The sequence below is a fragment of the Micromonospora globbae genome (genome assembly GCF_003610785.1).
Classification (GTDB): Bacteria; Actinomycetota; Actinomycetes; order Mycobacteriales; family Micromonosporaceae; genus Micromonospora; species Micromonospora globbae.
The window spans coordinates 1-56,818 of record NZ_RAQQ01000007.1; the positions used below are offsets into that span (position 1 = coordinate 1).

The 56,818-nt window shown below is 74.5% G+C and carries 51 protein-coding genes, 2 pseudogenes and 1 riboswitch (1 of these 54 cut by a window edge); of the genes and pseudogenes, 14 read left to right on the top strand and 39 right to left on the bottom strand.

Annotated elements, in window-relative coordinates:
• Positions 1-643 precede the first annotated feature (643 nt).
• Complete coding sequence (locus tag D7I43_RS11220) at positions 644-1,192, bottom strand: hypothetical protein (protein WP_120328397.1); 549 nt, start codon at positions 1,190-1,192, stop codon at positions 644-646.
• Positions 1,189-1,491, bottom strand: coding sequence for a hypothetical protein (locus tag D7I43_RS11225; protein ID WP_120328398.1), 303 nt, complete (start codon positions 1,489-1,491; stop codon positions 1,189-1,191). Before D7I43_RS11225 ends, D7I43_RS11220 begins: the two co-directional genes overlap by 4 nt.
• Before the next feature lie 110 nt (positions 1,492-1,601).
• Between D7I43_RS11225 and D7I43_RS11230 the strand changes: the two are divergent.
• Positions 1,602-1,928: pseudogene (locus D7I43_RS11230) on the top strand (zinc finger domain-containing protein); the annotation flags it as partial.
• Between the two features lie 121 nt (positions 1,929-2,049).
• Positions 2,050-5,736 (top strand): hypothetical protein, encoded by a 3,687-nt coding sequence (locus D7I43_RS11235; RefSeq protein WP_120328399.1) that lies wholly within the window; start codon positions 2,050-2,052, stop codon positions 5,734-5,736.
• A gap of 12 nt (positions 5,737-5,748) precedes the next feature.
• Here D7I43_RS11235 and pspM read toward each other — a convergent pair whose 3' ends face one another.
• The 7 genes from pspM to D7I43_RS11270 form a co-directional block, all read right to left on the bottom strand.
• The gene (gene pspM / locus D7I43_RS11240; RefSeq protein WP_120328400.1) at positions 5,749-6,534 is read right to left on the bottom strand and encodes a phage shock envelope stress response protein PspM; all 786 of its coding nucleotides are present in this window, start codon (positions 6,532-6,534) and stop codon (positions 5,749-5,751) included.
• A gap of 23 nt (positions 6,535-6,557) precedes the next feature.
• A complete protein-coding gene (locus D7I43_RS11245) occupies positions 6,558-7,445 on the bottom strand; it encodes a PspA/IM30 family protein (protein WP_120328401.1) in 888 nt (295 codons plus the stop codon).
• A 199-nt stretch (positions 7,446-7,644) separates the two neighbouring features.
• Positions 7,645-8,091 (bottom strand): helix-turn-helix domain-containing protein, encoded by a 447-nt coding sequence (locus D7I43_RS11250; protein WP_120328402.1) that lies wholly within the window; start codon positions 8,089-8,091, stop codon positions 7,645-7,647.
• A gap of 218 nt (positions 8,092-8,309) precedes the next feature.
• A complete protein-coding gene (locus D7I43_RS11255) occupies positions 8,310-8,870 on the bottom strand; it encodes a CinA family protein (RefSeq protein WP_120328403.1) in 561 nt (186 codons plus the stop codon).
• 154 nt (positions 8,871-9,024) lie between these two features.
• Positions 9,025-9,618: a CDP-diacylglycerol--glycerol-3-phosphate 3-phosphatidyltransferase gene (gene pgsA, locus D7I43_RS11260; RefSeq protein ID WP_120328404.1), complete on the bottom strand. Its 594-nt coding sequence runs from the start codon at positions 9,616-9,618 to the stop codon at positions 9,025-9,027.
• A gap of 77 nt (positions 9,619-9,695) precedes the next feature.
• Complete coding sequence (gene rimO, locus D7I43_RS11265) at positions 9,696-11,195, bottom strand: 30S ribosomal protein S12 methylthiotransferase RimO (protein WP_120328405.1); 1,500 nt, start codon at positions 11,193-11,195, stop codon at positions 9,696-9,698.
• Between the two features lie 85 nt (positions 11,196-11,280).
• Complete coding sequence (locus D7I43_RS11270) at positions 11,281-12,204, bottom strand: ornithine cyclodeaminase family protein (protein ID WP_120328406.1); 924 nt, start codon at positions 12,202-12,204, stop codon at positions 11,281-11,283.
• A 118-nt stretch (positions 12,205-12,322) separates the two neighbouring features.
• A riboswitch (guanidine-III (ykkC-III) riboswitch) is annotated at positions 12,323-12,390 on the top strand.
• 61 nt (positions 12,391-12,451) lie between these two features.
• Between D7I43_RS11270 and D7I43_RS11275 the strand changes: the two genes are divergently transcribed.
• Positions 12,452-12,766, top strand: coding sequence for a DMT family transporter (locus tag D7I43_RS11275; RefSeq protein WP_120328407.1), 315 nt, complete (start codon positions 12,452-12,454; stop codon positions 12,764-12,766).
• A gap of 98 nt (positions 12,767-12,864) precedes the next feature.
• Positions 12,865-13,107 carry a hypothetical protein gene (locus D7I43_RS11280; protein ID WP_120328408.1) on the top strand — a complete coding sequence of 81 codons (243 nt, stop codon included), beginning with the start codon at positions 12,865-12,867 and terminating at the stop codon, positions 13,105-13,107.
• 54 nt (positions 13,108-13,161) lie between these two features.
• On the opposite strand, the gene D7I43_RS11285 is transcribed toward D7I43_RS11280, so the two are convergent.
• Positions 13,162-13,542, bottom strand: coding sequence for a VOC family protein (locus D7I43_RS11285; protein WP_204985182.1), 381 nt, complete (start codon positions 13,540-13,542; stop codon positions 13,162-13,164).
• Positions 13,535-15,991 carry an FtsK/SpoIIIE family DNA translocase gene (locus D7I43_RS11290; RefSeq protein WP_120328409.1) on the bottom strand — a complete coding sequence of 819 codons (2,457 nt, stop codon included), beginning with the start codon at positions 15,989-15,991 and terminating at the stop codon, positions 13,535-13,537. The genes D7I43_RS11285 and D7I43_RS11290 overlap by 8 nt, the downstream gene beginning before the upstream one ends.
• 113 nt (positions 15,992-16,104) lie before the next feature.
• On the opposite strand from D7I43_RS11290, the gene D7I43_RS11295 reads away from it, so the two are divergent.
• Positions 16,105-16,584, top strand: coding sequence for a type III secretion system chaperone family protein (locus tag D7I43_RS11295; protein WP_120328410.1), 480 nt, complete (start codon positions 16,105-16,107; stop codon positions 16,582-16,584).
• Between the two features lie 98 nt (positions 16,585-16,682).
• Positions 16,683-18,230 carry a YbjN domain-containing protein gene (locus D7I43_RS11300; RefSeq protein ID WP_420870198.1) on the top strand — a complete coding sequence of 516 codons (1,548 nt, stop codon included), beginning with the start codon at positions 16,683-16,685 and terminating at the stop codon, positions 18,228-18,230.
• A gap of 92 nt (positions 18,231-18,322) precedes the next feature.
• Here D7I43_RS11300 and D7I43_RS11305 read toward each other — a convergent pair whose 3' ends face one another.
• The 5 genes from D7I43_RS11305 to D7I43_RS11325 all read right to left on the bottom strand — a co-directional run bounded on the left by D7I43_RS11305 (position 18,323) and on the right by D7I43_RS11325 (position 23,789).
• Positions 18,323-20,011 (bottom strand): ribonuclease J, encoded by a 1,689-nt coding sequence (locus D7I43_RS11305; RefSeq protein WP_120328412.1) that lies wholly within the window; start codon positions 20,009-20,011, stop codon positions 18,323-18,325.
• A 52-nt stretch (positions 20,012-20,063) separates the two neighbouring features.
• The gene (gene dapA, locus D7I43_RS11310) at positions 20,064-20,990 is read right to left on the bottom strand and encodes a 4-hydroxy-tetrahydrodipicolinate synthase (protein ID WP_120328413.1); all 927 of its coding nucleotides are present in this window, start codon (positions 20,988-20,990) and stop codon (positions 20,064-20,066) included.
• A gap of 46 nt (positions 20,991-21,036) precedes the next feature.
• Positions 21,037-21,780, bottom strand: coding sequence for an FAD-dependent thymidylate synthase (gene thyX / locus D7I43_RS11315; protein WP_120328414.1), 744 nt, complete (start codon positions 21,778-21,780; stop codon positions 21,037-21,039).
• 219 nt (positions 21,781-21,999) lie between these two features.
• Positions 22,000-22,563 (bottom strand): DUF2752 domain-containing protein, encoded by a 564-nt coding sequence (locus D7I43_RS11320; RefSeq protein ID WP_120328415.1) that lies wholly within the window; start codon positions 22,561-22,563, stop codon positions 22,000-22,002.
• Positions 22,560-23,789: a winged helix-turn-helix domain-containing protein gene (locus tag D7I43_RS11325; protein WP_120328416.1), complete on the bottom strand. Its 1,230-nt coding sequence runs from the start codon at positions 23,787-23,789 to the stop codon at positions 22,560-22,562. Before D7I43_RS11325 ends, D7I43_RS11320 begins: the two co-directional genes overlap by 4 nt.
• Positions 23,790-23,869: 80 nt before the next feature.
• Here D7I43_RS11325 and D7I43_RS11330 point away from each other — a divergent pair, with 80 nt between their 5' ends.
• Positions 23,870-24,424 (top strand): GNAT family N-acetyltransferase, encoded by a 555-nt coding sequence (locus D7I43_RS11330; protein WP_120328417.1) that lies wholly within the window; start codon positions 23,870-23,872, stop codon positions 24,422-24,424.
• Here D7I43_RS11330 and D7I43_RS11335 read toward each other — a convergent pair.
• Entirely contained in the window at positions 24,323-25,600 is a 1,278-nt protein-coding gene (locus tag D7I43_RS11335) for a glycosyltransferase family 87 protein (protein ID WP_120328418.1), read from the bottom strand. The two genes, D7I43_RS11330 and D7I43_RS11335, sit on opposite strands and share 102 nt — an antisense overlap.
• 35 nt (positions 25,601-25,635) lie before the next feature.
• Here D7I43_RS11335 and D7I43_RS11340 point away from each other — a divergent pair.
• Positions 25,636-26,199, top strand: a pseudogene (locus tag D7I43_RS11340) (N-acetyltransferase family protein); the annotation flags it as partial.
• 142 nt (positions 26,200-26,341) lie between these two features.
• On the opposite strand, the gene D7I43_RS11345 reads toward D7I43_RS11340, so the two are convergent.
• From D7I43_RS11345 to D7I43_RS11360, 4 genes are all read right to left on the bottom strand, one after another.
• Complete coding sequence (locus D7I43_RS11345; RefSeq protein WP_120328420.1) at positions 26,342-27,232, bottom strand: carbohydrate ABC transporter permease; 891 nt, start codon at positions 27,230-27,232, stop codon at positions 26,342-26,344.
• A 1-nt stretch (position 27,233) separates the two neighbouring features.
• Positions 27,234-28,355 carry a carbohydrate ABC transporter permease gene (locus D7I43_RS11350; protein ID WP_120328421.1) on the bottom strand — a complete coding sequence of 374 codons (1,122 nt, stop codon included), beginning with the start codon at positions 28,353-28,355 and terminating at the stop codon, positions 27,234-27,236.
• Positions 28,356-28,420: 65 nt separating this feature from the next.
• Positions 28,421-29,668: a sugar ABC transporter substrate-binding protein gene (locus D7I43_RS11355; RefSeq protein WP_120328422.1), complete on the bottom strand. Its 1,248-nt coding sequence runs from the start codon at positions 29,666-29,668 to the stop codon at positions 28,421-28,423.
• A gap of 24 nt (positions 29,669-29,692) precedes the next feature.
• The gene (locus D7I43_RS11360) at positions 29,693-30,673 is read right to left on the bottom strand and encodes a LacI family DNA-binding transcriptional regulator (protein ID WP_240032916.1); all 981 of its coding nucleotides are present in this window, start codon (positions 30,671-30,673) and stop codon (positions 29,693-29,695) included.
• 156 nt (positions 30,674-30,829) lie between these two features.
• On the opposite strand from D7I43_RS11360, the gene D7I43_RS11365 reads away from it, so the two are divergent.
• Positions 30,830-32,950 (top strand): amylo-alpha-1,6-glucosidase, encoded by a 2,121-nt coding sequence (locus D7I43_RS11365; RefSeq protein WP_120328424.1) that lies wholly within the window; start codon positions 30,830-30,832, stop codon positions 32,948-32,950.
• Between the two features lie 98 nt (positions 32,951-33,048).
• On the opposite strand, the gene D7I43_RS11370 is transcribed toward D7I43_RS11365, so the two are convergent.
• From D7I43_RS11370 to rimP, 18 genes are all read right to left on the bottom strand, one after another.
• Positions 33,049-33,531 carry a GNAT family N-acetyltransferase gene (locus D7I43_RS11370; RefSeq protein WP_120328425.1) on the bottom strand — a complete coding sequence of 161 codons (483 nt, stop codon included), beginning with the start codon at positions 33,529-33,531 and terminating at the stop codon, positions 33,049-33,051.
• A 160-nt stretch (positions 33,532-33,691) separates the two neighbouring features.
• Entirely contained in the window at positions 33,692-34,468 is a 777-nt protein-coding gene (gene dapB / locus D7I43_RS11375) for a 4-hydroxy-tetrahydrodipicolinate reductase (RefSeq protein WP_420870196.1), read from the bottom strand.
• 109 nt (positions 34,469-34,577) lie between these two features.
• On the bottom strand, positions 34,578-35,924 hold the full coding sequence (locus tag D7I43_RS11380) for a M16 family metallopeptidase (RefSeq protein WP_420870197.1): 1,347 nt from the start codon (positions 35,922-35,924) through the stop codon (positions 34,578-34,580).
• 134 nt (positions 35,925-36,058) lie between these two features.
• On the bottom strand, positions 36,059-38,434 hold the full coding sequence (locus D7I43_RS11385) for a polyribonucleotide nucleotidyltransferase (protein WP_120328428.1): 2,376 nt from the start codon (positions 38,432-38,434) through the stop codon (positions 36,059-36,061).
• Between the two features lie 224 nt (positions 38,435-38,658).
• Complete coding sequence (rpsO, locus tag D7I43_RS11390; protein WP_120328429.1) at positions 38,659-38,928, bottom strand: 30S ribosomal protein S15; 270 nt, start codon at positions 38,926-38,928, stop codon at positions 38,659-38,661.
• Positions 38,929-39,200: 272 nt separating this feature from the next.
• Entirely contained in the window at positions 39,201-40,130 is a 930-nt protein-coding gene (locus D7I43_RS11395; protein ID WP_120328430.1) for a bifunctional riboflavin kinase/FAD synthetase, read from the bottom strand.
• A gap of 79 nt (positions 40,131-40,209) precedes the next feature.
• Positions 40,210-41,052, bottom strand: coding sequence for a tRNA pseudouridine(55) synthase TruB (truB, locus tag D7I43_RS11400; RefSeq protein WP_240032930.1), 843 nt, complete (start codon positions 41,050-41,052; stop codon positions 40,210-40,212).
• Positions 41,053-41,120: 68 nt separating this feature from the next.
• On the bottom strand, positions 41,121-42,446 hold the full coding sequence (locus tag D7I43_RS11405; protein WP_120328432.1) for an MATE family efflux transporter: 1,326 nt from the start codon (positions 42,444-42,446) through the stop codon (positions 41,121-41,123).
• A 256-nt stretch (positions 42,447-42,702) separates the two neighbouring features.
• On the bottom strand, positions 42,703-43,248 hold the full coding sequence (locus D7I43_RS11410) for an AAA family ATPase (RefSeq protein WP_240032917.1): 546 nt from the start codon (positions 43,246-43,248) through the stop codon (positions 42,703-42,705).
• Positions 43,249-43,738: 490 nt separating this feature from the next.
• Positions 43,739-43,948 (bottom strand): DUF6186 family protein, encoded by a 210-nt coding sequence (locus D7I43_RS11415; protein ID WP_192902132.1) that lies wholly within the window; start codon positions 43,946-43,948, stop codon positions 43,739-43,741.
• Positions 43,948-44,355, bottom strand: a complete 408-nt coding sequence (locus D7I43_RS11420) for a hypothetical protein (protein ID WP_120328435.1) — start codon at positions 44,353-44,355, stop codon at positions 43,948-43,950. The genes D7I43_RS11415 and D7I43_RS11420 overlap by 1 nt, the downstream gene beginning before the upstream one ends.
• A 73-nt stretch (positions 44,356-44,428) precedes the next feature.
• Entirely contained in the window at positions 44,429-45,469 is a 1,041-nt protein-coding gene (locus D7I43_RS11425) for a DHH family phosphoesterase (protein ID WP_120328436.1), read from the bottom strand.
• Positions 45,470-45,498: 29 nt separating this feature from the next.
• Positions 45,499-45,981 (bottom strand): 30S ribosome-binding factor RbfA, encoded by a 483-nt coding sequence (gene rbfA, locus D7I43_RS11430; RefSeq protein WP_120328644.1) that lies wholly within the window; start codon positions 45,979-45,981, stop codon positions 45,499-45,501.
• Positions 45,982-46,132: 151 nt separating this feature from the next.
• On the bottom strand, positions 46,133-46,426 hold the full coding sequence (locus tag D7I43_RS11435; protein WP_120328437.1) for a DUF503 domain-containing protein: 294 nt from the start codon (positions 46,424-46,426) through the stop codon (positions 46,133-46,135).
• Positions 46,427-46,517: 91 nt separating this feature from the next.
• Positions 46,518-49,499, bottom strand: a complete 2,982-nt coding sequence (infB, locus tag D7I43_RS11440; RefSeq protein ID WP_120328438.1) for a translation initiation factor IF-2 — start codon at positions 49,497-49,499, stop codon at positions 46,518-46,520.
• Between the two features lie 93 nt (positions 49,500-49,592).
• Positions 49,593-49,925: a YlxR family protein gene (locus D7I43_RS11445; protein WP_120328439.1), complete on the bottom strand. Its 333-nt coding sequence runs from the start codon at positions 49,923-49,925 to the stop codon at positions 49,593-49,595.
• Positions 49,926-49,940: 15 nt separating this feature from the next.
• A complete protein-coding gene (gene nusA, locus D7I43_RS11450) occupies positions 49,941-50,984 on the bottom strand; it encodes a transcription termination factor NusA (protein ID WP_120328440.1) in 1,044 nt (347 codons plus the stop codon).
• On the bottom strand, positions 50,981-51,652 hold the full coding sequence (gene rimP / locus D7I43_RS11455; RefSeq protein ID WP_120328441.1) for a ribosome maturation factor RimP: 672 nt from the start codon (positions 51,650-51,652) through the stop codon (positions 50,981-50,983). The genes nusA and rimP overlap by 4 nt, the downstream gene beginning before the upstream one ends.
• A gap of 174 nt (positions 51,653-51,826) precedes the next feature.
• On the opposite strand from rimP, the gene D7I43_RS11460 reads away from it, so the two are divergent.
• The 5 genes from D7I43_RS11460 to D7I43_RS11480 all read left to right on the top strand — a co-directional run.
• Positions 51,827-52,333: a hypothetical protein gene (locus D7I43_RS11460; protein ID WP_240032918.1), complete on the top strand. Its 507-nt coding sequence runs from the start codon at positions 51,827-51,829 to the stop codon at positions 52,331-52,333.
• Positions 52,330-52,779 carry a ferritin-like domain-containing protein gene (locus D7I43_RS11465; protein WP_120328442.1) on the top strand — a complete coding sequence of 150 codons (450 nt, stop codon included), beginning with the start codon at positions 52,330-52,332 and terminating at the stop codon, positions 52,777-52,779. Before D7I43_RS11460 ends, D7I43_RS11465 begins: the two co-directional genes overlap by 4 nt.
• Before the next feature lie 78 nt (positions 52,780-52,857).
• Positions 52,858-53,454 carry a PadR family transcriptional regulator gene (locus D7I43_RS11470; RefSeq protein ID WP_120328443.1) on the top strand — a complete coding sequence of 199 codons (597 nt, stop codon included), beginning with the start codon at positions 52,858-52,860 and terminating at the stop codon, positions 53,452-53,454.
• On the top strand, positions 53,451-54,185 hold the full coding sequence (locus D7I43_RS11475; RefSeq protein ID WP_120328444.1) for an ABC transporter ATP-binding protein: 735 nt from the start codon (positions 53,451-53,453) through the stop codon (positions 54,183-54,185). Before D7I43_RS11470 ends, D7I43_RS11475 begins: the two co-directional genes overlap by 4 nt.
• Positions 54,182-56,818, top strand: the 5' portion of a protein-coding gene (locus D7I43_RS11480) for an FtsX-like permease family protein (RefSeq protein WP_240032919.1). 156 nt of this gene lie beyond the right edge of the window; the window shows 2,637 of its 2,793 coding nt (coding positions 1-2,637); its start codon is at positions 54,182-54,184; its stop codon lies off the right edge, out of view. The genes D7I43_RS11475 and D7I43_RS11480 overlap by 4 nt, the downstream gene beginning before the upstream one ends.

Consider the following 56,818-nt stretch of genomic DNA (forward strand, 5'->3'; position numbering starts at 1 on the left):
GGTCATCGCGTACTCCGTCCTCTGCGTGTTCTTGGTCGTTCACACAGAGACTCACGCGATGACCCACCCCTATCTCGGCGGCACGCCGTGGCAGGTCAGCTTCTACACCACCCGGCGGGACGCAACCCCGGGGGGCGGACCTCAGGGATCCCGAACTTACAAGTACTAGTAAGTTGCCGTCCCTGCGCGCGTGGGGCGGACGTCAGGTGTCCCACCTGGGACACCTGAAAGGTCTTCCCGTCCCTGCGCGCGTGGGGCGGACACTTCCCGACCAGCTCCGGCACGCCCCGGTCTTGAGCGGTCCCGCCCCACCAGTTCCTCCTTGCAAGGAGGAACTGGTGGGGGGCGAGGTCGGTGCGCGTTCCCTTGAACCTTCCGCGCCCTCTTGACCGACGCTTCGCCAACGTTCAGCATCTCGGCAGCCGCGGCACGGTTAACGTGCAAATTTGCATCTTTTCCGGGCCGGCCGCGCTCGTACTGCGCGATCCGCAGGTTCGCACTAGTGCGAACCTGCCGGATTCACGTCGCGGCGCGGACGGCAAGGTCTACCCGGCGAAGCGGTCGGCCATGTGCGCGTAGCTGGCGACCGCGGCCACCCCGGCGACAACTGCCGCCGAGGTGGCCCGCGCGTACCGGGTGAGGGTCACTCGGCGCCGCCCTGCAACCACCGCTCCACCTCGTCGGCCAGGTCGCCGGGGTCGACGTCGGCGAGCGGGGTCACGCCCGCCGACCCCGCCACGTCGAGCAGGTCCTCGCACTGCCACTCGCGGACGAGCTGGCGGGCCGCGTCGATGCCGCCATCCTCCAGCGCCGCGGACAACTGCCGGAACCGTTCCGGGTCCGCGGCCCGCGCCCGGTACATCAGGTCCAGGTCTTCCCACCGCTTCCGCTCGTCGATGCGTCCGCAGTCGAAGCCGATCCGGAAGGACTCCATCACCTCCTCGGCGGTGTACGTGCCCAGGTCGGCGAGTTCTTCGCGGAGTTCCTTGCGGCCCGATTCCCGGCCCGTGTCGTAGCCGGCGTCGTACGCGTTCTCCCCGTCGAGGGCCTCGCGGGTTTCCTTCGCGCCCTGGTCCCAGCCCTTCGCCCACTGGATCGCCGGCCAGGCCGCCTGACGGGCGCGGGACACCTGGGCGGGCCGGCGGTACTGGGGGCCGGTGGGCTTCCACCAGCGGCCCGGACGGCGGCTCACCGGGTGCCCCCGGCCGTCTTGATCAGCCGGCCGAGCTGGTGCCGGAGGATCCGCGCCTGCTCGACGAGCAGGTACGCGTAGTGGGTGTCCCCGTCGACGGTGGTTTCGAGGACGATGCTGTGCACGTCGAGCGTGTGCGCCTTCTCCAGCCACACCCTGACGGCGTCCTGGGCGCCCTCGGGCGTGGCCACGAGCGGCCGGGAGTGGTGCAGCGACTCGCCGACGCAGAGCCGCCCCTTGGCGCACCACCTCGGGCACGACGGGTGCTCTACCTGGGCAGGGTCGGTAGTCTTCTCCACGGGTTGCCTCCTTGCTAGGCGATCAAGGGGCCGGAGCACAGGTGTTGGCGCACCTGCCGGCCCCGACCTATTTCCCCCGGTCCTGGCGTGTGACCAAATTTCAGTCAACCGGGATCGGCAACCTCTACAAGTGTGAGCTGCTCTTCCTGCGCGGCGTCTCGCCGTGGACACCGGTGGGCGCGGTGCCGGACCTGCCCGGCCTCGTGGCGCTGGCCCACCGGCTGCTCGCCGCCAACCGGGGCCGCTGGACGCAGAGCAGCACCGGCTCACTGCACCGGGGGCAGACCACCTACGTGTACGGCCGGCGAGCCCAGCCCTGTCGCCGGTGCGGCACGGCGGTGCGCAAGGACGAGCAGGGCGAGCGCGTCACCTACTGGTGCCCGGTCTGCCAACCGGAGCACCCGCCGGCCGCCGTCCAGAATGGGACGATTGGGTAATTCCTAACCGGACCTCTTCCGTCGCATGCTGCGGTTGGACACTCACCGACCGTCAGCAGAGCAGGCGGACCGGGTCGCCACGCCGAGGTGGCGGCGGTCGCGCCCCGACCCGGGGAGAGCCATGACGATGTTCCGCAGGCTCCGGGCCACCTGGACCGATCGCCTCGCCCGTGGTGGCGACGGCCCGACCGCCGACCGGTCGAGCGCCGTCCCGGCCGCCCGCACCGCCGAGGACCCGCTCGTCCCGGCGCCGGCCAGCCTGGATCCCGCCGCCGTGCCACGCTGCTTCGGACCGGTGCCGAACTTCGCCCGCAGCCCGCTGCCGGTCTGCGACGCCGACGGGCGGGTGCTGCCCGGCACCGGCCTGCGCAAGTTCGTCGACGCGCTGCCCGGCACCGGCCCGCTCCGCCGCACCGAGCTGGGCGGCTACCTGCCCGTGGCCGTGCCCGACACCATCACCTACCCCGGCTGCGACTACTACGAGATCGGCCTGCAGCAGTACGCCCAGCGGCTGCACCGGGACCTGCCGGCCACCCGGCTGCGCGGCTACCGCCAGCTCAACCTCGGCACCGACGCGTCCGGGCACAACACCGTGGCGCCACCGGGCCGGCCGTGGCACCTCGGCCCGCTGATCCGCGCCCGGCGCGGCCGGCCGGTACGGGTCAAGTTCATCAACCAACTCCCCACCGGCCGCGCCGGCGAGCTCTTCCTGCCGGTCGACGAGACCGTCGAGGGCGCCGGCATCGGGCCGCTCGACGGCCCGGCCCCGTACCCGCAGAACCGCGCCGTGCTGCACCTCGCGGGCGCGCAGACCGGCTGGATCAGCGCGGGCAACCCGTGGCAGTGGATCACCCCGGCCGGCGAGATCACCCCGTACCCGACCGGCGTGGGCCTCACCCACGTGCCCGACATGCCGGCGCCCGGCGCCGGCGCCACCACGCTCTACTACCCCAACGAGCAGAGCGGCCGGTTCCTGTGGTTCCACGACAACACCCTGGGCCTGTCCCGGTTGACGGTCTACGCCGGCCAGATCGCGCTCTACCTGCTCACCGACCCGGTCGAGGAGCAGCTCGTGGCCGACGGGGTGCTGCCCGACGACGAGCTGCCGCTGGTCGTCCAGGACAAGACCTTCGTGCCGGACGACACGCAGCTCGCCGAGGAGGACCCGACCTGGGACCGGGACCGCTGGGGCGCCCGCGGCAGCCTCTGGCATCCCCACGTCTACCAGCCCCGGCAGAACCCGTACCGCGACGGCGGGTTGAACCCGACCGGCCGCTGGGACTACGGGCCGTGGTCGCGTACGGCCGACGGCGGGCCGGACCGCGAGAGCGGCGCGGTGGGCGGCACCGGCGCGGTGGGCGGCACCGACACGCCCGCGGCGCATCCCGGCCCCGGGCCCGTGCCCAACCCGCACCACGACCCCGTGGCCGCCGCCGACGAGCCACCGCTGACCCCGGGTGTGCCCCACCCGAGCGCCGTCCCCGAGGCGTTCGGCGACACCCCGCTGGTCAACGGGATCGCGTACCCGTACCTGGAGGTGGAGCCCCGGGCGTACCGGTTCCGGATCCTCAACGCGTGCCTGGACCGCAGCCTCCACCTCCAGCTCTACCGGGCGGCCTCCGACGGTCCGATGTGGGACGACGAGGGCAACCTGCTCGACGCCGACGCCGGGGAGGTGCCGATGGTGCCGGCCGCGCACGCCGCCGGGCGGCCGGCGGACTGGCCCGTCGACGGGCGCGACGGCGGGGTGCCCGACCCGCGCGCCGCCGGGCCGGAGCTGATCCAGGTCGGCAACGACGGCGGTCTGCTGCCCGCGCCCGTGGTCATCCGCAACCGCCCGATCGGCTTCCGGTACGACCGGCGGGATCCCACGGTCCTCAACGTCGACGGGCACGCCCTGCTGCTCGCCCCCGGCGAGCGGGCCGACGTGGTCGTGGACTTCTCCACCGTGCCGTCCGGCGGCACACTGATCCTCTACAACGACTGCCCGGCCCCGCTGCCCGGCTTCGACCCCCGCTACGACCACTACACCGACGCCCCGGACCGCACCGCGGAGGGCGGTGCGCCACCCACCCGCCCCGGGTACGGCCCGAACACCCGCACCCTGCTCCAGTTCCGGGTACGCGGCACCCCGGCCGAGCCGTACGACCTGGGCCGGCTGCGGGAGCGACTGCCCCGGGCGTACGCGGCCAGCCAGCGCCCGCCGATCGTGCCGCAGCCGGCCTACGACGCGGCCATCGGCACCCGGACGCCTCGGGAGACAGTGGTGCCCGTGCACGCCGGCAGTGTCACGTTCACCCCGGCCGGCGGTGCCGTCCCGGTCACCGTGCCGGTCACCGTCAAGGCCGTGCAGCAGATCTTCGAGCCCGCGTACGGCCGGCTGGCCGGCCGGCTCGGGGTGGCGTACCCGCACGCCGGGCCGCTCTCTCCCGCGACGCTGCCGCTGGGGCCCACCGACCCGGCCACCGAGATCCTCTTCGCGGCCGACCCGGCGGTGCCGATCGGCGCGCCGGCCGACGGCACCCAGATCTGGCGGATCGTCGGCAACAGCCGGCAGACCGAGGCACTGCGCCTGGACGGCTGCGACCTCCAGGTGGTCAACCGGGTCGGCCGGGACGGCACGATCCGCCCGCCGGAGCCCGGCGAGCTGGGCTGGAAGGAGGTCGTACGGGTCAACCCCGGTGAGGACCTGATCGTGGCGCTGCGACCGGTCACCCCGACGCTGCCGTTCAAGATCGGCGACAGCGTACGGCTGCTCGACCCGACCCGTCCGGCCGGCGCCCGCACCGGCTCGGCCCCGGTGAGCCCCGTCGACGGGCGGCCGGCCCCCGTGGTGAACCAGCTCGTGAACCTCGGCTGGGAGTACCGCTGGCACAGCCAGCTCGGCGGCCGCCGCGACGCCGGGATGAGCCGGCCCCTCGTCCTGCGGGTCTCCCCCAAGGCGCCCACCGGGCTCACCGCGACGCCCGCACCCGGCTCGGCCACCGCCCTGCCCGCCATCACGCTGGCCTGGACGGGCAACGGGGGCCGCCCGGCGGCCACCAGCCACCTGCTTCAGCGGGCCACCGACCCCACGTTCAGCACCGGGGTCACGGCCATCACGGTGGCGGCCACCGCGACCCGCTACACCGACGCCACCGTCACCCCCGGCGTCACCTACCACTACCGGATCCGCGCCGAGAACGCGGTCAGCTGCTCGTCCTGGTCCAACAGCGTGCCGGCGTCGGTGCACCTGACCGCCCCGGCCGGGGTCACCGCCGCCGTCCCGCCGGCCGCGCCGCTGCGCGTCGCCGTGCGCTGGTCGAACCGCTCCTTCGCGACCGGCATCGACGTGCAGCGGGCCACCAACCCGACCTTCACGAGCGGCCCGGGCACCACCGCCATCGGCGTGGGCGACAACCACCTGGACACGGCGGTGGCGCCGGACACCACGTACTACTACCGGGTGCGGACCACCTATCTCGGCGCCGCCTCGCCCTGGTCGACGGTGGCGACCGTGACCACCCCGTCGGCCCCCGTCGTCCCGGACGCGGTGACCGCCTCCGCGGGCGCGGCGGGGCCGGACACCGCCACGGTGATCCTCGGCTGGTCGGCGGGGACGGCGGCCGGGCCGGGCGCCGGGTTCATCGTGCAGCGGGCCGTCGACCCGGCGTTCACCCACGACGTGGCGACGTTCACCGTCACCGGACGGGGGTTCACCAACACGGGCCTGGCCCGCGGGGTCACCTACCACTACCGGGTCCGCGCCTACAACGTGGTCGGCAGCTCGGGCTTCACGGCACCGGTCGCCGTCACGACCCCGCCGTGACCGTCCGCCGCGTCAGCGGCTGGGGGCGCGCAGGGGATCGCCGACCGTACGCAGCTCGGACAGCGCCGTGGCGACGCCGTGCAGCAGGTCGGCCGCCTCGGTGAGGCGGGACGCGGCCGGGTGCGGCGCGTCGGGTCGGGCGTCCTCGGCCACGTAGCCCGCGGCGGCCACCACGAGCCGCTCGTACGCGGCCACGCCGCTCTCCAACTGCTCGGTCAGCACGCGGTGCGCCTCGGCGAGCGGCGCCCGCGCGTCCGGCGGGGCCAGCCGCAGGGCCCGCTCGACGCTCGCGACCCGGTGGGCCAGCTCCCGAAGCGACCGGTCGGCCGCACCGGCCTCCTGCGCGGCCGGCTCGGCGAGCCCGGTGAGCCGGTGCCGCATCCCGTCGAGGGTCAGCGCCGCCCGGTCCAGCCGCGCCCACGGCTCGGACGCGCTGGTGCCCCGCAACGCCACTCGGGCACGGACCCGGCGGACCTCGGCGAGCACCCCGGGACCGGCCGGCAGCCGCTCGACCGCGGCGACCAGTCGGGCCCGGGACCGGGCGGCGGCCTGCGCCGGGTCGGGCGGCGGGGGAGCCGGCCGGGCGCGCAGCGCCCGCAGGTCGACCCAGCGCCAGGCGGCGAGCACCACGGCGCTGCCCGCCGCGCCGGCCCAGGCCGCGTCGGGCAGCCCGACCCCGGCGTACGGGGTGAGGACGGCCGTGGCGCCGCCGAGGCCGCCGGCCAGCACGGTCCAGCGCCGGGCGGACCGGCGCAGCCGGGCCAGGCTCCGGAAGTACCGCGTACGCTCGTCTGCCACCCTGACCTCCTCGATCGGTCCGCTCACCCGGCGGCGGTGGTGTCCCCGGTGCCCCGCTCGCGCGCCATCGTCGCGCGGATCTCGTCGAGCCGGGCCGCGGCGGCCGGATCGGCGGCCGGCGGGGCCTGCTGCTCCACGCCGGGTCGCTGCTGCTGCGCCCCCGCCCGCTGCTGCTGGGCGCCGAGCTGCTCGCCGGCCATGCTCGCCCGGATCTGCTCCAGCCGGGCCGAGCCGGCCGAGTCCAGCGTCGCCTTCTGGATCTCCAGCATCCGCCCCTCGGCCGAGTTGCCGGCCAGCTCGGCGCGGCCCATCGCGTTGGCGTACCGGCGCTCGATCCGGTCACGCACCTCGTCGAGGCTCGGCGTGGTGCCCGGCGCCGTGAGCGCCGACATCGACTCCAGCGAGCGGGCCACGCTCTCCTGCATCTTCGCCTGCTCCAGCTGGCTGAGCAGCCGGGTGCGCTCGGCGAGGCGCTGCTGGAGGATCATCGAGTTGTTCTCGACGGCGCGGCGGGCCTGCGCGGCGGCACCCAGCGCCTGGTCGTGCAGCGTCTTCAGGTCCTCGGCGGCCTGCTCGGCGGAGACCAACTGGGTGGCCAGGGTCTGCGCCGACTGCTCGTAGCGCCCCGCCTCGGCGTCATCGCCCCGGGCCCGGGCCTGGTCGGCCAGCACCAGCGCCTGCCGCGCGTTCGCCTGGAGGCGCTCGACCTCCGACATCTGCCGGGAGAGCTTCATCTCCAGCTGGCGCTGGTTGCCGATGACCGCCGCGGCCTGCTGCACGAGCGCCTGGTGCTGGCGCTGCGCCTCCTCGATGGCCTGCTGGATCTGGACCTTGGGATCGGCGTGCTCGTCGATCCGGGCGCCGAAGAGCGCCATCAGGTACTTCCATCCCTTGACGAACGGGTTCGCCATCTGCGCCGTATCCCCTCAGTAGCGTCGCTCCGCCCGAACCGTGCCGGGCGGACGACGGGCCACCGGCGCGGCCGCCTCACCATCGTCCCAGCCGGACGCCAGGCCGGCACCCGTACCGTGCGAGCGGGCGGCGTCGCCGTCTGCGATCAACCCTACGCGGGCCGGGCCAGGCGGGCCACGTACGCGACGAGAGCGGGATTCAGGCGGCGCAGACCACGTCGCGGTCCCGCTCGGTGGAGCGGACGCGGGTGCTGCGCAGGGTGGCCTTCAGCGGCGAGTCCTGGCGTACGGACACCGACACGTTGCCGTCGGAGGTGACCTGGCGCACGGCCCGCTTGGCCGCCGCGGCCTCGGTGGCCGGGGCGGTGGTCGCCGGCTCGTCCTTCACCGGCACCAGCACGTTCGGCATCTGCTCGGCGAGCGCGACGGTGTCGCTCACCTCACGCAACAGCTCGGACAGGCGGGCGCCCAGGGCGTCGCAGATCGCGGCGAGCAGCTCGCTGGAGGGCTCCTTCTGGCCGCGTTCGATCTCGGAGAGGTATCCGAGGCTGACGTTGGCGGCCGTGGAGACCTCGCGCAGGGTGCGGTGCTGCCCCTGCCGGCGCGCCCGCAGTGCGTCACCGATCACCCGGCGTAGCAGGACCATCGCACCTCCCCCTCTCCGGCCGACTTCCTCCGCCGCGGCCCGGCCGGACGCGGCGGGCCGGCCCGGCCCCGATCAACGGAGCCTTCCCGCAACCGTACCCGTTGCCCGGCCCGTCGACATCCCGCCCCGCCCGTCGGATTCGGGCCGTCGGCCGGCGCGGCGACGGATCGGCCCGGGCCGTCGACCGGTCCGGCTGGTGGTCGACCGGGCCCGCGTCGTCAGAATTCCACGCCCGCCGGGGCCGGTGATCCGCCGTCGGCGTCCGCGTCGGCCGCGTCCGCCTCGTGGATCCGCTCGGCGAGCAGCCGCAGCGCCTCGATGACGGCGGCGGAGCGGACGTGGTCCCGGCCACCGTCGAGGTCGAGTTCCCGCACGGTGCTGCCGCCCGGCCCGGCCACGGCCACGTACACCAGCCCGACCGGCTTGCCGTCCTGGGGCTCCGGGCCGGCCACACCGGTGGTGGCCAGTCCCCAGTCGGCGCCGCAGCGGCGCCGGCCGCCCTCGGCGAGCGCCACGGCCACGTCCGGGTCGACGGGCCCGCGTTCGGCCAGCAGCCCGGCCGGTACGCCGGCCAGCTCGGACTTCAGCTCGGTGGCGTAGACCACCAGGCCGCCCCGGTAGACCCCGCTCACCCCCGCGATCTCCACGATCGAGGCCGAGAGCAACCCGCCGGTGAGCGACTCGACGGTCGCCAGCGTCTCGTGCCGCTGGGACAGGCTGTGCACGACACCGGCCGCCGGGCTCCCGACCGGCCGCTGTCCGTTCGCGTCGCTCTCCACGTCCCCCATCCTTCCCCTACGGCACCGGCAACCAATCGTGACCTCGCGCTGATCATGAGGTTGGCGGCGTTCTCGATCTCCGTACTCCCCGCCAACCCCATGATCACCCAAGCCGGGGCGGACGCGGGGCGGCCCCGCGCGGCGCGGTGGGGCGTCAGGGACGGGGGCGGCGGAGGCGCAGGGCCTGCGCCACGTAGTCGAATCCGGTGGCCACGGTCACCACCACGGCGGCACCCATGATCCACGGGCCGACCGGGGCGAGCGCGGCCGGCATCGGCCAGAGGTACCAGGCGATGGCGAGGATCTGGAGCGCCGTCTTGACCTTGCCGCCGCGGCTGGCCGCGATCACGCCGTGCCGGATCACCCAGAAGCGCAGCGCCGTGATGCCCAGCTCGCGCAGCAGGATCACCGCCGTCACCCACCAGGGCAGCCGGTCGTACCAGGAGAGCAGCACCAGGGCCGCGCCGGTGAGCGCCTTGTCGGCGATCGGGTCGGCCACCTTGCCCACCGAGGTGACCAGGCCGAACCGGCGCGCGATCCAGCCGTCGACCAGGTCGGTCACCGAGGCGAGGGCGAAGATCAGACAGGCCGCCATCCGCCAGCCGGCGTGGCCGAACGCGGACACGACCACGGTGGCCGCGAAGACCGGCACCAGCACCAGCCGCAGCGCGGTGAGCACGTTGGCCGCGTTCAGCAGCGGCACCCGGGCCACCACCTGGGCCGGCGTCGACTCGGTCGCCCCGGTCACCGGCGCACCCCGCGCGGACGGCCGTGGCGTTCCCGGTCCCCCACCACGTGCCCTCCCCGCCTCGTCCGGGCCCGCCGTCACCGTGCCGCGCCGGGCGCCGCCGAGATCATCTCATCCGGTACGGCGTACAGATCCACCCCTTCGGTGCCGGTCACCCGGGCGCGTACCAGGTCACCGGGGCGCAGCGCGGCGAGGTCCACCCCGCCGCCCTCGGGGGCCACGAGCGTCGTCGAGCCGTCCACCTCGGGCGCCTGGTGCGCCGCGCGGCCCTCCACGACCCCGCCGTCGACCGAGTCGACCAGGACCTCCACCGTCGAGCCGAGCCGTTCCTCGGCCCGCTGCGCGCACAGCTCGTCGGCGAGGGCGCTGAGCTTGTCGTACCGCCGCTTGATCGTCGCCGCGGAGACCTTCCCCGGCAGGCCGGCCGCCTCGGTGCCGTCCTCGTCGCTGTAGTCGAACACGCCGATCGCGTCGAGCCGCGCCTCGGTCAGGAACCGGACGAGTTCGGCGACGTCGGCGCGGGTCTCGCCGGGGAACCCGACGATGAAGTTGCTGCGGGCGCCCGCCTCGGGCGCCAGGGCCCGGGCGCTGGCCAGCAGGTCGAGGAAGCGCTCCGTGGACCCGAACCGGCGCATCCGGCGCAGCACCGGCTCGCTGGAGTGCTGGAACGACAGGTCGAAGTACGGGGCGACGCCGGGCGTGGTGGCGATGGCCTCGACGAGGCCCGGCCGGGTCTCGGCCGGCTGGAGGTAGCTCACCCGCACCCGGACGATCCCGGCGATCCCGGCCAGCTGCGGCAGCAGCTTCTCCAGCGCCCGCGGGTCCCCGAGATCCTTGCCGTACGAGGTGGAGTTCTCGCTGACCAGCACCAGCTCACGGACGCCGGTCTTGGCGAGCCACTCGGCCTCCGCGAGCAGCTCGTCGGGCGTACGCGAGACGAACGCCCCGCGGAAGGCGGGGATGGCGCAGAAGGCACAGCGCCGGTCGCAGCCGCTGGCCAGCTTGAGCGAGGCGACCGGACCGGTGTCCAGCCGCCTGCGCAGCACCGGCCGCAGGTGGGCCGGCGTGTGCGCGTCGGCCTCGACCGTGACGCGGGTCGGGGTGCCGTGGCCGGGCAGCGAGACGGCCGCCTCGCGCCGCTCGACCGGGGTGAGCGGGAGCAGTTCGCGCCGGTCCCGCGGGGTGTGCGCGCCGATCCGCTGGCCGGTGAGCACCGCGTCGAGGCGGGCCGCGATGTCCGGGTAGTCGTCGAAGCTCAGCACCGCCTGCGCCTCGGGCAGGCTCTCGGCCAGCTCCCGCCCGTACCGCTCGGCCATGCAGCCGGCCGCCACCACCTTGGCGCCGGTGTCGGCGGCGGCGAGCAGGGTCTGGATCGAGTCCTGCTTGGCCTTCTCCACGAAGCCGCAGGTGTTGACGATCACCACGTCGGCGCCCTCGCCGTCGGTGCTGACCTGCCAGCCCTCGGCGTGCAGGCGGGCGGCGAGTTCCTCCGAGTCGACCTCGTTACGGGCGCAACCCAGGGTCAGCAGGGCGACACGGCGGCCTTCGGCGGAAGAAGGGGAGGTGGCAGACACCATCCGAGGGTACCGGGCCGCGCCGCGCCCCTTACGCACGGCGGCCCCTCCGGCGGGCCGGTGCGCCGCGGGGAACGGGCCGGGCGGGTCAGACCACGGTCGCGGAGACGCGGACCAGGCGGTCGAGCAGGAAGACCTCGGTGCCGGCGAGGCCGACCGAGCAGAAGACGGAGATCTGCTCGGGGCTGGTGCGCCCGGGAACGGCGCCGGCGAGCACCGCCCCGAGGTCGCGCAGCCGATCGGCGTACGGGGGTTCCGCGGCCAGCATCGGCGGGGTGTACGCGCACGCCTGGGCCGGCGAGTCGGTGACGAGGACGTCCGCCGCCGCGAGCAGGTCCGGGCCGAACTCGGCGCGGTCCCGCTGCTTGAAGCCCACCGTGTTCACGTGGGTGCCCGGAGCGAGGTCGGCGGCGTCGAGCACCGGGGTGGGGCTCGTGGTGGCGAGCACCACCACGTCCCGGCCGGCCACCGCGGCGGCGGGCTCGTCCACGGCCCGCGCCGGGATGCCCAGCTCGTCGCGGACCCGCGCGGCGAACGTCTCCCTCCGGGCGGCCGAGCGGCTGTGCACGGTCACCTCGCGCAGCGGGCGCACGGCGGCGGCGGCCCACACCTGCGTCCATGCCTGCCGTCCGGACCCGATCACGCCGAGGGTCGCGGCGTCCGGCCGCGCCATCGCGTCCACCGCCACGCCGCCCAGCCCACCGGTACGCCGGGAACCCAGTTCCTCGCCGACGGCGATCGCCCGGACCGCTCCGGTCCGGGCGTCGTGCAGCACCACGAGCTGCTCCGCCTCCGGGTGGCCGAACGTGTCGTACGAGCGGAAGCCGTACCACTCGCCCGTGAGGTGCCCGGCGGTGAGCACCATCCGCCCCCCTTGCAGCGGCGCCGAGGCCCGTGGTGGCGCGACCAGCCGGCCCTCGTACGCGGCCAGCAGGGCGGCGCGCATGGCATCGACGGTGGTGGCGGCGTCCAGTGCGGCGGACACGTCGGCGTCGGAGAGGAGCAGGGTCATGGCCCCCATACTGCAAGTTGAAGTGAGGTTCAGGTCAATGCGCGGTGGTCCGGTTCACCTCCGCGTCCCTCCGTACGCGGTCACCGCCGACCGGCCGGCCGGTGGTGCTACCGTCGGCTGCGGTGGCCCCCGTCGGCCACCCCGGACGAGCGGTGGGCGTACCCGGTCAGGCGAAGACGCCCCGACGTGTGATGACCGACTCGTCCCGGCCCCCGGTGGTCCGGGCTCGTGTGCAGAGGTGACGGCGATGGCCTGGATCGTGTTGGTGCTCTCCGGACTGCTCGAGACGGCGTGGGCCGTCTCCCTCGACCGCAGCCAGGGATTCAGCCGGCCGCTGCCGTCGCTGGTGTTCGCCGTGACGCTGGTGCTCAGCATGGCCGGCCTGGCGTACGCGCTGCGGCAGATCCCGGTCGGCACCGGGTACGCGGTCTGGGTCGGCATCGGCGCCGTGGGCACGGCCCTGGTGGGGATGCTCGCGCTGAACGAGTCGACCAGCCTGCCCCGGATCGCGTGCCTGTTCCTCGTGATCGCCGGAGTCGTCGGGCTGAAGTTCTTCCACTGAGCCCGCTGGGGCGGGTGACCGGTATCGACCCGGATGCGTACGCGACGACCGGAACGGGTAGTGACCGACCGTCACTGGCTCTCACCCTGGAGGACGTCATGGCCGACATTCCCACCGCCCGCCCGCGCAGCAGTGCCGCCCGCGTCTGCACGATCCTGGGCTTCGTCTTCGCAGTCCTCGCGCTCTTCCTCTCGCCGCTGATCTTCGGCGTGCTCGGTGTCATCCTCGGCGTCGTCGGCGCCGTCCTCGGCGACAAGCCGCTCGGCTGGTACGCGGCCGCCGCCAGCGTGGTCGGCGCCATCCTCGGCGCGCTGCTCACGGCCGCCATCCTCAACAGCTGACGCCGCGACCGGGCCCGCCGCGACCCCGGCGGGCCCGGCTCGCGGGGCGTGCGCTCAACCCCGGTCGGCCACCAGCACCCGGTTGCCGTCCGGGTCGAGGACGACCGCCATCCGCTCCCCCCACGGCTGCGTCACCGGCTCGGCCACCACCGGCACACCGGCCGCCCGCAGCCGCTCCACGGCGTCGGCGCAGTCGGCCACGTACACCCAGAGCGCCACCCGCTCGTTCGCCAGCGGCCCCGACTCCTCCTGGCGGCCGATGCCGAGCTGGCCGGCGCCCACCCGCAGCCCGACGTACGCCGGCTCCCCGGCCTCCGGGAACCGGTAGGTCACCGTGCCGCCCAGCAGGTCCCGGTAGAAGGCGAGCGCCGCCGGCAGGTCGGCGGTCGTGAGGATGGGGAACAGCTCCTCGGTCAGCGGGGCGGCGTCAGTCATCGCCGCCCCGGATGCCCGCGAGGACCTCCTCCAGCTCGTCCGGCTTGACCAGCACGTCGCGGGCCTTCGAGCCCTCGGACGGGCCGACCACGCCCCGCGTCTCCATGAGGTCCATGAGCCGGCCGGCCTTCGCGAAGCCCACCCGCAGTTTCCGCTGGAGCATCGAGGTGGAACCGAACTGCGAGGTGACCACCAGCTCGACCGCCTGGAGCAGCAGGTCCAGGTCGTCGCCGATGTCCTCGTCGATCTTCTTCTTGCTCTCCTGCGCGACGGTCAGCACGTCCGGGCGGAACTCCGGCTCGCGCTGGTCCTTGCAGAACTTCACCACGTCGGCGATCTCGCGCTCGGTCACCCAGGCGCCCTGGATCCGGATCGGCTTCGACGCGCCCATCGGCAGGAAGAGCCCGTCGCCGCGGCCGAGCAGCTTCTCGGCGCCCGGCTGGTCGAGGATGACCCGCGAGTCGGCCAGCGACGACGTGGCGAACGCGAGCCGGGACGGCACGTTCGCCTTGATCAGACCGGTCACCACGTCGACCGAGGGACGCTGGGTGGCGAGCACCAGGTGGATGCCGGCGGCACGGGCGAGCTGCGTGATGCGGACGATCGAGTCCTCCACGTCGCGCGGGGCGACCATCATGAGGTCGGCCAGCTCGTCGACGATGACCAGCAGGTACGGGTACGGCCGCAGCTCCCGCTCGCTGCCCGGCGGCGCCTTGATCTCGCCGTTGCGCACCTTGCGGTTGAAGTCGTCGATGTGCCGGACCCCGTTCGCGGCGAGGTCGTCGTAGCGCATGTCCATCTCGCGGACGACCCACTCCAGCGAGTCGGCCGCCTTCTTCGCGTTCGTCACGATCGGCGTGACCAGGTGCGGGATGCCCTCGTAGCCGGTCATCTCGACCCGCTTCGGGTCGATCAGCAGCAGCCGCACCTCGTCCGGGGTGGCCCGCGTCAGGATCGAGACGAGCAGCGAGTTGAGGCAGCTCGACTTGCCGGCGCCCGTGGCGCCCGCGATGAGGATGTGCGGCATCTTCGCGAGGTTGGCCACCACGTAGCCGCCCTCGATGTCCTTGCCGAGCGCCACGACCATCGGGTGGTGGTCGCTGGTGGCGGCACGGGAGCGCAGCACGTCGCCGAGGGCGACGTTCTCCGGGTCGGCGTTGGGGATCTCCACGCCGACCGCGCTCTTGCCGGGGATCGGGCTGAGGATCCGCACGTCCGGCGACTTGACCGCGTACGCGATGTTGCGGGACAGCTGGGTGATCCGCTCGACCTTGACGCCCGGACCCAGCTCCACCTCGTAGCGGGTGACCGTCGGGCCGCGGGTGAAGCCGGTGACGGCGGCGTCCACGTCGAACTGCTCGAAGACCCCGGTGAGGGCGGCGATCACCTCGTCGTTGGCCTTGCTCCGCTTCTTCGGCGCCGCGCCGCTGCTCAGCAGGTTGGCCGGGGGGAGCGTGTAGTCGCCCGCCAGGCCGGTCAGCGCGAGCTGCTCGGCCCGGGTGGGCAGCGGCGAGTGCTCCGGCGGCTCCACCGGCTTGCGGCTCACCGGCACCTTCGTGGGCGGCGTACGCGTCAGCACGAGGGTGTCCTGCAGGTCGGCGCCGTCGAGGTCGTCCTCGAACGCCTCGGGGTCGACCGGCGGGGGCGTCCGCTTCGCCGGGCGCTTCCGCGCCGGCTTCGCCGGGGCCTCCTCGGCCTCGTCCTGGGTGGACGGTGGGGCGACGAGTGATCCGGCGAGGAGGCCGAGCCGCTCGGGGATCTTGTTGATCGGGGTGGCGGTGACCACCAGCAGGCCGAACAGGAGCAGCAGGATCAGCAGCGGCATGGCGACCCAGGCCGTGACCGCGCGTTCCAGCAGGCTGCCGATCGCGGCGCCGAGCAGCCCGCCCGCGTAGTCGCGCTGGACCGGGTCGACCGGGTTCTGCCCGATGTGGAGCATCGCGGCGGTGGCCACCAGCATGGAGCCCCAGCCGACCAGCCCCCGGCCCCGGTGCTCCGGGTCGGCGGGCTGGCGCATGAGCCGCCACGCGCCGATCCCCAGCAGCACCGGCACCACCACCGCGATGGCGCCGAGGAAGAGCCGGACCGAGTCGGCCAGCCGGTGGCCGACCGGGCCGGCGCCGGAGAACCAGATCCCCACGGCGCTCAGCAGGGCCAGGCCGAACAGCAGCAGGCCGGCGCCGTCGCGGCGGTGCTCCGGGTCCAGTTCGCGCGCCGAGGCCGCCTGCCGCCCGGCCGCCCGCACGGCCCACCCCACGCCGTGCGCCAGGCCCATCCACAGGGCGCCGACCGCGCGTCCGGCGTAGACGGCGGGGCCCGGACGGGCGGGTCGGGTGCGGCGCCGGACCGGCGCCCGTGTCTTCTTCGCCGGCTGGCGGGCGCGGCTGTTCGTCGCACCGCGCGGCGACGCGCCGCGCCGCCGGCTCGCCTGAGAGGTACGGCCCGCCATAGCATCACCGTAACGGCGGGACCCGGTGGATCGCCGCTTTTCCGGGTCGTGTCCGCGCGTCGCAGCGCGTGCTCCGCCGCATGCCGTGATATCTGCCTCAGAAGGGATGCCCGATGGCGTCGCCGGGATTCGAGGACGGTCCGGACGACCCCCTGGCCGGGCATCCCCGACGACTGCGACCGCTGACCGCCGACCTCGTCGCCGCGGTGCTGGGCACGCGGGGACACACGGTGACCACCGACGCCGACGGCGACCTCGTGGGCCGCTGGGACGACACGGTGATCTGGTTCCTGCGGCTCGGCGAGTACGGCGAGCTGCTCCAGGTCCGCGCCATGGCCGCCCCGCTCTTCCCCATCGAGCAGGTCCCGGCGCTGCACGCCTTCTGCAACGCGTGGAACCACGACCACCTCTGGCCGAAGGCGTTCGTCCACGTCGACGACGACGGGCGGGCGCGGGTCTGCGGCGAGGTGATCGCCGACCTGGAGCGCGGGGTCACCCCGCACCAGCTCGACCAGCTGCTCGACCGCGGCATCGCCACCGGCTGCCGGCTCGCCGCCGCGGTGGAGCGGCTTCCCGGCGGGGCCCTGCCGTGACGGGGCAGCGGAACCGCGGACGCGACGCGCGACCCGGCCGGCTCGACGACCTCACCCTCGTCGGGCGCGGCCGTGGACCCAGCGGCCGCAACCGCGAGCTGGTGGCGGCGCTCGCCGAGGCCCGGGACCAGCCCGACGGCCCAGCCCGGCTGCTGGAGCTGGAACGGATCGCCGTCCTGGCCGACGCGGCCGGCGACGACCGGTCCGCGGTCGACGCCCGGTTCGCGCTGATCGAGACGGCCCTGCCCCGGGGCGAACGGTGGCGGCTGGTCGAGCCGGTACGGCGTTGCCTGGCCGTCCTCGACCGCCGCCCGGGCCTGTTCTCCGAGGCGGAGGCGGAGCTGCTGACGCGCTACCAGCGGTACGCGATCGAGGCGCTGCTGGGCACCCCGCGCGTGGGCCTCGACCAGGCGCGGGCGGTCGACGACCTGGCCCGCCGGATCGGCGCGGACGCCGAGGCGGTGGCCGAACTCCGCTGCCGCATCGCCGACCACCTGGGCGACGAACCGACCGCCCGCGAGTGGTACGGGCGCTGGGCCGTCGCCGAACCCGGGCCCGCCGGCGGATGCCCCGGCTGCGCCCCCGCCCGCCGCGCCGACCTGCTCGCCGGCTGGGGCGACTGGGCCGCCGCCCTGGACGAGCTGCGGGACGTGCTCGACGGCGCCGTCGACTGCACCGACCAGCCGGAACGCGCGTTGACGGCGGCGCTGCTGCCCTGGCTGCGGCAGGGCGAGGTGGAGCGGGCCGGCGCGGCGCACGTGCGGGCGTACCGGCGGCACCGGGGCGAGCGGGCCGCCTTCGGGCACCTCGCCACGCACCTGCGCTTCTGCGCGCTCGCCGGGCATCCGGGGCGCGGGCTCGACATCCTCGCCGAGCAGCTCCCCCGCCTCGACCGCCCGTACGACGACCTCTCCGCCATGGAGTTCGCCGCCGCGGGGGCGCTGGTCTGCCAGCTCGCCGTGGCGGCCGGGCTGGGTGGGCGCACCCTGCACCGGCCGGCGTACGGGGACCGGCCCGCCGCCGACCTCGACGTGGCCACGCTCGGCGCGGTGCTGCTCGGGGTGGCCACGGAACTGGCCGGCAGCTTCGACGCCCGCAACGGCACCGGCCACCAGTCCGGCCGGATCGCCGCCTGGCTGGCCGAGCGGCCGGTCGCCGGGCCGGTGCCGATCCCCGCCGACGACGAGGGCGCGACCGACGAGGTCGACCCGTACGCACCGGACGACCCGGAGCCCTCCGATCGGGAACCGGTGCCGCTGACCCTCGCCATGATCACGATGGCGCTGGACCGGCGGGGCGACCGGTACGCGGTGGACGGCGGCACGGTGGTCGGCCGGTGGGGCGACGCCGTCATCCAGTTCCGGCAGTTCGGTGAGCACGGCGAGATCCTGCACGCGCGGGCGCTGGCCGCCCGGCGGCTGCCGGCGGCGCGGCGCGCCGAGGCGTACGCCTTCTGCAACGCCTGGAACCACGACCGGCTGCTGCCGAAGGCGTACGTGCACGACCTCGGCGACGCGCTCGTGCTGGCCGGTGACGTGAACACCGACCTGGCGCACGGGGTGGCCCCGGCGCAGCTCGACGTGCTGGTGAACGCGGCGATCACCACGGGGGTGGCGTACGCCGACGCGGTGGCGGCCCTGCCCTGAGACGGGGCGGCACGACGCGACACCGGCGTCACGGCGTCGGCGGGCGGGACGCCGGTCGCCGACGCCCACCGGGACGTCGGCGACCGGCCTCGTCAGACCTCGACCACCGTGGGGACGATCATCGGGCGGCGGCGGTACGCGTCGTTGACCCAGCGCCCCACCGTCCGGCGGACGATCTGCTGGAGCTGGTGGGGATCGGTGATCCCGTCCGCGGCGGCCCGGTTGAGCGCCTCGGTGACCAGCGGGATGACGTCGTTGAACGCCTCCGGGTCCTCCGAGAAGCCCTTCGCGGAGACGGTCGGGCCGGCGACCACCTTGCCGGTGACCGAGTCGACCACCACGGTGGCGGCGATGAAACCGCCGTCCCCGAGGATCCGCCGCTCGGTGAGCAGCGACTCGCTCACGTCGCCGACGGCGAGCCCGTCGACGTAGACGTACCGGCTCTTCACGCGGCCGACCAGGCTGGCCCGCCCGTCGACCAGGTCCACGACGTCGCCGTCCTCGCAGAGCACCACCCGGTCGGGCGCCACGCCCGACTCGATGCCGAGCCGCGCGTGGGCGCGCAGGTGCCGCCACTCGCCGTGCACCGGCATGAGGTTGCTGGGGCGCACCACGTTGAGCAGGTAGAGCAGTTCGCCGGCCGGGGCGTGGCCGGAGACGTGCACCTTGGCGACGTCCTTGTGCACGACCACCGCGCCGGCGCGGGCCAGGCGGTTGATCACCCGGTAGACGGAGGTCTCGTTGCCGGGCACCAGGGACGAGGCGAGCACCACCGTGTCGCCGGGGGCGATGGTGATGTGCCGGTGGTCGCCGCTGGCCATGCGGCCCAGTGCGCTCATCGGCTCGCCCTGCGACCCGGTGGACATGAGGACGATGCGCTCCGGCGGCATCGTGGTCGCCTCTTCGAGGCCGACGACCAGGCCGGGCGGGATGTTGAGCAGCCCCAGGTCGCGGGCGATGCCCATGTTGCGCACCATCGACCGGCCGATCAGGGCGACCTTGCGGCCGTGCTCGGCGGCCGAGTCCATCACCTGCTGCACCCGGTGCACGTGGGAGGCGAACGAGGCCACGATGATGCGCCCGCGCGCCTTCTGGAAGATCGAGTCGAGGACGGGCCCGATCTCCCGCTCCGGGGTGACGAAACCGGGGATCTCCGCGTTCGTCGAGTCCGACAGGAGCAGGTCCACGCCCTCGGCGCCGAGCCGGGCGAAGCCCGCCAGATCGGTGATCCGCCCGTCGAGCGGGAGCTGGTCCATCTTGAAGTCGCCGGTGTGCAGCACGAGGCCGGCCGGCGTACGCACGGCCACCGCGAGCGCGTCGGGGATCGAGTGGTTCACCGCGAAGAACTCGCACTCGAACGGGCCGAGCTGTTCCCGGCCCCCCTCCCGCACGGTCAGCGTGTAGGGCTGGATGCGCCGCTCGGCGAGCTTCGCCTCGACCAGGGCGAGGGTGAACTGCGAGCCGACCAGGGGGATGTCCGGCTTGTGCGCGAGCAGGTACGGCACGGCGCCGATGTGGTCCTCGTGACCGTGGGTGAGCACGATGGCCTGCACGTCGTCGAGGCGGTCCAGGATCGGCCCGAAGTCGGGCAGGATCAGGTCGACGCCGGGCTGCTCCACGTCGGGGAACAGCACGCCGCAGTCGATCACCAGCAGCTTGCCGTCGTACTCGAAGACGGTCATGTTCCGACCGATGGCGCCGAGCCCGCCGAGCGGGATGATCCGCAGCCCGCCCTCTGGTAGCGGTGGGGGCAGTTCCGCCTCGATGTGCGCCTCGGTCACGCGTTCACCTCGTTCCGGGACGCCGTCGCCCGGCGTCCGTCGTGTCGTTCGGTCATTCGGGGAGTGCGACGCCCGCCGCCGCGCAGTCGGCGCGCAGCTGGGCGATCTCGTCGTCGGTGGCGTCCACCAGCGGAGGCCGCACGGGGCCGGCGGGCAGGCCGGCGATCGTGAGGCCCGCCTTCACGAGGATCACACCCTGGGTGCGGAAGATGCCGGTGTAGAGCGGCAGCAGCCGGTGGTGCAGGGCGAGCGCGGCGGCGGTGTCCCCCGCTTCGTACGCCTCGATCATCTGCTGCGTGGGCGCGCCGGTGAAGTGCGTGGACGTGCCGACCACGCCGACCGCGCCGACAGCCAGGGCGGGCAGGGTGAGCGAGTCCTCGCCGCTGTAGAAGGCGAGGTCGCTGCGGCTCGTCACCCAGCTGGTCGCGGTCAGGTCGCCCTTCGCGTCCTTCACGGCCACGATCCGGCCGTGCTCGGCGAGGCGCACCAGGGTCTCGGTGGCGATGGCCACCCCGGCGCGGTGAGGAATGTCATAGAGCATCACCGGCAGGCCGGTGGCGTCCGCGACGGCGGTGAAGTGGTGCAGCAGCCCGGCCTGCGGTGGCTTGTTGTAGTACGGCGTGACCACGAGCAGCCCGTGCGCGCCCGCCTTCTCGGCGGCGGCGGCCAGCTCGATGGTGTGCCGGGTGTCGTTGGTGCCGACCCCGGCCACCACCTTGGCCCGGTCACCGACCGCCTCCACGACGGCCCGGATGAGGCGCTCCTTCTCCGCGTCCGTGGTCGTCGGAGACTCGCCGGTCGTGCCGTTGACCACCAACGCGTCGTTGCGCTGCTCGTCGACCAGGTGGGTCGCCAGCCGCGCGGCGCCGTCGAGGTCGAGCGCACCGTCGGCGGTGAACGGGGTCACCATGGCCGTGAGCACCCGGCCGAAGGGGCGGGACACCGCCCGGGCGGGGGTGTCAGGGTGGTCGTGCGTCATCCTCTTAACCTAGCGGACGACCCGGGAGCACCCGCCGGGGAAGGGCTCAGGACAGCTCGGCGTACGGGCTCGACGCCACCTCGGTGCCGTCGGGCAGCGTGGAGATCACGAAGTCGGCGAACACGTTCGGGGCGGCCTTCTGCAACTGGCGCAGGCACTCCACGGCCAGCTCGCGGATCTCCACGTCGGCCTGCTCCGTGGCCCGCATGCCGATGAAGTGCCGCCACGCCCGGTAGTTGCCGGTCACCACGATCCGGGTCTCGGTCGCGTTCGGCAGCACCGCCCGGGCCGCCTGCCGGGCCTGCTTGCGCCGCAGGGTGCCGTTCTCCACGTCGGCGAAGCGCTTCTCCAGCCCCTCCAGCAACTCGGTGTACGCCCGCACGCTCGCCTCGGTGGCCTCGACGAACCTGGCGTGCAGCTCCGGGTCCTCGGCGATCACCCTCGGCTCGACCATGGCGGCGTCCCGCTCGGGGACGTAGCGCTGGGAGAGCTGGGAGTACGAGAAGTGCCGGTGCCGGATCAGCTCGTGGGTGAAGGAGCGCGACACCCCGGTGAAGTAGAAGGTGACCGAGCCGTGTTCGAGCACCGAGTAGTGCCCGACCTCGAGGATGTGCGCCAGGTAGCCGGCGTTGGTGGCGGTGGCCGGGTTGGGCTTGCGCCACGACTGGTAGCAGGCGCGGCCGGCGAACTCGGCGAGCGCCTGGCCCCCGTCGGCGTCGGTCGACCACGGGACGTCGTCCGGCGCCTCGAAGTGGGTCCACGCGATCAACTTCACCTGGGGCTGCACCATCTCCGGCATTCCTCGGACTGTAGTGGGAGGGCCGGCCGTACCCAAGCGGGGCTCGCCCGCTGCTATCTCGGTCACCACCCCGGCGCCGGGGCCGCACCCCGGTGATCATGAGGTTGGCGAGGCGGGATGCCCGGTTCGTCCCCGCCAACCTCATGATCACCGCGCGGATCGGGCCGGCGCGGGGACCGGGGACGGGGCGGGGGGCGGGGAGGGGGCGGGTCAGACGTACAGGGTGGTGAAGGGGGCCCAGGGCAGGTTGCGCAGCACCGAGAAGGCCAGCCAGGCGGCCAGGAAGCCACCGATCACCTTCCCGCTGAACCGCAGCTCCGGCAGGCGCCAGCCGAACGCCTGCCGGCCCGCCCAGGCCACGAAGAGGTACGCCAGGAAGGGCAGCGCGAAGACGAACACGAAGTGGTGGCGGGCGGCGGCCGGGATGTCGCCGTGCACCACGTACCACAGCGCGCGGGTGCCGCCGCAGCCCGGGCAGTCCAGCCCGGTGGTCAGCTTGAGCACGCAGCTGGGCGCGGCGTCGGGATCCGAGCGGGTGGGATCGCTGATGAGCGCGTAGCCGATGCCGGCCGCCACGCAGCCGAGCGCGGCCAGCGGCACCGCCCACCGGGGCGAACGCTCGTAGAGCCGGACCACGAACCGGGTGAGCCGGTCGGGCTGGGGCGCCGGGTAGGGCGGCACCTGGCCCGCGGGCCACGCGGGCGCGTCCGGCACTGCGCCCGCCGGCGGTTGCGGCGGGCCGACGGGTCCGTCAACGCTCGTCACGCCGCTCACGCTACACCCGCCACGCCCACCAGTGCGGCGGCCAGCGGGCCGGCGAGATCGCCGGCGGCGGGCGGGGCCACCGCGTCCAGGCCGAGCCAGCCGGCGAGCCGGTAGAGCTCGGCGGCGAGCGCCAGGGCCGTCTCGCCCGGGTCGGCGCCCGGTTCGATCCAGGCCGCGGGCACCAGCAGCACCTTCGCCTTCCGGTCGGCCTTGAGGTCGACCCGCGCGGTGAACCGCTCCCCCTGGAGGAACGGGAGCACGTAGTAGCCGTGCACACGCTGCGGCGCCGGCACGTAGATCTCGATGCGGTAGCTGAAGTCGAACAGCCGCTCGGTGCGGTTGCGCTCCCAGATCAGCGGATCGAACGGGCTGACCAGCGTGTTGCCCCGCACCCAACGCGGCAGCCGGGCCTCGGCGTGCAGCCACGCCGGCTGCCGCCACCCGGCGACGGTCACCGGCAGCAGCTCGCCGGCCTCGGCCAGCTCCGCGATGGCCTGCCGGGCACCGGCCAGCGGCAGCCGGAAGTAGTCCCGCAGCTCCGGCTCCGCGGCCACCCCGAGCGACCGGGCGGCGAGGGCCACGAGCGTGCGGTACGCCTCGGCGTCGGTCGGGGTGGGCGCGTCCAGCGCGGCGGCGGGGAGCACCCGCTCGGGCAGGTCGTAGCGGCGGGCGAACGACGTGGTGCGGTCGGCCGCCGTGACCTCCCCCGCCCAGAAGAGGAACTCCAGCGCCCGCTTCACCGCCGACCAGTTCCAGCCCCAGTTGCCCTTCTCGCGGGGCGCGTCGTGCTCGATCTCGGCGGCCGTCAGCGGCCCGCGGGCGGCCACCTCGTCGCGCACCCAGGCGACCAGCTCGGGCTGCTCCTGGGCGATCCGGCGCATGCCGCCCCAGGCCTCGCTGTGCGCCCGGGCCATCCGCCAGCGCAGCGCCGCGTGCAGCCCGACCGGCACCAGCGACGCCTCGTGCCCCCAGTACTCGAACAGCTCACGCGGCCGGCGGTAGGCGGCGGTGTCGAGCAGCGAGGTCGGGTAGGGCCCGAGCCGGCTGTAGAGCGGCAGGTAGTGCGCCCGCTGCAGCACGTTGACCGAATCCATCTGGATCAGCCCGACCCGGCCGAGCACCCGGCGCAGGTGCCGGCGCGTCGGCACCCCGCCGGGCGGCGGGTCGGTGAAGCCCTGGGCGGCCAGCGCCACCCGGCGCGCCTGGGCGAGCGAGAGCGATTCCGGAGCTGCCATCGCCGGCGACCCTAGCCGAGGCGTACGACGCTCCGGCGCGGACGCTGGACCCTCCGCCGGGCAGGGCATAGAACGGTGCCGTGGTCACCATCCGCCGGGAGGAGCCGGACGACGCCGAGGCGGTCGCCCGGGTGCACGTGCACGGCTGGCAGGCCGGCTACGCCGGCATCATGCCGGACGAGGTGCTGCGGCGGCTGAACGTGGCCGCCTGGGCCCAGCGCCGGCGGGACGTCGGCACGGCCGACCCCGAGCACCCGTTCACCACGCTGCTGGCCGAGTCGGGCGACGAGGGGGTCGTGGGGTTCACCTCGTTCGGGCCGTACCGCGTCGACCAGGACCGGGACACCCTCGACCCGGCCTGGGGCGAGGTCCTCGCCCTCTTCGTCGAGCCGGGGCACTGGGGCGACGGCACGGCCACGGCGCTGCTCCGCGCCGCCCGCGCGGGACTGGCCGGGCGGGGCTTCACGGCCTTCCGGGCCTGGGTGCTCGAGGAGAACCATCGGGCCCGCCGCTTCACGGTGCGGGCCGGGCTGTCACCGGACGGTGAGCGGTCCACCTACCCGGTGCCGCTCACCGGCGGGCGTCCGCCCGTCCGGCTGGTCGAGCTGCGGTACGCCGGCCGCCTCGACGGGTGAGCCGGCCGGCGTGGTCCGGCCGCGCAGCGGCAGGAACGCCAGCAGGGCCAGACTGATCCAGACGTACGTGTTGCTGCCGAGGAACCCGTCGATCCCCGTGAAGTCCTTCTCCCAGGCCCACACGATCCGGCTGATGAGGAACCCGTACCCGGTGACGGCGGCGGCCAGCAGCAGGCGGCGGCGGAGGCTGCCGGGGCGGGCCGCCACGGCGTTGTCCACGAGCAGGATCAGCCCCGGCAGCAGCCAGACCAGGTGGTGCACCCAGGTCACGGGGCTGACCAGGCACATCACGGCGCCGGTCAGCGCCAGGCCGGCCGCCTCGTCGCCGCCGGCGGCCGCGGCCCGGGAGCGCCAGGCCCACAGCGCCAGCGTGCCGAGCACCAGCACCAGCCAGGCGAGGGTGCTCGGGTGCTCGGGGTCCAGCCGGGCCACGACCCCGCGCAGGGACTGGTTGGAGACGAAGGCCAGCTCGCCCACCCGGTCGGTGTTCCACAGCGCCTCGGTCCAGAACTCGCGGGAGGCGTCGGGGAAGAGCGCGGCGGCGAGCAGGGTGGCCCCCGCCGCGGTCGCCATCGAGGTGACCGCCGCCCGCCAGCGGCCGGTGACGAGCAGGTAGACGATGAAGATGCCGGGCGTCAGCTTGATGGCGGTGGCCAGCCCGACGCCCACACCCGCCCAGCGGCTGCCGCCGGGCAGCAACCGGAGCAGGTCGACGGCGACCAGGAAGAGCAGCAGCATGTTGACCTGGCCGAAGTTGACCGTCTCGCGCATCGGCTCGTACGCGGCGGCCAGGCAGAGCGCCACGGCGAGGGCGAACCAGCGCGTCCAGCCCGCCCGGCGGGCGATCGGGTCGACCAGCCACCAGAAGAGCACCACGGTCACCGCCACGGTCGCGGTGACGCTGACGACGATCGCGGCCAGCCACGGCAGGTACGCCATCGGCAGCATGACGAGAGCGGCGAACGGCGGGTAGGTGAAGCCGTACTGGGTGTTCGGCCGCAGGTAGTCGTAGATCTCCCCGCCGTCGTGCACCCACCACGTCAACGCGCCGTAGTAGACCTGGAGGTCGAAGAAGCCGTGCCGCACGGCCGCCACGGCGAGGAAGGCGGCCACCGCGACGGCGAGCAGGAGCACGCCCACGACCTGCGCGATCGTCCTAGCGGCACCCTGCGCCACCGTCGCCTCCCTCGCCCTGCGTAGGCTCACGTCCCATGGCTCTCGGGTACGTCCGCCCGGCGCGTCCGGAAGACGCCGGCGAGATCGCACGCATCCAGCTCGCGACCTGGCGGGTCGCCTACCGCCGGATCCTGCCCCGGCACGTCCTCGAGAACCTCGACGAGGCGTGGCTGGCGCGGCGGTGGACCGCCGCGGTGCAGGAGCCGCCGTCGGACGCCCACCGGGTGCTGGTCGCCGTCGAACAGGCCGAGCAATCGTATCTGGTGGGGTTCGTGGCCTCCGGTCCGGCCGACACCGAGGCGCTCGCACCGAACGAGCCGGCCGACGCGCTGGGCGGCGACGTCGCGGCCGTCACCGACCTGCTGGTGGAGCCGCGCTGGGGCCGGCGGGGGCACGGCAGCCGGCTGCTCGCCGCCAGCGTGGACCTGTGGCGCGCCGACGGCTTCACGCGGGCGGTGGCGTGGGCGTTCGACGCCGACGCGGCGACCCGGAAGTTCCTCACGAGCGCCGGCTGGGAGGCCGACGGCGCGGCCCGCGCCCTCGACGTGGACGACATGCTGGTCCCCCAGCTCCGCCTGCACGTCGCGCTGCCCGCCGAGGCCGGCTCCGCCGAGACCGTCGATGAGACCTCCGGCGAGACCGGGGCGACGCCCGACGACGGACCGCCCGCGCCGCCGGCCCAGCCGGGGCCGGCGGACTAGGCCCCGGCCGCCGCGCCGGCCGCGAGCCGGCGCGGCGGGGTCAGCCCTTGTCGGAGCCGTCGTTGGCGTCCCGGACGAAGTAGCGCTGGAACACCACGAAGAGGACCGCCACGGGGATGGTGGCCAGCAGGGCGGCACCGAGCTTGAGCGGGTACTGGCTGCCCTTGCCCAGCGAGCCGCTGACCAGGTCGGCGAGGCCGCGCGGGAGGGTGAACAGGTCCGGGTCCTGCACCGCCACGAGGCTGTGCGGGAACTCGTTCCAGGAGCCCTGGAACGACAGGATGGTGAGCGTGATCAGCGCCGGCTTCGCCATCGGCAGCACCACCGACCAGAAGGTCCGGAACACGCTCGCCCCGTCGATGCGGGCCGCCTCCTCGACGCTCACCGGGATCGACTCGAAGAACTGCTTCATGATGAAGATCCCGGCCGCGTCGGCGAGCAGCGGCACGATGAGCCCGGTGTAGCTGTTGTAGATGCCGAGCTGGTTGAGCACCAGGAACTTCGGGATCAGCAGCACGACCGGGGGCACGGCCATGACGGCGACCACCGCCGCGAACAGGCCGGCGCGCCCCCGGAACCGCAGTCGGGCCAGCGCGTACCCGGCCAGCGAGTCGAAGAACACCCGGCCCACCGTGACCAGCACGGTGACCAGCAGCGAGTTGCCGAGCCAGAGCGGGAAGTTGGTGCCCGCGAAGATCCGCTCGAACCCGGCCAGCGACACCGGGTCGGGGATCGGCGAGAGCGGGTTGGCGGCCGCGTCCGGCTCGGTCTTGAAGGAGTTGCCGAGCTGGATCACGAACGGGTAGAGGAAGACCAGCCCGAAGAAGACCAGGACGGCGTACCCCAGGATGCGGGAGACCAGCGCGCGGGGGTCGCGGCGCCGGCGCGGCGCGGGCACCGCGACCGGCGGCCGGTCGGTCAGCACGGCCATGTCAGGACCCTTCCGGTGCGCGTCGACGCCACCAGCGCCGGCGGCGCCCCACCGGGTCGCGGTCGGCCATGATCCGGCGCTGGATCAACGTGAGCACGATGATGATCAGGAACAGCACGAACGAGATGGCCGCGCCGGAGCCGTAGTCGAAGTCGCGGAACGCGGTCCGGTACGACAGGTACGCCGGGGTGAGGGTGGTCTTGGCCGGGTCGCCCTGGCTCATGACGTACACCTGGTCGAAGACCTGCCACGAGCCGATGAGGCCGAGCGTGACCACCAGGAACGTGGTCGGCTTGATCAGGGGCAGGGTGACGTGGCGGAACCGCTGCCAGCGGCTCGCGCCGTCGAGCGTGCTGGCCTCGTCCAACGCCACCGGGACGTTCTGGAGGGCGGCCAGGAACATCAGCATGAACGTGCCGGAGGTCGTCCAGACGACCAGCGTGATGATCGACACCATGGCCACGCTCGGGCCGGAGAGCCAGTCCCACCAGCTCAGGCCGAACGGTCCCCCGCCGGTCAGGGCGGCCGGCGGGTCGTCGACCCCGACCGCGCCGAGCAGCAGGTGCAGGACGCCGCGGGAGTCGGCGAACCACTGCGGCCCGTCGATGCCGAAGAGGCCGAGCAGCCTGTTCACCGCGCCGGAGTTGGCGAACAGGAACAGGAAGACCACGCTGATCGCGACCGAGCTGGTGACCGAGGGGAAGTAGAAGGCGCTGCGGAAGAAGCTCTTCCCCTTGAGCATCCGGTTGTTCACCACGAGCGCGAGGCCGAGGGCCAGCACGGTCTGCGCCGGCACCACGATCCCCACGTAGTAGATGTTGTTGCGGATGCTCGTCATGAAGTCGCGGCGGTCCAGCCCGTCCTCGGTGAAGAGGCGGGTGTAGTTCTCCGTCCCCACGAACGGCACGTCGCGGGTGAACGGGCTGCCCTGGCCGTTCCAGTCGGTGAGGCTCACCCAGAGCGCCATGAGGATCGGCAGCAGCAGGAAGAGCCCGAGGATCACGACGACCGGAGCGACGAACAGCCAGCCGGCGAGGTTCTCGTTCCCCCGCGTACCGCCGCGGCGGCGGCGCGACGGGCCGGCCGGCGTGGTGGCCGGCGCGGCGAGCGCCTCTGTTGCCATCTCCCCCTCCCCCTTCCGGGAGGTGCGGGGAGGGGCCCCGGGTCGGCGGGGCCCCTCCTCCCACCTCAGCCGCCGAGCGCCGCCGTGGCGTTCTTGTCGAAGTTCGCCAGGATCGTCTTCGGGTCACCGGTGGCCAGGCCCTGGAGGCCGGCTTCGAGGTCCCGCAGGACGCTGTCCATCTTGGGGGCGTTCACCGGGCCCTGGGCGAACGCGGCGCCGTCGATGAACGGCTTGTCGTTCGGGAAGGCGCTGGTGTACTGCTCGCGGACGGACTCCCGCGACGGCATGACCCCGAACGCCTTCGCGAAGGCCATCTGCTGCTCGCCGCTGGTCATCGCCTCGACGAACTTGATGGCCTGCTCCTTGTACTTCGACTTCGCGGCGATGCCCCAGCACTGGGTGAAGGACAGGGTGCCCTGCCCCTTCGGCCCGGCGGGCAGCGGGACGACCTTGTACTTCACGTTCGGGAAGTCGTTCTGCAGCGCGCCCTTGATCCAGTTGCCCTCGATGGTCATGACGGCCTTGCCCTTGCCGAACGCCTCGCCGGACCAGCCGGCGTCCAGCTGCTTCGGGTACTGGGCGAGGCCCTTGGTGAGCAGGTCCTTCACGTACTGGAGGGCGGCCACGTTCTCCGGCGTGTCGGCGGTCGGCCGCGTGCCGTCCTCGCTCATCAGCCAGCCGCCGTTCTGCACCAGGAAGGCGCCGATCCGGTCGCGGGTGTCGCCCAGCGCCAGCGGCACCTGCCCCTTCGCCTTGATCTTCTGGGCGGTGGCGGTCAGCTGGTCCCAGGTGGTCGGGATGTCGGCGTCGGTGAGGCCGGCCTTCGCCCACAGGTCGGTGTTGATCTGCAGGGCGAGGGTGGAGAAGTCCTTGGGTGCGCAGTAGAGCTTGCCGTTGTAGGTGAACGTCGTGCGCAGGCTCTCGTAGAAGTCACCGTTGTTGCTGATCTTGTCGCCGTACGGCTCCAGCGCGCCGACGCTCGCGTAGTCGGCGAACCGGGAGGCGTCCACGTAGAACACGTCCGGCGGGGTGCCGCCGGCGAGGGCCTGGCCGAGCTGCTGGGTGAGGTCCTGCGCCGGCGTGACGGTCGCCGTGTTGCCGGAACCGCTGGCCCACTTCGCGGCGGCGTCCTGCACCGCCTTGGTCTCCGCGTCGCCGGACGAGCCGATCAGGATCTGGAGGTTGGCCGGACCGTTGGACTGTGCGGTCTCGCCGGAGTTGTCGTCGAAGCCGCTGCCGCACGCGGCGGAGCCGAGCAGGGCGACGGCGGCGAGGCCGGCCACCGCCGCCCGGGTGAGGGTTCGAGATGCCATCGGTTCTCCTGTTCGGGGGATGGGTTACGCGGTGTGCCGGAGCACCAGCGAGGGCTGGAGCAGCACGGGGGCAGGGGTCTGCTGGTCGCCGTCGAGGACCGCGGTGAGCAGGTCCACGCAGCGGGCGGCCGCGTCGCCGAGCGGCTGGCTGACGCTGGTCAGCCCCACGGCGGCGGCGACCGGGGTGTCGTCGAAGCCGACCACCGCGACGGGCGGGTCGGCCGCGCGTACGGCCTGGAGGGCGCCCAGGGCGAGCGAGTCGCTGGCGCAGACCACGGCGGTCGGCGGCGCGTCGGTGGCGAGCAGGTCGCGCATCGACCGCTCGCCCTCGGCGATGCCGTCCTCGGTCTCCCGGTCCAGCCCGGTCGGGTCGATCCCGGCCGCGCGCAGGGCCTCCCGCCATCCGGCGCGCCGGTCGTCGCCGACGCCGGAGCCCGCGGGCCAGCCGAGGAAGCCGATCCGCCGGTGGCCGCGCGCCAGCAGGTGGCCGGTGGCGCGGCCCGTGCCGGCCGCGCCGTCGACGTCGACCCACGGGTGCGCCTCCGGGTCGTCCCACGGGCGGCCGAACGTCACGAACGCCACGCCCCGCTCGGCCAGCCAGGCCGTGCGGGGGTCGCCGTGGTGGGTGCCGGTGAGCACGAAGCCGTCCAGGTCGTACGCGCTGAGCAGGTCGTCGTACGCGGCGATCTCCCGCGCGGTGTCGCTGGCCGTGTAGAGCATCGTGCGGTAGCCGGCCGCCTCCGCGGTCTCGGTGAGGCCGTGCAGGAAGCGGTCGAGCACCGAGCCGTTGATCCCGTCCCGGGTCGGCTCGATGCGGACGGCGATCAGCCGGGAACGGCCGGTGCGCATCTGCCGGGCGGCCTGGCTGGCCCGGTAGCCCAGGGCGGCGATCGCCTCCTGGACGCGCTGCCGGGTCTCCTCCCGCACGATGTGCGGGGCGTTGAGCACGTTGGACACCGTCTGGCGGCTCACGCGGGCGTGCCGGGCCACCGTAGCGATGGTCACCTTTTCGGCCACAAAATCCCTCTCGCCGTCTTGAACGATCCAAATTGGATACGGCAGGATTAGATCGTTCAAGTTTCTGGAATGTTTCGCACTCTGCACCGCCGCTAACGACTTGTCAAGACGTCGTTGCTCAGCTACAGGATCTGGAGCCCCATCGTGACCGAACGCCACCTGCAACCCCTGCTGCACGAACTGGTGGGGGCCGTCCTCGCCCCCACGAGCGCGCTGGGGGACGCGGCCGGGCAGATCCGCCCGACCGGGGTCCAGGGCGTCTTCCACGCCGACGCCCGGGTGCTCTCCCGGGCCGAACTGCGGGTCGACGACCAGGAACCGGAGGGACTGACCCGGGGGCCCGCCGGCCCGCACGGCGTCCGCTTCGTCGGACTGGCGCGGTGGCTCGGCGACCCGGGCGCCGACCCGACCGTCCGCGTCGAACGGCTCCGCCGGGTCACCCCGCGCGGGCTCACCGAGGAGATGCGGGTCGTCTCCACGGCGGCCACGGCCGTACGCGCCACCGTCAGCGTCGACCTCGGCTGCGACCTGGCCCCCATCGAGGTCGTCAAGTCCGGCGGCACGACCGAACCGCTGCCCGCCAAGAGCGGCGAGCCCGGCCAGTTGGTCTGGTCGGCGGCCGGCATCACGGTCACGGCGACCGGCGAGGGCGCCACGGCCGAGGCCAGCGGCGACCGGGCCACCACGCCCCGGCTGAGCTGGCCGGTCGCGCTGCCACCCCGCGGCGAGGCGGTGCTGCGCTGGCGGCTCGCCGTCGACGACCCGCGCGCCGTGGTCGTCTGCCCGCCCGGCGAGCCCACCTGGTCCCGGCCCGCCCTGCGCGCCGACGACCGGCGGTTGGTCCGTCTCCTCGACCGCAGCCTGGACGACCTGCGCGGCCTCCGGCTGGCCGAGACGGGCGCGCCGCACGACGTCTTCCTCGGCGCCGGGGTGCCCTGGTTCCTCACGCTCTTCGGGCGGGACAGCCTCTGGGCCGCCCGGATGATGCTGCCCCTCGGCACCGACCTGGCCGCCGGCACGCTCCGGGTGCTCGCGCGCCGGCAGGGTGTCCGGGTCGACCCCGCCACCGGCGAGGCGCCCGGCAAGATCCTGCACGAACTGCGCCGCCACGAGTTCGCCCCGGGCGCCGGGCTGCGGCTGCCGCCCGCGTACTACGGCACGGTCGACGCCACCATGCTCTGGATCAACCTGCTGCACGACGCCTGGCGCTGGGGCCTCCCGGCGCACGAGGTCGAGCCGCTGCTACCGCACCTGGAGGCGGCCCTGAACTGGCTCGCCGCGCACGCCGACGCCGACGGCGACGGGCTCGTCGAGTACGTCGACAGCACCGGGCACGGCCTCGCCAACCAGGGCTGGAAGGACTCCGGGGACGCCGTCCGGTTCCGCGACGGCCGCCTCGCCGCGCCGCCGATCGTGCTCGCCGAGGTCCAGGGGTACGCCCACGAGGCCGCCGTCAACGGGGCCGCCCTGCTGGACGCGTTCGGCCGCCCGGGCGGGGACCGCTGGCGCGCGTACGCCGAGGAGCTGGCCGGCCGGTTCCGGGCGGCGTTCTGGGTCGACGGGCCGTACGGGCCGCAACCGGCACTCGCGCTGGACCGGGACAAGCGGCCGGTCGACTCGCTGACCAGCAACATCGGCCACCTCGTCGGCACCGGCCTGCTCAGCGGCGAGGAGGAGGCGCAGGTGGCCCGGTTGCTGCGGACCGAGGCGCTGGCCGGCGGGTTCGGGCTGCGCACCATGTCCACCGACGACGCCGGGTTCAGCCCGCTGTCGTACCACTGCGGGTCGATCTGGACCCACGACACGGCCATCGTGCTCGCCAACCTGGCCCGGGCCGGATTCCGGGAGGCCGCGCTCGGCCTGGCCGACGGGCTGCTCGGCGCGGCCGAGGCGTTCGACTACCGCCTGCCCGAGCTGTACGGCGGGGACGACCGGTCGCTGCTCGGCCGGCCCACGCCGTACCCGGCGGCGTGCCACCCGCAGGCGTGGGCCGCGGCCGGGGCCGTGCTGCTGCTCCAGGCGGCCGCCGGGCTCTACCCCGACGTGCCCGGCGGCACGGTCCGGCTCGCGCCGCTGGCCGGCCCGGAACTGGGCGCGGTCGCGGCGGAGCACCTGACGGTGGCCGGCGCCCGGGTGGCGGTCACCGTGGACCGTGCCGGCCACCCCACCGTCACCGGCCTCCCGGCCGACCTGACCGTGGTCCCGCCGACGCCGTCCGTCCCCACCCCCCGCCGGTCCCCCACCGACCACCCCACCAAGGCCTGACCCCGCCGGTCCCCAGCGGCCACCCGGCCGACGCCGGACCTCGTCGATCATGAGGTTGTTGTCGCCCGCCTCGGCGTGTCGCGACAACAACTTCATGATCACCGGGGCTCGGGGAGGGTGAGTTCGGTGACCACCTCGTCGTCCTCCATCGCTCCCGTCGGGCGGAAGCCGAGGGCCGTGTAGAGGGCGGCGGCGGCCGTGTTCGCCGGGTGGTACGACAGCCGTACCGGCGGGTTGCCCTCCCGCGCCGCGAGCCAACCCGCCAGGGTGGCCACGGTCGCCCGGCCGATCCCCCGGCCCTGCTCGGCGGCGTCGATCATCATGCCGCCGATCCAGTGCGAGCCGTCGTCGTCCACGCCCCACATGACGTGCCCCACGACGGTCTCGTCCGCGTACACCGCGAGCGACGTCCACACCCCGGTCCGCATGCTGAGCAGCAGGTACCGGGCGGCCAGGGCAGGCACCCAGGCACGCTGGTCGTCCCGGGGCGCGACGTCGGCCACCGCCCGCCAGTTGTCGTCGTCGACGGGGCGCAGGGTGATGGCGCGTCCGTCCCGGTCACGGCCTCCCGCATCGATCATCCGGGCAGCCTAGGGGGCACCCGGCCAACCGGCGACCGGCTTTCCGCGCCACCCCACCGCCCCAACGCGCCGCCACGCCGCCGGGCCGCCGCGCCATCGCGCCGCCACGCCGCCGGGCCGCCGCGCCATCGCGCCGCCGGGCCGCCGGGCCGCCGCGCCGTCAGTCGAGCAGGGCGTCCAGGCCCACGGTGAGGCCGGGCCGGTGGCGCACCTCCCGCACGGCCAGCAGCACGCCCGGCATGAACGAGGCCCGGTCGTACGAGTCGTGCCGGATGGTCAGCGTCTCGCCCGTGGTGCCGAAGAGCACCTCCTGGTGCGCGACGAGCCCGGTGGCGCGTACGGCGTGCACACGGATCCCGTCGATCTCGGCGCCCCGGGCGCCGGGCACCTCGTCCTTCGTGGCGTCGGGCACCGGGCCCAGGCCGGCCTCGGCCCGGGCGCGGGCGATCTGCCGGGCGGTGTGGGTCGCCGTACCGCTGGGAGCGTCGAGCTTGCGCGGGTGGTGCTGCTCGATGATCTCGACCGACTCGAAGTGCCGGGCGGCGCGCGCCGCGAACTGCATCATGAGCACCGCCCCGATGCCGAAGTTGGGCGCGATCACCACGCCGACGTCGGGCTTGCCCGCCAGCCAGCCCCGCACCTGCTCCAGCCGCTCCTCGGTGAAGCCGGTCGTGCCGACCACCGCGTTGATGCCCTGGTCGATGCACCAGCGCAGGTTGTCCATGACCACGTCGGGGGTGGTGAAGTCCACGACCACCTCGGCGCCGGACGCCGCGTCCAACCCGTCGCCCTGGTCGATCGTCGCGACGAGTTCCATGTCGGTGGCGGCGTCGACCGCCTTGCAGACCTCGACACCCATGCGGCCCCGGGCACCCAGGACGCCGACGCGCAGCGGCTCGGCCGGGTTCCTCTCCTGCTGGTCAGTCACGGGGCACAACCTATCCCAACCGGGACGCCGTCCACCCCGGGACCACGCCCCGGCCGCCCAGGTCCACCCGGCGCGGCGCCCCGACGGGCACGGCGGGCCCGGGGTGCCGCGGGTGGGGTCAGGGGGTCGTGAAGTCGCTCGTGTCGAACGGGCCGACCACGGCCAGGGACATCGGTCGGCCGAGCAGGTCGGCGGCGAGGGCGTTGACGTCCTCGACGGTCACCGCGTCCACCCGCGCCAGCAGCTCGTCCACGGGCATCAGGTCGCCGTAGAGCAGCTCCCCCTTGGCCAGCCGGCTCATCCGCGAGCCGGTGTCCTCCAGGCCGAGCACGAACGAGCCCTTCGACATGCCCTTGCCCCGGGCCACCTCGGCGTCGGTCAGCCCGTCGGCGGCCACCCGGGCCAGCTCGGCGCGGGTGAGCTCCAGCACCTCGTCCACCTTGCCGGGCGCGCAGCCGGCGTAGACGGCGAAGAGGCCGGTGTCGGCGTACTGGCTCGCGTAGGAGTAGACCGAGTACGCGAGGCCGCGCTGCTCGCGGATCTCCTGGAACAGGCGGCTCGACATGCCGCCGCCCAGCACGTTGTTGAGCACCCCGAGCGCGAACCGGCGCTCGTCGGTGCGGTCGATGCCCGGGCAGCCGAGGATGACGTGGGCCTGCTCGGTCTCCTTGGGCTCGACGAGGGTCGTGGCGGGCCGCGTGCGTACGGCCGGGGTGGCGGCGCGGTGCGGGGCCGGCGCCGCCGGGTCGGTGTCCAGCGGGGTGCCGCGCAGGGCCTGCCGGACCATCTTGACCACCGCCGCGTGGTCGAGGTTGCCGGCGGCCGCCACGACGATCTGCGGTGGGGTGTAGTGCCGCCGGTAGAAGCCCTGGATCTGACGCCGGGTCATCGGGGTCACCGTCTCCTCGGTGCCCGAGATCAGGCGGCCCAGCGGGTGGTCGCCGTAGACGGCCCGGGCGAAGAGGTCGTGCACCTCGTCACCGGGCTCGTCGTCGTGCATGGCGATCTCCTCGAGGATCACGCCACGCTCGGTCTCCACGTCCGCCGGTTCCAGCACCGAGTCGGCGACGAGGTCGCACATCACGTCGATGGCCAGCGGCAGGTCCTCGTCGAGCACCCGCGCGTAGTAGCAGGTGTACTCCTTGGTGGTGAAGGCGTTCGTCTCGCCGCCCACCGCCTCGATCGCCGAGGATATCTCCAGCGCGCTGCGCTTGCGGGTGCCCTTGAAGAGCAGGTGCTCCAGGAAGTGCGCGGCCCCGGACTGCGGGCCGCTCTCGTCGCGGGAGCCGACCGCCACCCAGACGCCGAACGACACGCTGCGCATCGCGGGGATCGCCTCGGTGAGCACGCGGAGGCCGCTGGGCAGCACCGTACGCCGCACCGTGCCGCCCAGCGGGTCGTCGCTGATCGTCCGGGTCACCGCCCGGCCGGGGCCACCGGAGCGTGCGGGCCGGGACGGCGCCACCCCCCGTCGATCCGCAGGGAAAGGCGAACGCACGGCCCGACTCACGAAATCTGCTCTCACTTCGACGAGGGGTGGGTGGTACGGACGAACCGGCCGGACGGCGCCCGTCGGGGCACCGGCCGGCCGGTCGGTGATCAGCTGTGCCGGGTCCGGCGGCGCGGCGGGCGGGACTCGCCGCCGCCCTCGCCACCCTCGCCGCGCTCCGGGCCGCGTCCGCCGCGCTCCCGGTCACCGCGGTCGCGCGGGCCCCGGTCGCCGCGGTCGCGGCCGGCGGGGCGCTCGCCACCGGCGGCGGCCTCCGGCGCCTCCGTGGCACCGGCGGGCGCCTCGGCGCCCTCGGGCCGGACCTTGTCCAGGTAGATCTTGCCGCGCTGGTCGATGTCGGCGATCTCCACCTCGATGCGGTCACCCACGTTGAGGAAGTCCTCGACCTTCTCGACCCGCTTGCCGTCGCCCACCTTCGAGATGTGCAGCAGGCCGTCCCGGCCGGGCAGCAGCGAGACGAACGCGCCGAACGCGGCCGTCTTGACCACCGTGCCGAGGAACCGGTCGCCGACCTTCGGCAGGGTCGGGTTGGCGATCGCGTTGATCCGCTCCACGGCCGCCTGGGCGGACGGGCCGTTGGTCGCGCCGACGTAGATGGTGCCGTCGTCCTCGATGGAGATCTCGGCGCCGGTCTCGTCCTGGATGGCGTTGATGGTCTGGCCCTTCGGGCCGATCACCATGCCGATCTTGTCGACCGGGATCTTCACGGTGGTGACCCGCGGTGCGTAGTCACTCATCGCGGCCGGGCCCTCGATGGCCGCCTGCATCACGTCGAGGATGGTCTGCCGAGCCTCGTGGGCCTGCTGGAGCGCGGCCGCCAGCACGTCCGACGGGATGCCGTCGAGCTTGGTGTCAAGCTGGAGCGCGGTCACGAAGTCCCGGGTGCCGGCGACCTTGAAGTCCATGTCGCCGAAGGCGTCCTCGGCGCCGAGGATGTCGGTCAGCGTCACGTACTGGGTCTTGCCGTCGACCTCGTCGGAGATGAGGCCCATGGCGATGCCGGCCACCGGCGCCTTCAGCGGCACACCGGCGGAGAGCAGGCCCAGCGTCGAGGCGCAGACCGAGCCCATCGAGGTGGAGCCGTTGGAGCCGATCGCCTCGGAGACCTGGCGGATGGCGTACGGGAACTCCTCGCGCGAGGGCAGCACGGGGATGAGCGCCCGCTCGGCGAGCGCGCCGTGGCCGATCTCGCGCCGCTTCGGCGAGCCGACCCGGCCGGTCTCACCGGTCGAGTACGGCGGGAAGTTGTAGTTGTGCATGTAGCGCTTGGACTTCTCCGGGGAGAGCGTGTCCAGCGCCTGCTCCATGCGCAGCATGTTGAGCGTGGTGACGCCCAGGATCTGGGTCTCGCCGCGCTCGAAGAGCGCCGAGCCGTGCACCCGGGGCAGCACGCCGACCTCGGCGGTCAGCGGACGGATGTCGCGCGGGCCCCGGCCGTCGATGCGGACCTGCTCGCGCAGAACCCGGCTGCGGACCTCCGCCTTGGTCAGCGACCGGAAGGCGGCGCCCAGCTCCTTCTCCCGGCCCTCGAAGCGGGGGCCGAGCTCCTCGGCGACCCGGGTCCGGATCCGGTCCAGGGCCTCCTCGCGGTCGGCCTTGCCGGCGATCTTCAGCGCCTCGGCCACGTCGGCGCGGGCCAGCTCGGCCACCGCCTCGTAGGCGTCGTCGGCGTAGTCGAGGAAGATCGGGAACTCGACGACCGGCTTGGCGGCCACGTCGGCCAGCTCGCTCTGCGCCCGGCACAGCTCACGGATGGCCGGCTTGGCGGCCTCCAGGCCGCTGGCCACGACCTCCTCGGTGGGGGCGGTCGCCCCGCCGGCGACCAGCGCCACGGTGTGCTCGGTGGCCTCGGCCTCGACCATCATGATCGCGACGTCGCCGTCGGGCAGGACGCGGCCGGCCACCACCATGTCGAAGGTGGCGCGGGCCAGCTCCTCGTGGGTCGGGAAGGCGACCCACTGGCCGTCGATCTGGCCCATCCGGGTCGCACCGATCGGGCCGGAGAACGGCAGGCCGGAGAGCTTCGTCGACATCGAGGCGGCGTTGATGGCCACCACGTCGTACGGGTGCTGCGGGTCGAGCGCGAGGACGGTCTCGACGATCTGCACCTCGTTGCGCAGGCCCTTGACGAACGACGGGCGCAGCGGCCGGTCGATCAGCCGGCAGGTGAGGATCGCGTCCTCGCTGGGGCGGCCCTCGCGGCGGAAGAACGAGCCGGGGATCCGGCCCGCGGCGTACATCCGCTCCTCCACGTCCACGGTGAGCGGGAAGAAGTCGAACTGCTCCCGCGGCTGCTTGCTGGCCGTGGTGGCGGAGAGGACGACGGTGTCGCCGAGCTGGGCGACGACGGAGCCGGCGGCCTGACGGGCGAGACGGCCGGTGGAGAAGGTGATCTCACGGGTGCCGAAGGCCCCGTTGTCGATCACGGCGGTGCGGGATTCGGTGCCGAGTCTGGTCTCGGTCATGGTGCGGTCGTGCTCCTTCGCATCGGGGGGCTCGCGACGCGGGGAGCTGCTCAGACGGCCGGTCTTCGATCGAAGCGCCCGGGGTCGGCGGATGCCGGGTGCCCGGGGGCCACTACCGGAGACCGGTACGCTGACCGGCTCCCTGCTCGGGTGGTCGCGCTGCCCTGTTCTCTTCCTGTGGCGCGGGAACGGGGGAGCGGCCGGATGGCCACTCCCCCGTCACGTCACCGGCGCAGACCGAGCCGCTCGATGAGCGACCGGTAGCGGTTGATGTCCTTCTTCTGGACGTAGTTGAGCAGCCGACGGCGACGGCCGACCAGCAGCAGCAGCCCACGGCGGCTGTGGTGGTCGTGCTTGTGCACCTTCAGGTGCTCGGTGAGCTCGGCGATCCGCTTCGTGAGGACCGCGACCTGCACCTCGGGCGAACCGGTGTCGCCCTCGTGGGTCGCGTACTCGGCGCGGATCTTGGCCTTGGTGTCCTGGTCGAGCGCCATGTTCTCCCTGTTTCGATGGGTTGGTCACTGGTGTCCGTCGTCGGTCCATGGGACCGAATCCGGACCGGCACCTCGCACCCGCGGCGTCGAGCAGGCACGCGAGGCCCCCCGTCGGTCATCCGACGTCCCCGCCAGACTACCAGCCGTCGCCGCTGCCGCCCGGTCAAGGGCAGCGTGGCGACGCCGTGGGGCGCGCCCGCCACGACGTCCCGGTTGGCGGGCGGCCGCGCCGGCGGGTCGGCCAGCAGGGGTGGGAGCGCACCCAGGCGGGGTCAGGCGAGCGCCGCGCGGGTCCGCTCGACGTCCTGGCGGATCTGGGCGATCAGCGGTTCGACCGAGTCGTACCGGACCTGGCCGCGCAGGTGCGCCACGAAGTCCAGCGCCAGCCGCTCGCCGTAGAGGTCGCCGTCGAAGTCCAGGGCGTACGCCTCCACCCGCCGTTCCCGACCGGAGAAGGTGGGGTTGGTGCCGACGGAGACGGCCGCCATCAGTGGCTCCCGCTGGCCCCGGCGCACCAGCCGGGCCGCGTAGACGCCGTCGGCGGGGATCGCCGCGTACCGGTGACAGAGCAGGTTGGCGGTGGGGAAGCCCAGCTCGCGCCCGCGCTGGTCGCCCCGGACCACCACGCCCTCCACCCGGTGCGGCCGGCCCAGCGCGGCCGCCGCGGCGCCGACGTCACCGGCGTCCACACAGGAGCGGATGTACGTCGAGGAGAAGACGGTGCCCTCGGAGGCCACCAGCGGGGCGCCCTCCACCGCGAAGCCGAACGTGCGGCCCAGGCGTTCCAGCAGCGCCACGTCACCGGCGGCCCGGTGCCCGAACCGGAAGTTGCCGCCCACCACGACCTGCGCGGCGTGCAGGTGCTCGACCAGCACGTCGTGCACGAACGCCTCGGGCGACAGCCGGGAGAACTCGGGCGTGAACGGCACCACGCAGAGCACGTCGACGCCGAGCGCCTCGATCAGCTCGGCCTTGCGGGCCGGCTCGGTGAGCACGGCCGGGTGCGACCCGGGGCGTACCACCTCGGCCGGGTGCGGGTCGAAGGTCACCACCACCGACTGCAGGCCCAGCTCCCGCGCCCGGGCGACCGTGTGGCCGATGGTCGCCTGGTGCCCCCGGTGCACGCCGTCGAAGACGCCGATGGTGACGACGGACCGCCCCCACCCGCCGGGTGCCGCGTCGTACCCCCGCCACCGCTGCATGCCGCTCCTCCCCTGTTCTGTCACCGGGTCCCCACCGCCCGGCCCACGACCGTGCCCGCCGGCCACGCCGGCGGGCACCTCACGCCGGCGCCAGCACGATCTCCGCGCGGGCCCGGCCCTCCCGCTCGCTGACGATAGCGATCAGGCCGCCGGACGGGTCGAAGACGGCGTACGGCCCGGCGATCCCGGCCGGGTCCAGCGGCCCACCGTGCGAGAGCACGGCGGCCTCCGCGGCCGTCGCGTCGCGGCGCGGGAAGAGCCGGTCCGCCGCCGCGGCGAGCGGCAGCGTCACCACCTCCGGCGCGCGCCGCTCCAGCTCGTCGAGGGTGGCGGCCTCGCCGAGGGTGAAGCCACCCACGGCGGTACGCCGCAGCGCGGTCAGGTGACCGCCGACCCCGAGCGCGAGACCGGCGTCCCGGGCGAGCGCCCGGACGTACGTGCCGGACGAGCAGGTCACGTCGATGTCCACGTCGACGACGTCGGGCTCGTCCCGCCGTACGGCGAGCAGCTCCAGCCGGGAGACGGTCACCCGGCGGGCCGGCAGTTCCACGCTCTCGCCCTCGCGCACCCGCTTGTACGCCCGCTGGCCGTTGATCTTGATGGCGCTCACCGCGCTCGGCACCTGGTCGATCTCCCCGGTCAGCGCGGCGAGCGCGTCCCGGATGGCCGCGTCGGTCAGGTGCCCCGCCGGGGTGGTGCGGATCACGTCTCCCTCGGCGTCGTCGGTGACGGTCGCCTGACCCAGTCGGACGGTGGCCGTGTAGCTCTTTCCCGCCCCGATCACGTACGTGAGCAGCCGGGTCGCGCGGCCCACCCCGATCACCAGCACCCCGGTGGCCATCGGGTCGAGGGTGCCGCCGTGACCCACCCGCCGGGTCCGGGCCAGCCGCCGGATCCGCGCCACCACGTCGTGCGAGGTCATGCCGCCGGGCTTGTCCACGACGATCAGTCCGTCTGCGCTCACGACCGCCTAGCCTGCCAGACGCCCGGTCAGCGGACCGCGCCGACCACGACCCAGCCGCCACTGCGCAGCCGCAGGAGGAGCGCGACGAGGCGGAGCACGACGAACAGCGTGAGCCCGGCCCAGATCCCGCCCAGACCGAGGTCGAGCCCGTAGGCCAGCCAGATCGCCGGGAGGAACCCGCCCAGCGCCGCCGTCACGGTGAGGTTGCGCAGGTAGCGGACGTCACCGGCGCCGATCAGCACGCCGTCCAGGGCGAAGACCACCCCGGCCAGCGGCTGCATCGCGACGAACCACGGCCACGCCACCATGGCCTGCTCGCGCACCAGCGGGTCGGAACTGAACCAGGACGGCACGACGCCCGCGCCGGCCGCGATCAGCACCGCGAAGGCGACCCCGCAGGCCCCGCCGAGCAGGCCGATGCGGCGGGCCAGGGCCCGGGCGCCCTCGTCGTCGCCGGCCCCGAGCGCGGCGCCGACCAGGGACTGCGCGGCGATCGCCAGCGCGTCGAGGACCAGCGCCGTGAAGAACCACAGCTGCAGCGCGATCTGGTGGGCGCCGACCGCCGCCGCGCCGAAGCGGGACGCCACGGCGGTCGCCGAGAGGAAGCTCGCCTGGAAGGCCGCGCCACGGATGAGCAGGTCACGGCTGAGCACCAGCTGCTGGCGGATCAGCCGGGGCCGGGGCCGCAGCGGGACCCGCTCGGCGGCCAGGGCCGCCGCGAAGAGCACGCCGCCGAGCGTCTGGGCGGTCGCGTTGGCGATGGCCGAACCGGTGAGGCCGAGCCCCGCCGGGTAGACCAGCAGCGGGCAGAGCAACGCGGAGAGCAGGTTGGGGCCGAGCACGAACAGCAACGGCCGGCGGGTGTCCTGGATGCCGCGCAGCCAGCCGTTGCCGGCGGCCGCGAGCAGCAGGCCGGGAGCGCCGAGCGCCGCGATCCGCAGCCACTGCGCGGCGGCCTCGGCCACCTCGCCGGGGCCGCCGACGAGCGTACGCGCCAGCACCCCGCCGCCGAGCTGCATGGCGACCGCCACGAGCACGCCCACGCCGAACGCGAGCCAGGACGCCTGCACCCCCTCGGCCACCGCGGCGGCCCGGTCGCCGGCGCCGAAGCGGCGCGCCGAGCGGCCGGTGGTGCCGTACGCCACCACGGTGCCGAGCCACGCGGTGAGCGTCATGACCGTGCCGCCCACGGCGAGCGCGGCCAGCGGGACCCGGCCGAGGTGCCCGACGACGGCCGTGTCGACCAGCACGTACAGCGGCTCGGCGGCGAGCACGACGAGGGCCGGCAGCGCCAGCGCGGCGATCCGGCGCGCTCCCGCGGGCGGGGCGGTGGTAGGGGCGGTCTGCGTCATCGCCGCCGATCCTGACACGAGCCGCGTAAGGAACGCAAGCGGCCTGATAGCTTACCGATCGGTGCCTGGCGACGGCGGTGCCGGAGCCCCGCGACCGGCCCTGACGGCGTCGGTGGCGTGGCTGCGGGCCGGGGGCGACGACGCTGTGGAGGTGATGTCGTGGACGACTCAGCCGCGCGGCGGGCCCGGCCGGAACCAGGCAGGTCCGACGCCACACATGCCGCCACCCCGCCACGCCCGGACGTGGGCGCCCGCCCTACCGCACGCTCGGACCGGGCGGCGCGGTGGGCAGGGTGTCGACAAAGCGGCGGACCTCGGCGGTGGTGCGTAGCCGGACCACCGGAAGCGCGGGTACGGACGACGCGACGGCGGCGAGCAGTCGAGGCCGGGAACGGCGCGGGTACCGCCACACGTAACGCAGGAACTCACGGTCGACCCGCTCCGGGCAGCCGGCCGGCAGGTCGGGGCGGGGGACGGTGCCGCGGGCGGCGCGGTGGGCCCAGCGGCGGCGCAGCACCCGGCGCAGGCAGAGCAGCCGGGGCAGGTCGCAGAAGACGAGCAGGTCGGCGCGGGGCAGTCGAAGGTCGAGGCTGCCGCCGTAGTTGCCGTCCATGACCCAGGCGGGCCGGGCCACGAGGCGAGCGACGCTCTCCCGCCATTCGGTCTCGTCGGGCGGCGTCCAGCCGGGCCGCCAGTAGTGCCCGTCGAGGTGGATCACCGGGAGGTCGAGCCGACGGGCGATCTCCCGGGCGAGGGTGGTCTTGCCGGCGCCGGCGCTGCCGACGACGAGGATCCGGCGCACCGGCCGATCCTGGCGCCCGAACGGCGCGGCGGGAGACGGACACCGGATGCGGGTCAGGGGGTCCGCGCCCCGCGGGCGGTGACGCGGTCGGCGCATGGCGTCGGCGGCGTCACCGCCGTTCGGTACGGCTCACTGGCGCGTGTCCATCGACGTCTGCAGCGCGCGGCGGGCCTGCTCGCGGGCCTCGTCGGTGGTCTCGGGCTTGGTGGGCTTGCTCGACATGGCGTGTTCCCTTCCAGGGACGCGAGCCGCCGGCGGTCGGCGGCACTCACGGGCGGTCGTTCGGGGCGCCACCTGGGCGGTCCGGGGTCACCGGAGCGGCCGGCAGGGCGGCGTGAGCCCGGGTCTGTCGACCCTGGAGGGAGGCGGAGCTGGGTGCGGCACCACCCCCACGACCTGCGCCGATACGGCGCCGGCCGTTTCCCAAATTAGCGTTCAGTCACCCGCTCCGCGTGGGGTTCCCGTCATCTGGACAGCGGGGACCGCGCCGTCAGCGCGCCAGGAAGTGCCAGCCCAGCCACCACCAGAAACCGAAGAGTCCGATCCTGCCCACCGGCACCGAGCCCACCTCGTACCGCATGACGTACGCGCAGACCTCGCCGAGGGTCGGTATCCGCGAGCCCTCGCGCCGGGCCAGCCACTCGACGGCGGCGAAGAGCGCCAGGGCGGTGAGGAAGCCGCCGATGGCGAGCGCCCGCATCATCGCCGCACCAGTCCCCAGAAGGCGGACAGCCAGGCGAACCAGGCGGCCGACCGGACCAGCTGATCCTCCAGCAGGGGGTCGGCCAGCCGGGAGAAGGTGGGGAACTCGTCACCCACGGACAGCACGAAGGTGGCCCCCTCGAAGACGCCGAAGACCACCACCGGCAGCGCCCACCACGCCGCGCCGGCGCCGAGCCGGGCCGGCGCCGGCCGACGGGGTACGCGGTTGCTGAGACCGAGCCAGATCAGCACCCCGCCGGTGCCGAGGGTGTAGAGGTTGGCCTCCGTGGAGAACGAGGCGAACCTCCCGCCCACGAGTGAGAGGCAGATCAGTACGGGCACCGAGACGGCGGGACGGTCCCAGGCGCGGGGCGCCTCGACGGTGAGGTCGTGGGGCTGCTCCATCCGGCAATTCTCCCCGCACCCACCGGACGCGGAAAGCCCGCGTGACCCGGATCCGACCCGGAACTCCGGCCCGTCAGCCGGTGACGGACCCGATGACCGCCCCGTCGAGGTGCGCGCGGATCCGGTCGACGATCTCGTCGACGGTGCCGTGGCCGGTGAACCCGGCGGCGAACCGGTGCCCGCCGCCGCCCAGCGCGACGGCGACCCGGCTCACGTCGACAGCGCCCTTGCTGCGCAGCGAGACCGCCCACTCGTCCGGGGCGGTCTGCTTCACCACGCAGCTCACGTCCGCCTCGGCCGTGCAGCGCACCGAGTCGATGAGCGCCTCCAGCACGTACGGCCGCTGGCCGTGGCGCGCCAGGTCGTCCAGGCCCGCCCACGTCCAGACCAGTCCCCGGCCGCCGGCCGCGGCCGGCTCCAGCCGGGCCCGGCCGAGCGCCTCGCCGAAGAGCCGCACCGCACCGAACGGCCGGGTGTCGAAGACGCGCCGGCTGATGTCGCCGGGGCGGATGCCGGTGGCGAGCAGTCGGGCGGCCATCTCGTGCACCGCCGGGGTGGTCGCCTCGAACCGGAACGAGCCGGTGTCGGTGGTGAGCGCCACGTAGAGGCACTCGGCGATGCCGGCGTCCAGCGGTACGCCCAGCCGGGTGAGCAGTTGCTCGGCGACCACGGAGGTGGCCGCGGCACGCGGGTCGACCAGGTTCACACCGCCGAACCGGGTGTTCGAGGCGTGGTGGTCGAGCACCAGGGCCGCGCCGGCCCGCTCCAGCCGGTCGACGAGGTCGCCGAGGCGGGACTCGCTCGCCGCGTCGAAGCAGATCACCAGGTCCGGATCGGGGTACGCCTCGGCGGCCGGGACGAGCAGGTCGAGCCCCGGCAGGCCGCGGAACGGCTCGGGAACCTCCGGCGGCCCCGGGAAGGTCGCCTGCAGCCCGCGTACGCCGAGGCGCCGCAGGCCCAGCCCGAAGCCGAGCATGCTGCCGAGCGCGTCCCCGTCCGGGTTCACGTGGCAGATCAGCAGCACCCGCGCGTCGGACGACAGGCCGCGCAGCAGCGCCTCGGCGGCGGCCCAGTCGCCGTCGGTCGGGCCGGAGTCGACCGGGCCGGCCTCCATGACACTGCCGGCCGGTCCAGCCGGTCCGCTCACCGCCGGTCCCCGCCCGCGGGCGGGTTGTCGTCCTCGTCCTCGTTCTCGTCCTCGGTGTCGCTCTCGTCCAGCCGGTACGGCTGGGCGTCGCCGGCGTACCGGGCGTTCGCGGCGAGCCGCTGCACCTCGGCGTCGGCGTTACGGGCCGCCGCGAGCAGGTCGTCGATGTGCTTGACCTGGTCCTGCACGTCGTCGAGGACGAAGGTCAGCGTCGGCGAGTGGCGCAGCCCGAGGGCCTTGCCCACGGTGCTGCGCAGCATGCCCTTCGCGCTCTCCAGGGCGGCGGCCGTGCCCGCCTGCGCCGCGGCGTCACCGAGGACGGTGTAGAAGACCGTGGCGTCGCGCAGGTCGGCGGTGATCCGGGCGTCCGTGATGGTGATCATGCCGAGCCGCGGGTCCTTGATCTGGCTCCGCACCACCGACGCGACCAGTTCGCGCACCCGCTCCGCGTGCCGGCGTACCTTGGCCGGATCCGTCATCTCCGCCACCTCCACGGTGTCCCGCTCCCGGCCCGGACGCGACGACGCGGGGCGCCGCCGGCGGGGCCGGCCAACATCTCGAACACTACCCGCGCGGGCTCGCCCGGTGCGCGGTGCCGGCGCGGCGCCACCGACCGGGCGGCAGCCCGGCTCAGTCGTCCTCGCCGTGGAGCCGGCGCCGGACCGACAGCAACTCGATCTCCGGACGCGCGGCGACCAGACGCTCGCAGGAGTCCAGCACCTCACGGACGTGTGCCGCCTCGGCGGCCACCACGGCCACCCCGATCTGGGCGCGGCCGTGCAGGTCGAGCGCCCCCACCTCGGCGGCGGAGACCTCGAAGCGGCGCAGCGCCGCCACGATCGGGCGTACGTACGACCTCTTGGCCTTGAGCGACCGGGAGTCGCCCGGCAGCAGCAGGTCGAAGACCACGGTTCCGGTGAACATCGCCCCGGACGATACCCGCCGTGGCCCCCGCATGATCAAGGGGTTTACGCCGTTCGGCGTAAACCCCTTGACCAGCGTTGTCACCGCGGGATCAGGCGCGCGGCTTCTCCCGCATCTCGAAGGTCTCGATGATGTCGCCGACCTGGATGTTGTTGAACCCACCCAGGGTCAGACCACACTCGAAGCCCTCCCGGACCTCCGTGGCGTCGTCCTTGAACCGCTTCAGCGAGTTGATCGTGAGATTGTCCGCCACGACCGCCCCGTCCCGCAGCAGACGCGCCTTCGCGTTGCGGCGGATGAGACCGGAGCGCACGATGCAACCGGCAATGTTGCCGATCTTGGACGAGCGGAACACGTCGCGGATCTCCGCGGTGCCGAGCTCGACCTCCTCGTACTCCGGCTTGAGCAGCCCCTTGAGGGCGGCGTCGATCTCCTCGATGGCCTGGTAGATGACGGTGTAGTACCGGATCTCCACGCCCTCGCGGTCGGCGATCTCCCGGACCTTGTTGGAGGCCCGCACGTTGAAGCCGATGATCGTGACCGCCTCGGTCGATGCGCTCGCGAGCATGACGTCGCTCTCGGTGATCGCACCGACGCCCCGGTGGATGATCCTGAGCTGGACCTCCTCGGGGATGTCGAGGTTGAACAGCGCGTCCTCGAGGGCCTCCACGGAACCGGAGACGTCGCCCTTGAGCACCAGGTTGAGCGAGGTCTTCTCGCCCTCCTTGAGCTGCTCCATGAGCGTCTCGAGGGTCGCCCGGCCACGGGAGTTGGCGAACGCCGCCGCCCGCCGCCGCGCCTGCCGCTGCTCAGCGATCTGGCGCACCGTGCGGTCGTCCTCGGCAGCCAGGAACGTGTCACCCGCTCCCGGCACCGCGGTCAGACCGAGCACCATCACCGGACGGGACGGGCCCGCCTCGGCGACCTGGTTGCCGTTCTCGTCGAGCATCGCGCGGACCCGGCCGTGCGCCCCACCGGCGACGATCGAGTCGCCCGCCCGCAGGGTGCCCTTCTGCACGAGCACCGTCGCCACCGCACCGCGGCCCTTGTCCAGGTGCGCCTCGATGGCCACACCCTGCGCCGGCCCGTCCACGGGAGCGGTCAGCTCCAGCGACGCGTCGGCGGTCAGCAGGACGGCCTCGAGCAGGTCCTCGATGCCGATGCCCGGCTTGGCGGCCACGTTGACGAACATGGTGTCGCCGCCGTACTCCTCGGCGACCAGGCCGTACTCGGTCAGCTGCTGGCGCACCTTGTCCGGGTTGGCCTCCGGCTTGTCGATCTTGTTGACCGCCACCACGATCGGGACGTCCGCCGCCTTGGCGTGGTTGAGCGCCTCGATCGTCTGCGGCATCACGCCGTCGTCGGCCGCGACCACCAGGATCACGATGTCGGTGACCTGGGCACCACGGGCACGCATGGCGGTGAACGCCTCGTGACCCGGGGTGTCGATGAACGTGATCGCCCGGTCCTCGCCCTCGTGCGGGACGTGGACCTGGTAGGCGCCGATGTGCTGGGTGATGCCACCCGCCTCGCCGGCCACCACGTTCGCCTTGCGGATCGCGTCGAGCAGCTTGGTCTTACCGTGGTCGACGTGACCCATGACGGTCACCACCGGCGGACGGCTGACCAGGCGGTCCTCCGCCACCTCGGCGTCGAGGTCGATGTTGAACTGCGCGAGCAGCTCGCGGTCCTCGTCCTCCGGGCTGACGATCTGCACGTTGAAGCCGAGGTGCTCACCCAGCAGCAGCAGGGTGTCGTCAGAGCAGGACTGGGTCGCCGTGACCATCTCGCCCAGGTTGAACATCTCCTGGACCAGCGAACCCGGGTTGGCGTTGATCTTGTCGGCGAAGTCCGACAGCGAGGCGCCACGGGAGAGCCGGACGACCTGACCCTGACCCCGGGGAGCACCCGAGCTCATGGTCGGGGCCGACAGGTTGTCGAACTCCTGTCTGCGCTGCTTCTTGGACTTGCGGCCACGGGTCGGCTTGCCACCCGGACGCCCGAAGGCGCCAGCGGCACCGCCACCGCGGCCACGACCGCCGCCACCGGGACGACCGGCGCCACCGGCCGGCGCGCCCGGCCGGAAACCGCCGCCGCCACCGCCACCGGGGCCACCGCGGTAACCACCGCCGCCGCCACCGCCGCCGGGACCGCCGCGGTAACCACCGCCGCCGCCACCGCCACCGGGACCGCCGCGGAAACCACCGCCGCCGCCACCGGGACGACCCGCGCCGCCACCGGGACGGCCGGCACCCGGGCCGCCGGGGCGACCGGGGCGCTGGCTCGGCATGGACGCCGGGCTCGGCCGGGGCGGCATCGAGGCCGGGCTCGGCCGCGGCGGCATGCCCGCCGGGCTGGGCCGCGGACCGCCCCCGCCGGCCGCCGGCGGACGCTGCTGCTGGCCACCGGAGATGCCGAACGGGTTGTTGCCGGCGCCGCGCGCCGGCGGGCGGGCACCCGTACGCGCACCCGGACCCGGGGTCGGCGCGCCGGGACGACCGGCGGCCGGGGTACCCGGTCGGGGCGGCACGGTGCCCGGACCCGGCCGCGGGCCGGGACGGGGACCACCCTCCGCCGGGGGCTCCCGGCGGGTGGTCTCCCGCTGCTGCTGGCGGGCGGCCTGCGCGGCCTTGACCGCGGCCTCCTGCTCAGCCTTGAGGGCGGCGGCCCGTGCCTCCGCGGCCGCCACCTCGATGTCGTGGGCGCTCGCCGGCTTCGCGACCGGGGTCGCGGACTGCGGCGGACCCGGCACCGGGCCCTTGGGCTTCGGTCCGGGCGTCGGCGCGCCCGGCCGCCGCGGCGGCATGGGCTTGGCCGAGACCCGGGGCGCACCCGGGGCGGGCGACGGCGTCGGAGTCGGGGCCGGTGCCGGAGCGGCCGCCGGCGGGGCGGCCGGAGCCGCCGAACCGGCCGACTGGACGAACGCGCTGCGCAGCCGTCGGGCGACGGGCGCCTCGACGGTGCTGGACGCGGATTTCACGAACTCGCCCATCTCCTTGAGCTTGGCGAGAACGGTCTTGCTTTCGACCCCGAGCTCCTTCGCGAGCTCGTGTACGCGGGCCTTACCTGCCACTGCACTCCTCACTCCGAGGTCGTGCGGGCAGCACCCGCAGCGACCTCACTCGTGCACTTGAAGCCTGGTCATTTCTGCGACTTCATCGTGTGCTCATGTCGGTCGTCCTACCTTGCTAGCGACCCGCGCCCGATCGGGTTGACCGGACGTCGTGGTTGGCGCATCGATGTGCTCCGCGAGCTCACCGTGATCGAGGACCCCGGTGACGCGCAACGCACGCCCGAAGGCGCGGCGCCGCACCGCCAGCGCGAAGCAGGCCGGATCCGGGTGCATGTTCGCCCCCCGACCCGGCAGTCTGCGGGCCGGATCGGGCCTGAGGCTGTAGCCAGCCTCGTCGCCGACCGCCACGACCCGCAGCAGTTCGCCGGCCGGCGCTCGCCGCCGACAGCCCACACAGGTGCGCTCCGGCCGCGCGCGTCGTGCCACTGAGAAAGTCTACCCCTAGCTGCCGGAGATCGCGCCGCCCGGCTCCGGCACGTGATCAGCTCCGCTCCGGCCCGTCGGCGCGTTCTGCTCGGCGTCGGAACGGATGTCGATGCGCCAACCGGTCAACCGGGCCGCCAACCGGGCGTTCTGCCCTTCCCGGCCGATCGCCAGCGAGAGCTGGAAATCCGGGACGGTCACCCGGGCGGTCCGGCTGGCCAGGTCGACGACCTCGACGCGCAGCGCCTTGGCCGGCGACAACGCGTTGCCGACGAAGGTGGCGGGGTCGTCCGACCAGTCGATGATGTCGATCTTCTCGCCGTGCAGTTCGCTCATGACGGCCCGGACCCGCTGACCCATCGGGCCGATGCAGGCGCCCTTGGCGTTGACCCCCGGAGCGGTCGAGCGCACGGCGATCTTCGTACGGTGACCTGCCTCACGCGCGATCGCACCGATCTCCACGGTGCCGTCGGCGATCTCCGGAACCTCCAGCGCGAAGAGCTTCTTCACCAGCGCCGGGTGGGACCGGGACAGGGTGATCTGCGGGCCACGCGCCCCCTTGGCCACGTGCACCACGACGCAGCGGATGCGCTCGCCGTGCACGTACCGCTCGCCCGGCACCTGCTCGGACTGCGGCAGGACGCCCTCGAGCTTGCCGAGGTCGACGCTCACGATGCCCTTCTCGGCCCGCGCCTCGTGCGCCTGCACCACACCGGTGACCAGGTCGCCGTCGCGGCCGACGTACTCGCCGAAGTGCGCCTCGTCGGTGGCCTCCCGCAGCCGCTGGAGGATCACCTGCTTGGCGGTCATGGCGGCGATGCGGCCGAAGTCGTGCGGGGTGTCGTCCCACTCCCGCACCACGCCGCCCTCGTCGTCCAGTTCCTGCGCGTACACCGAGGCCGCGCCGGACTTGCGGTCGATCTCCACCCGTGCGTGCGGCTCGGCGCCCTCGGTGTGCCGGTACGCGGTCAGCAGCGCGGTCTCGATCGCCGCGAGGATCGTGTCGAACGGGATCTCCCGCTCGCGCTCCAGTGCGCGCAGCGCCGCGAGGTCGATGTTCACCTCTCCTCGTCCTCCACATCTTCGTCGTCGAAGTCGTCGGGATCACCGGCCCCACCGGCATCACCGACCTCGTCGGTCTCCTCGATCTCGTCGAGGCGGCTGAACTCGATCTGCACCCGTCCGGGGCCGAGTTCGGCGTAGGTCCATTCCGTGCGGTCGCCGTCGGTCTCCAGCACGACGCGCTCGTCGTCGGCCGCGACGATCCGACCGGTGATCTGACGGTCGCCGGCGGGCTGCCCGCCGCGCTGCTCGGGGGCGGCCGCGGCGCGGGTGGTCACCTTGACCAGCCGGCCGACGTTGCGCCGCCAGTGCCGGGGCAGGGTGAGCGGCCGGTCCACGCCCGGCGAGCTGACCTCCAGCTGGTACTCCCCCGCGACGATGTCGCCGCCGGCCTCCTCGGCGGCGTCGAGCGCGGACGAGACCGCGCGGGAGACGTCGGCGACGGCGTCCAGGTTGACCCCGCCGTCGGCGTCGACGATCACCCGCACCACGTGCCGCCGCCCGGCACGGGAGACGGAGAGGTCCTCGAGGTCGTAGCCGGACTCGGTGACCACGGGCTCGATCACGTCCCGCAGCCGCTTGCGCCGGGTGGCGAGGTCGCCACCGCCGGGGCGCTCCCCGCCGCGGGGCCGCCCCGTCGACCTGGTGGCACGGCCACGCTGCGTCATCTCGCACCCTCTCCTGCTCGACGGTGACCCTCGTCCCGCCCCAATGCCGGCACGCCACCGGGGCGGACGCGCCCGGTGGCTGCGCAGAGCGTAACGCGCCTGAGGGCCACCCGGCCGGGCGGCGCACCGACGGCGGTGCCCCGCGTGCCCCTGCGCATGGTGTTGACTTGTCCGGTGGCCAGAGGCAGGACAGCACAGCGCATCCCGGCGCCCGGGCATTCCCGGCGCGGTCTGCTGCGCGCCGGAGGGCTGCTGGCCCTCGGCGCCGCGGCGGCGCCGCTGGCCGGATGTGATCTTCTCGGCGGGGACGACGAGGCACCGAAGGCACCCGATCCGCTGCGTCCGCTGCTGGACGAGGCGCTGACGCTCGCCACCGCGTACCAGGACGCCGCCACGGCACACCCCGACCTCGCGGCGCGGCTCACCCCGATCGCCGAGGCGCACCGGGCGCACGCCGGCGAGCTGGCCCGCCTCATCGGGGTCACGCCGCCCTCGTCCACCCCGGCGCCCAGCGGGGCGCCGTCCACCGACCCGGACGCCACCCTCGCCGACCTGCGGCAGCGCGAGCGCGCCGGCCGGGACGCGGCCGTCGCGGCCTGCGCCTCGGCGTCCGCCGAGCGCGCGCCCCTGGTCGGTTCGATCGCGGCGGCCCGGGCCACGCACCTGGAGGCACTGAAGTGAGCGAGCGCGCCGCACCACCCGCGCCCGCCGAGGCGCTCGCCGCGGCGCTGACCGCCGAGTACGCGGCGATCTACGCGTACGGCCCCATCGGCGTACGGCTCAGCGGGGCGGCCCGCACGGCCGCCCGGCAGGCCGAGGCCGCCCACCGGCGCCGCCGGGACGCGCTCGTGCTCCAGCTCAGCACCGCGGGCGCCACCGTCCCCCCGGACCGGGCGGGGTACGCCCTGCCGTTCCCGATCACCGACCGGGCGAGCGCGCTGCGGCTCGCGGTCGAGGTCGAGGAACGTACGGCGGCGCACTGGCGGGCGGCACTGGCGGCCACCACCGGTCCCGACCGCGACCAGGCGCTGGACGCCCTCATCGACTACTCGGTCCGGGCCACCCGCTGGCGGCGTACGGCGGGCGTCGATCCGGTGACCGTGCCGTTCCCGGGCCGCCCCACCTGACCCCCGGCCCCGGTCGGCCGGCCGCGACGGGGATCACCTCCGGTTGCGGGTCGCATACCAGGTATGCATACTCCGCCCATGTCCATCCGTCACGGGCTGCTCGCCCTCCTGGAACGCGGCCAGATGTACGGCTACCAGCTGCGCGCCGCGTTCGAGGAGTCGACCGGGTCGACCTGGCCGCTGAACATCGGGCAGGTCTACACCACGCTCTCCCGGCTGGAACGGGACGGACTGGTGCGCTCCCTGCCGGAGAGCGAGGCCGGGCAGCGCCCGTACGAGATCACCGACGCCGGCCGGGCGGACCTCGCCCTCTGGTTCGCCACCCCGGTGAGCCGCACCGACCGCCCCCGTGACGAGCTGTCCATCAAGCTGGCGCTGGCGCTCACGACCCCGGGCGTGGACGTGCGGTCGGTCGTGCAGACCCAGCGCGCCGCCACCATGCGGGCGTTGCAGGAGTTGACCCGGTTGAAGTACGCCAGCGACCGGCCGGAGGACCTGCCGTGGCGGCTGGTGCTGGACGCCATGGTGTTCCAGGCCGAGGCCGAGGTGCGCTGGCTGGACCACTGCGAGACCAGCCTCGTGCGCTACCGCCCGCCCGCCCCCGGCCCGCAGTCCCCGGACGCGTCGCGAGGCGCAGAGGCGGTGCTACCGGCCGACGAGGAGGCCCGGCGGTGACGGGATCGGACGTCGCGGTGCTCGACGTACGCGACGTCCACCGCACCCACGGAACCGGCCCGGCCGCCGTGCACGCCCTGCGCGGGGTGAGCCTGACCGTGGGGCCCGGTGAGCTGGTCGCCGTCATGGGCCCGTCGGGCTCCGGCAAGTCCACCCTGCTGGCGCTGGCCGGCGGGCTGGACAGCCCGACCGCCGGCGAGGTGCGCGTCGAGGGCCAGCCGCTGGCCGCCCTGGACCGCCGCGGGCTGGCCCAGCTGCGCCGCCGCCGGGTCGGCTACATCTTCCAGAACCTCAACCTGCTCGGCAGCCTGACCGCCGTGGAGAACGTGGCGCTGCCGCTGGAACTCGACGGCACCGGCGTGCGGCGGGCGCGGGCCATGGCCCGGGCCGCGCTCGCCGAGGTGGGCCTGCCCGACCTGGGCGACCGGTTCCCGGACCAGCTTTCCGGCGGCCAGCAGCAGCGGGTGGCCATCGCGCGGGCGCTCGTCGGCGAGCGGCGGCTGGTGCTGGCCGACGAGCCGACCGGCGCGCTGGACTCGCAGACCGGCGAGGCCGTGCTGCACCTGCTGCGGCGCCGGGTCGACGCCGGTGCGGCCGGGTTGCTGGTCACCCACGAGGCACGCCACGCCGGGTGGGCCGACCGGGTCGTGTTCCTGCGCGACGGGGTGCTGGTCGACTCGACGGCCCCGCTGGGCAGCGTCGAGCAGCTGCTGAGCGGCAGCGGGCGGTGACCGTCCGCTCCGGCGGTCGGATCCGGCCCCCGGCCGGCACGCGGGACACGCCCCCGACCGCGCCGACCCCCACGCCCCTGCGCCGCCGGCGTACGGCCGAACTGGCCGGCTCGTGGCGGACGGCGCTGCGGATCGCGCGGCGCGAGGCGCGGCGGGCCCGCGGCCGGACCGCGCTGGTGCTCGCGATGATCACATTGCCGGTGCTGGTGCTGACGTTCGTGGCGGCGAGCTACGACATGGCGGAGCTGACCCAGGAGGAGCGGCTCGACCGACAACTCGGCGTGGCGGACGCCGCGCTGCACTGGGTCTCCCGTCACCCCGTCGTCCAGGACGAGTCGGGTGACAGCTGGTCGTCGCGGGACCCGGAGCCGTCGGGGCCCGGCTCGACGCTCACCACCGAGGAGCTCACGGCGCTGCTCGGGCCCGGCGGCCGGGTCACCGGGATCCGCGACTGGATACCGGTCTCCGTCCGTGCGCAGGGCCGCGACGAGACGATCATGGGCCGGGCGCTCGACCTCACCGACCCCCTCGCCCTCGGCACGGCACGGCTGCGCGAGGGGCGGGCACCGGCCGGTCCCGACGAGGTCGCCGCGAGCCGCGCCGCCCTGCGCCGCCTCGACATCCGGATCGGCGGCACCGTCACCACCGGCGACGGCCCGCGTCGCGTGGTCGGGGTGGTCGAGTTCCCCGACAACCTGGGCCCGATGCTCGCCCTGCACCCCGCGGCCGTGCCCCCGGTCGAGCCCGGTCCGGACGCGACCTGGCTGGCCGACGTGCCCGGGACGGTGGACGCCGACCTCGTACGGCGGCTCAACGAGCAGGGCCTGGTCGTGACGGCCCGGACCGGTGCGGAGGATGAGTCGTCGCTGCGGCTCTGGCCGGGCCAGGGCGGCGCGGACGTGAACGACCTCGGCACCAGCGTGCTCGTCGGCGGTCTGGGTCTGCTGGAGGTGGTGCTGCTCGTCGGGCCGGCCTTCGCGGTCGGCGTACGCCGACGGCGCCGGGACCTCGCCCTGGTCGCGGTGGCCGGCGGCGACGCCGCCCAGCTCCGCCGGGTGGTCCTCGCCGACGGGGTGGTGCTGGGCCTCCTCGGCGCCGCCGCCGGCCTGGTCCTCGGCGTCGCGGCGGCCTTCGCCGGCCGGCCGCTCGTCGAGGAGTACGTCTTCGGCGCCCGCTTCGGCGGTTACCGCTGCTGGCCGGCGGCGCTGGTGGTGGTCGCCGGTGTCGCCGTGCTGGCCGGGGTGCTCGCCGCGCTGGCCCCCGCGTGGACCGCCGCCCGGCAGGACGTCGTGGCCGGGCTGGCCGGCCGGCGGACGCCGCCACGGGACCGCGGGCGGTGGCTGACGGTCGGGGTGGTCCTGGCCGCCGGTGGCGCGGCCGTCGCGGCGCTCGGGGCCACCCGGACCACCCCCACGGTGATCCTCCTCGGACTGATCCTCGGCGAGCTGGGCCTGGTCCTCTGCACGCCGACCCTCATCGGCCTCCTGGCCCGGCTGGGGCGGGCGCTGCCGCTGGCTCCCCGGATCGCGTTGCGGGACGCCAGCCGCAACCGGGCCTCCGCCGCACCGGCCATCTCGGCCGTCATGGCGGCCGTCGCCGCCAGCGTCGCGCTGGGCGCCTACCTGGCCAGCGACGCGCAACGCGACCGCGTCGCCTACCAGCCCGCCCTGCCCCTCGGGAACATACAGGTCAGCCAGACCCAGGCGGACCGGCCCGCGCCCCCGCTCGACGAGGTCGCCGCGGCGGCCCGGGCGCACCTCGGCGCGAGCGCGGTGGTGCCGGTGAACTTCGTCGACTGCGACGCGGTGAGCGGGCCGGTCGACTACTGCGCGGTCGAGCCGGTGCTTCCGCCGGAGAGGGCCTGCCCGTGGCAGCCGCGCGACGGGATGAGCGCCGCCGAGCGCCGGCTCGCCCGGGCCGATCCGCGCTGCCAGTTGCGGTCCCACGACTACTACGGCCCGTACGTCCACGTCGTCGTGGACGACGGGACCGCGCTGCCGTTGCTCACCGGCGCGGGGCCCGCCGAGGCCGCGGCCGCCACCGCCGTGCTGCGCGCCGGCGGGGTGGTGGTGACCGACCCGCGCTACCTGCACGACGGGCGGGTGGCGGTGCGGGTCGACCGGGCCAGCGTGGGATCGGTGTCGCCGACTCCCCCGGTCAGCGGTGTGCTGCCGGGCCACGCGCTGCCCGGCGCCGTCGGCCCGACCCGGCTGCTGATCTCCCCCGCGGCGGCCACCCGGCTCGGGCTGACCCCGCGCACCACGTCCTGGATCGCGTCGGCGCCCGAGGTTCCCGACGAACGGCAGCGGCAGCGGTTCACCGACGCGCTGCGGCCGTACGGCGAGGTGATCGTGGACGTGGAGTCGGGCGTCCCGCCGCGCGGGAGCGAGCCGCTGCTGCTCCTGCTCGCCGGGGCCGCCGGGCTCGTCACGGTGGGCGCGGCCGGGATCGCCACCGGACTCGCCGCCGCGGAGGGCCGCGCGGACCTGTCCACGCTCGCCGCGGTCGGGGCCGGCCCGGGCGTACGCCGGCTGCTGGCGCTCTGCCAGGCCGGGGTGATCGCCGGCCTCGGGTCGGTGCTCGGCATCGTGGCCGGCCTGGGCACCGCGCTCATCATCCTGCTCTCGACCAAC

Excerpts from the sequence above, each read along its gene's own strand:
- D7I43_RS11235 (WP_120328399.1), top strand. The coding sequence starts at position 2,050 with ATGACGATGTTCCGCAGGCTCCGGGCCACCTGGACCGATCGCCTCGCC.
- D7I43_RS11245 (WP_120328401.1), bottom strand. The coding sequence starts at position 7,445 with ATGGCGAACCCGTTCGTCAAGGGATGGAAGTACCTGATGGCGCTCTTC.
- D7I43_RS11250 (WP_120328402.1), bottom strand. The coding sequence starts at position 8,091 with ATGGTCCTGCTACGCCGGGTGATCGGTGACGCACTGCGGGCGCGCCGG.
- rimO (WP_120328405.1), bottom strand. The coding sequence starts at position 11,195 with ATGGTGTCTGCCACCTCCCCTTCTTCCGCCGAAGGCCGCCGTGTCGCC.
- D7I43_RS11270 (WP_120328406.1), bottom strand. The coding sequence starts at position 12,204 with ATGACCCTGCTCCTCTCCGACGCCGACGTGTCCGCCGCACTGGACGCC.
- D7I43_RS11275 (WP_120328407.1), top strand. The coding sequence starts at position 12,452 with ATGGCCTGGATCGTGTTGGTGCTCTCCGGACTGCTCGAGACGGCGTGG.
- D7I43_RS11280 (WP_120328408.1), top strand. The coding sequence starts at position 12,865 with ATGGCCGACATTCCCACCGCCCGCCCGCGCAGCAGTGCCGCCCGCGTC.
- D7I43_RS11285 (WP_204985182.1), bottom strand. The coding sequence starts at position 13,542 with ATGACTGACGCCGCCCCGCTGACCGAGGAGCTGTTCCCCATCCTCACG.
- D7I43_RS11290 (WP_120328409.1), bottom strand. The coding sequence starts at position 15,991 with ATGGCGGGCCGTACCTCTCAGGCGAGCCGGCGGCGCGGCGCGTCGCCG.
- D7I43_RS11295 (WP_120328410.1), top strand. The coding sequence starts at position 16,105 with ATGGCGTCGCCGGGATTCGAGGACGGTCCGGACGACCCCCTGGCCGGG.
- dapA (WP_120328413.1), bottom strand. The coding sequence starts at position 20,990 with ATGACGCACGACCACCCTGACACCCCCGCCCGGGCGGTGTCCCGCCCC.
- thyX (WP_120328414.1), bottom strand. The coding sequence starts at position 21,780 with ATGGTGCAGCCCCAGGTGAAGTTGATCGCGTGGACCCACTTCGAGGCG.
- D7I43_RS11325 (WP_120328416.1), bottom strand. The coding sequence starts at position 23,789 with ATGGCAGCTCCGGAATCGCTCTCGCTCGCCCAGGCGCGCCGGGTGGCG.
- D7I43_RS11345 (WP_120328420.1), bottom strand. The coding sequence starts at position 27,232 with ATGGCCGTGCTGACCGACCGGCCGCCGGTCGCGGTGCCCGCGCCGCGC.
- D7I43_RS11350 (WP_120328421.1), bottom strand. The coding sequence starts at position 28,355 with ATGGCAACAGAGGCGCTCGCCGCGCCGGCCACCACGCCGGCCGGCCCG.
- D7I43_RS11355 (WP_120328422.1), bottom strand. The coding sequence starts at position 29,668 with ATGGCATCTCGAACCCTCACCCGGGCGGCGGTGGCCGGCCTCGCCGCC.
- D7I43_RS11370 (WP_120328425.1), bottom strand. The coding sequence starts at position 33,531 with ATGATCGATGCGGGAGGCCGTGACCGGGACGGACGCGCCATCACCCTG.
- D7I43_RS11385 (WP_120328428.1), bottom strand. The coding sequence starts at position 38,434 with ATGACCGAGACCAGACTCGGCACCGAATCCCGCACCGCCGTGATCGAC.
- rpsO (WP_120328429.1), bottom strand. The coding sequence starts at position 38,928 with ATGGCGCTCGACCAGGACACCAAGGCCAAGATCCGCGCCGAGTACGCG.
- D7I43_RS11395 (WP_120328430.1), bottom strand. The coding sequence starts at position 40,130 with ATGCAGCGGTGGCGGGGGTACGACGCGGCACCCGGCGGGTGGGGGCGG.
- truB (WP_240032930.1), bottom strand. The coding sequence starts at position 41,052 with ATGACCTCGCACGACGTGGTGGCGCGGATCCGGCGGCTGGCCCGGACC.
- D7I43_RS11405 (WP_120328432.1), bottom strand. The coding sequence starts at position 42,446 with ATGACGCAGACCGCCCCTACCACCGCCCCGCCCGCGGGAGCGCGCCGG.
- D7I43_RS11415 (WP_192902132.1), bottom strand. The coding sequence starts at position 43,948 with ATGCGGGCGCTCGCCATCGGCGGCTTCCTCACCGCCCTGGCGCTCTTC.
- D7I43_RS11420 (WP_120328435.1), bottom strand. The coding sequence starts at position 44,355 with ATGGAGCAGCCCCACGACCTCACCGTCGAGGCGCCCCGCGCCTGGGAC.
- D7I43_RS11425 (WP_120328436.1), bottom strand. The coding sequence starts at position 45,469 with ATGGAGGCCGGCCCGGTCGACTCCGGCCCGACCGACGGCGACTGGGCC.
- rbfA (WP_120328644.1), bottom strand. The coding sequence starts at position 45,981 with ATGACGGATCCGGCCAAGGTACGCCGGCACGCGGAGCGGGTGCGCGAA.
- D7I43_RS11435 (WP_120328437.1), bottom strand. The coding sequence starts at position 46,426 with ATGTTCACCGGAACCGTGGTCTTCGACCTGCTGCTGCCGGGCGACTCC.
- rimP (WP_120328441.1), bottom strand. The coding sequence starts at position 51,652 with ATGACGCAGCGTGGCCGTGCCACCAGGTCGACGGGGCGGCCCCGCGGC.
- D7I43_RS11470 (WP_120328443.1), top strand. The coding sequence starts at position 52,858 with ATGTCCATCCGTCACGGGCTGCTCGCCCTCCTGGAACGCGGCCAGATG.